The sequence below is a fragment of the Delftia sp. NA_296.1 genome, from assembly GCF_052692095.1.
Map to the genome: position 1 here is coordinate 56,200 of NZ_JBQZGF010000015.1, position 51,778 is coordinate 107,977.

Here is a 51,778-nt window from a genome sequence, read left to right on the forward strand (position 1 = left end):
GCACGCGCTGGCGTGACCTGAAGGCCTCCGGCGCCTTTGCCACCGGCAAGGCCGTGCTGCCCGCCAGCACCGATGTGCGCAGCTCCAACAGCGCGGCCATGTACCTGGCGCTGGCCAGCTATGTGCTCAACGGCCAGCAGGTGGTGCAAAGCCCGGCCGACCTGGAGCGCGTGATGCCCCAGGTGGCGCCGCTGTTCCTGCGCCAGGGCTTCCAGGAAAGCTCGTCGGCCGGCCCCTTCGAGGACTACCTGGCCCTGGGCATGGGCAAGGCGCCGCTGCTGGTGGCCTATGAATCGCAGCTGGTGGAGTTCCTGCTGCGCCACCCGCAGCGCAGAAGCGGCGAGATGGTGATGCTCTACCCGCAGCCCACGCTGTATTCCAAGCATGTGCTCGTGCCCTACACGCCTGCGGGCGATCGCGTGGGCCAACTGCTCGAATCCGATCCGCAGCTGCGCGCATTGGCGCAGGAATACGGCTTTCGCACCGGCGGCGACACGCACGGGCCCGAGCGCTGGGCCGGGCAGGGCGTGCAGGCGCCCGCGCAGCTGGTGGAGGTGATCGATCCGCCCAGCCAGGAGTGGCTGGAGCGAATGATCGTGGACATGGAGCAGCGCTTCAAATGACCGAACGTTCCAGGAGCAACCGATGAGCAACACCCCCCAGACCACCACGGCCAGCGCCGCCGTGGCCGTGCCTGCACAGGAGCAGGATTTCGTGCTGGAGCCGCCTGCGCCCGCCCTGCCCGTGCCCATCGAGTCGGCCAGCGGCAAGGTCCGCCTCAAGGCCGAGGAAGTGCAGCAGCTGGACGCGCAGGTGGCGCAGTTCATCGACGACATCACCGCCAACGACAGCCAGTCGCCCGCCTTCAAGGGCGCGGTCGAGCGCATCCACGGCATGGGCAACAAGGAGGTGCAGGCCGCTGCCGCCGTCTCCAACCGCATGCTGGAGCGCACCTTCAAGACGCTGAACAACGGCCTGTTCGACCAGGGCAGCCAGATCGGCCAGGGCCTGATCGACCTGCGCCGCCAGGTGGAGGCACTGGACCCCTCGCGCCAGGACGACCTGTTCAAGCCGCGCAAGCTGCTGGGCCTGATCCCCATGGGCAACAGGCTGGTGGACTACTTCGACAAGTTCCAGTCCAGCCAGAGCCACCTGAACGCCATCATCGACAGCCTCAAGCGCGGCAAGGACGAGCTGCTGCGCGACAACGCCGCCATCGAGCAGGAAAAGGCCAACCTGTGGGGCCTGATGGAGCGGCTGGAGAAATACATCCACATCGGCAAGAAGCTGGACGCGGCGCTGGATGCCAAGGCCGCACAGCTGGACGCCAGCGACCCGGAAAAGGCGCGCGTGGTGCGCGAGGACATGCTGTTCTACGCACGCCAGAAGGTCACCGACCTGCTCACCCAGATGGCGGTGAACGTGCAGGGCTACCTGGCACTGGACCTGGTGCGCAAGAACAACCTCGAACTGGCCAAGGGCGTGGACCGCGCGACCACCACCACGGTCTCTGCCCTGCGCACGGCCGTCATCGTGGCGCAGGCGCTGGCCAACCAGAAGCTGGTGCTGGACCAGATCACGGCGCTGAACACCACCACGGGCAACCTGATCGCCGGCACCAGCGAGCTGCTGCGCGAGCAAAGCGGGAAGATCCACGAGCAGGCGGCCGGCAGCACCATCGACATCGCCAGGCTGCAGCAGGCCTTCGGCAACATCTACCAGACCATGGACGCCATGGCCGACTTCAAGGTCAAGGCCCTGGCCTCCATGCAGACCACGGTGGACACGCTGTCGCAGGAGGTGGACAAGTCCCGCGCCTATCTGGAAAAGAGCCGCCGCGAGGACGTGCGCGAGGCGCTGCAGGCGCCTGCCGGCGAGGTGGTGCTGTGAGCATGTTCCGGCGCCTGGCGGCCTGGTGGCTGCTGGGCCTTGCGCTGGCCCTGGCCGGCTGCGGCAAGTCGCCCGAACCCGCACCGCAGGCCGCCGCCAAGTCCGATCCGTCCGCCGCTCCCCAGGGCGCATTCACCGTGCTGGCCGGCTCCGAGCTCAAGGACGTGGCGCCCGCGCTGGAGCAGGCCGCCACGGCGGCGGGCGTGCCGCTCAAGCTCAGCTATGCGGGCACGCTGGAGATGGTCGAGCACATCAATGCGGGCGAGCAGTACGACGCCATCCTGCCGCCCAATGGCGCCTATCCCGCGCTGGCGCTGGCGAACAAGCCTCTGGCGCGTGAAAAGCTTTTCTACTCGCGCGTGGCCCTGGGCGTGAAGGCCCCCGTGCTGCAAAAGCTGGGCTGGGACAAGGCACCGCCCACCTGGGCCGACATCGCACGCGCTGCCGTCCAGGGCCGGCTGCGCTACGGCATGACCAATCCGGCCAGCTCCAACACCGGCATGAGCGCGCTGTTCGCCGTGGCCTCGGCCGTGGCCGGCAAGACCGAGGACCTGGACGCCAGGGAGGTCAACGCCAAGGTGCTCAAGGACTTCCTGTCGGGTCAGAAGCTCACCGCCGGCAGCTCCGGCTGGCTGGCCGAGGCCTTCGAGCGCGAGCCCGGCGCCGTCGATGCGCTGGTCAACTACGAGGCCGTGATCCTGCGCCTGAACGAGAAGCTGCCCGCCGCCGACCGGCTCACCCTGGTCTACCCGCGCGACGGCGTGATCTCGGCCGACTATCCGCTGATGCTGCTCAACGCCGGCCGCCGCGCCGACTATGACAAGCTGGTCGCCCAGTTCAAGGCCCCCGCCTTCCAGGGCCAGCCGCTGCGCCAGGCCCAGCTGCGCCCCGCCAGCCCCGAGGCGCAGGCCAGCCCGGCCCTGCCCACGGCGCCCGTGGTGGAGCTGAGCTTTCCGAACCGGCTGGAGGTGATCGATGCCGTGCTCTCGGCCTACCAGAGCGATCTGCGCCGCCCGGCCACCAGCATCTTCGTGCTGGACGTGAGCGGCTCCATGAAGGGTGCGCGGCTGGCGCAGATGAAGGAGGCGCTCAAGCTGCTGTCCGGCGCCGAGGCATCGGCCGCCAGCCAGCGCTATGCCGCCTTCCAGGCGCGCGAGCGCGTGCTGCTGATTCCGTTCTCGGGCCTGGTCGGCCAGCCCGCGCGCGTGCAGTTCGCGGCGGGCGACCTGCAGGCCGCAAGCGCCCAGGTGCTGGCCTATGCCGACAGCCTCGTGGCCGACGGCGGAACGGCCATCTACGACGCGCTCACGCTGGCCCAGCAGCAGGCACGCCAGGAACTGCGGGCCGATCCCGAGCGCTTCGTCAGCATCGTGCTGCTGACCGATGGCGCCAACACGGCCGGCCGCGACTGGGCCGCATTCGAGCGCGAGCAGCGCATGGCGCGCGACGGCGGCGCGCCGCTGGTGCGCGTCTTTCCCATCATCTTTGGCGAGGCGCAGTCCGGCGAAATGCAGGCCCTGGCCGCGCTGACGGGCGGGCGCGCCTTCGATGCGCGCAACACCGGCAAGAGCGGGCTGCCGCTGGTGTTCAAGGAAATCCGGGGCTACCAGTGACAGCGCCGCCAGCGATCGGACCTGCCTGATGCGCCGCCTGCAGCTTTTCTTCTATGGCAACGGCAACCTCGCCGGGCTGGCGCTGGCCCTGCTGGGGCCGGTGCTGCTGTTCGCGGGCGTGATCGGCGGCGGCTGGGGCTGGATCACGCTGGGGCTGTACGTCGCGGGCCTGCTGCTGGGCTGGGCCCTGCAGCCCGCGGGCGCCAGCTTCGAGCGGGCGCTGCAGCAGCACTGGAGCGCCGAGGACATCCGCGAACGCATCGACGAGCTGGTGCAAAAGGCCCGCCCGATGCTCACGCCCGAGATGCAAAAGCACCTGGACAGCGTGCGCGGCTCGGTGCACGAGGTGCTGCCCTCGCTGGCCGACGCCGGCCCGGTCTTCAACGACGGCCTGTTCACCGTGCGCGAGACGGTGCTGCAGTACCTGCCCGCCACGCTGTCGCACTATGCGGCGCTGCCGCCGCTGTTCCGTGTCACCCAGCCCGTGCAGGACGGCAAGACGGCCAGGCAACTGCTGACCGAGCAGCTGGCGCTGCTGGCCGGGCAGATGCAGCAGGTGGTGGCCCATGTGGCGGCCAGCGATGCGCAGGCGCTGCTGGCCAATGGGCGCTTTTTGAAGCAGAAGTTCGACCAGCCGGATTTTCTGAAGTGAGGCGCTCGCAGGGTCGTCCCGCCACGCGGCGCGGACCCTGTGTTAGCATGCTCCGCCATGCAGCCTGCTGCATTCCCGTCTTCCAGACACCTGAACTCTCGATCCAAGACAGCCATGAACGGTACGCCCGTTTCGATCATCGTTGCACAGTGGTGGCGCTTCCAATAAGGAAGCGGCACGTCGTTGCGGTTGCGTACCGCGCCTTGCCGCCGTGACGGCAGCAAGGCTCACCCAGCAGATGGCTCCCCGGCACGGCGGCTCCCAGAACCCAGGAGATTGCCCAGATGCCCTCAGATTCCCCCTTCCAGACCCAGGCAGCATTGCGCGCATTCCCGCGCCAGCCTTCGCTGCGGCATGCCCGCGCCACCCGTTTTTCCCTTTGAGACCCAGGAGCCGGTATGACCAGACTGCTGATGATCGACAACTACGACAGCTTCACCTACAACATCGTCCAGTACTTCGGCGAGCTGGGTGCCGATGTCACCGTGGTGCGCAATGACGAGGCCACGCTGGACGAGGTGATCGCCCTGGTCGAGCGCGAGAAGATCGACCGCCTGGTGATCTCGCCCGGCCCCTGCTCGCCGGCCGAGGCCGGTATTTCCGTGGCGGCCATCCAGCACTTCGCGGGCCGCCTGCCCATCCTGGGCGTGTGCCTGGGCCACCAGAGCATTGGCGCGGCCTTCGGCGGCGACATCGTGCGCGCGGGCCAGCAGATGCATGGAAAGACCAGCGTCATCACCACCGACCGCAAGGGCGTGTTCGCCGACCTGCCCGAACAGTTCACGGTCAACCGCTACCACTCGCTGGCCATTGCGCGCTCCAGCCTGCCCGAATGCCTGGAGATCACGGCCACCAGCGAGGACGGCGAGATCCAGGGCGTGCGCCACACCAGCCTGGCCATCGAGGGCGTGCAATTTCACCCCGAGAGCATCCTCACCGAGCATGGCCACGCCATGCTCAAGAATTTCCTGGAACAGAAGGCCTGAGCAGGCCGGCACCCAACCGAGACACCGCAATGACCCAGATCACCCCCCAGGAAGCGCTGCAGCGCACCATCGAGCACCGCGAAATCTTCCACGACGAGATGCTGCACCTGATGCGCCTGATCATGCGCGGCGAGCTGTCGCCCGTGATGACGGCCGCCATCGTCACCGGCCTGCGCGTGAAGAAGGAGACCATCGGCGAGATCACGGCCGCGGCCGAGGTCATGCGCGAGTTCTCCAACAAGGTCCATGTGGAGGACAAGCGCCACCTGGTGGACATCGTGGGCACGGGCGGCGACGGAGCCAACACCTTCAACATCTCCACCTGCTCCATCTTCGTGATCGCGGCGGCGGGCGGCAAGGTCAGCAAGCACGGCGGGCGCAGCGTCAGCAGCAAGAGCGGCAGCGCCGACGCCATGGAGGCGCTGGGCGTCAACATCCAGCTCAGCCCCGAGCAGATCGCGCGCAGCATCGCCGACGTGGGCATCGGCTTCATGTTCGCGCCCAACCACCACCCGGCCATGAAGAACGTGGCGCCCGTGCGCAAGGAGCTGGGCGTGCGCACCATCTTCAACATCCTGGGCCCGCTGACCAATCCGGCCAGCGCGCCCAACATCCTCATGGGCGTGTTCCACGAGGACCTGGTCGGCATCCAGGTGCGCGCGCTGCAGCGCCTGGGCGCCGAGCACGCCATCGTGGTCTATGGCCGCGACGGCCTGGACGAGATCAGCCTGGGCGCGGGCACCCTGGTGGGCGAGCTCAAGGACGGCGTGGTGCGCGAGTACGAGATCCATCCCGAGGACTTCGGCCTGCGCATGGTGGGCACGCGCGCCTTCAAGGTGGACAATCCCGAGGAATCCAAGGCCATGCTGCTGGGCGTGCTCCATGGCGAGAAGAGTGCCGCGCGCGACATCGTCTGCCTGAACGCGGGTGCCGCCCTGTATGCGGCCAACGTGGCCTCCAGCATCGAGGACGGCATGGCCCGCGCCCAGGCGGCGCTGGACAGCGGCGCGGCCCTGGCCAAGCTCAACGAACTCGTGGCCTACACGGCCCGGCTGACGGCCTGAGCCGCGCAGCCCCCATCGACCACCGAATACAAGAAACCAAGGAAAGCAACGTGTCCGACATCCTCAAGCAAATCTGCGACGTGAAAGTGCAGGAAGTGGCCGCCGCCCAGAAGCGCATGCCCTTCGCGGACATGCGCCGCGACGCCGAAAGCCGCGTGCTCACGCGCGACTTCGTGGGCGCGCTGCGCGCCAAGATCGCCGCCGGCCATGCCGGCGTGATCGCCGAGATCAAGAAGGCCAGCCCCAGCAAGGGCGTGATCCGCGAGGACTTCATCCCCGCCGACATCGCGCAAAGCTATGCCGATGGCGACGGCAAGGGCGTCAGCGCCGCCTGCCTCTCGGTGCTGACCGACAAGCAGTTCTTCCAGGGCAGCGTGGACTATCTCAAGCAGGCGCGCGCCAGCTGCCACCTGCCCGTGCTGCGCAAGGACTTCATGGTCGATCCCTACCAGATCTACGAATCGCGGGCCATGGGTGCCGACTGCGTGCTGCTGATCGCCGCCTGCCTGGACGACGCGCAGATGGCCGAGATGGAACAGATCGCCCACAGCCTGGACATGGCCGTGCTGGTCGAGGTCCACGACGGCGCCGAGCTGGACCGCGCCCTGCGGCTCAAGACGCCGCTGGTGGGCATCAACAACCGCAACCTGCGCAGCTTCGAGGTCAGCATCCAGACCACGCTGGACCTGCAAAAGAACGTGCCCGCCGACCGCCTGCTGGTCACCGAGTCGGGCATCGGCAGCCGCGAGGACGTCAAGGCCATGCGCGATGCCGGCATCCACAGCTTCCTGGTGGGCGAGGCCTTCATGCGCGCCAAGGAGCCGGGAGAGGCGCTGGCCAAGCTGTTTGCCTGAAGCCAAGACCGGATCGGTCCCTCGGTGGTGCGCCACCGAAGCAGCCCGCCGCAGCCATGCGTGCGGGCTTTTTTTTGTGCAAATAGTGTTTCTAAAAGTTTTTAGTTTGCATGATAATTATTGACAATGCGCATGAAATGCCGCTCCGGCAACATGGCCGCAGCCCATCGCCTACGGAGATTCCGATGTCGTTCATGCCCCGTGCCCCTTTCCTGTCCAGCCGCGGCTGGGCTGCCCTCATCGTTTGCGCATCTGCCGCGCTGGCATCGTCCGGCGCCTGGGCGCAGGCCACGCGCACCTGGGTCTCGGGCGTGGGCGATGACGCCAACCCCTGCAGCCGCACGGCTCCCTGCAAGACCTTTGCGGGGGCCATCGCCAAGACGGCCGCCAATGGCGAGATCAACGTGCTGGATCCTGCGGGCGTCGGTGGAGTCACCATCACCAAGTCCATGCAGATGGACGGCACAGGCGTGCTTGCCGGCGTGCTGGTCTCCGGTACCGCGGGCATCACCATCAACGCGGGTGTTTCTGACACCGTGGTGCTGCGGGATCTGGACATCGTCGGCAACGGCACAGGAACGTTCGGCGTCAGAATCTTCCAGGCAGGCAAAGTGGTGCTGGACAACGTCAGGATCCAGGGCTTCACGCAGGCGGCGGTCAAGGTCGAGACGAGCGCTACTTCTGTGTCTGTTCTGGTGCAACGCTCGCAATTGCTGGGCAATGTAGTGCCAGCACAGGGCGAGCCGGAACGCGCCGCCATCAGTGTCCAGAGCACGACCGCCCAGGTCTACCTGTCCAACACCACGGTGTTCGGCAATGACAAGGCGTTCAACGCTGTGGCAGGCGGGAAGATCACCTCGTTCAACAACAACCGGGTCATGGGCAACACCCAGGACAGCGCGCCCACCGACACCGTCTACGAACGCTGATCGGCGCAAGGCAGCATCATGCACAGCGTAAAAGGCGTTGCCCGCAAGTCCTGTCTGGGGCTTGCGGTGTTTGCGGCCCTGGGCCCGGCGCAAGCCGCCGAACTGCTGGCCAACGGCAGTTTCGAGCAGAACTCCGGTCCGGGTTCCCTGGTTTTCACGGGCTGGCAATCCGTGTCCCAGGCCGGCTCCAAGGGCGGCTTCGCCGCCCAGCAAGGCACCAGGGGCGCCATCACGCCCGTGGCCGTGCCTGCACCTCCCGACGGGGCATTTGCCCTCATGAGCGACCAGCCCGGCCCCGGCAGCCATGTGCTCTACCAGGACGTCGCCATTCCGGCGGGCAGCCCGGCCACGCTGAGCGCCCGCGTCCATGTCCAGAATGCGGCCAAGGTCGCTGCGGCGCCGGCCACGCTTGACTACACGGTGGCTGCGCCCAACCAGCAGGTGCGCATCGACGTCATGAACCCTGCCGCCGCGCCCGACAGCCTGGGCGCCGGTGTGCTGGCCAACGTCTTCCAGTGGCCGCAGGCCACGGTGCCCGGTCCTTCGGCCAGCGGCAGCGGCTACCAGTCACTGCAGTTCGACCTGTCGGCCTACGCGGGCCAGACCGTGCGGCTGCGCATTGCCGAGGTGGACAACCGGCAAAGCCTGTTCTTCGGCGTGGATGCGATGAGCGTCTGGTCCGGCAGCGTTCCGGGCGCACTTCAGCCACCTGCCGATACGGGCTTTTTCGCGCAGGGCACGGCCGTGCAGCTGACCTTCGATCCGGTGGCCTCCATCCCCGGCCAGACGGTCACGGGCTATGTGGCGCAATGTGTCCCGCAAGGCGGCGGTGCGGTGCTGACGGGTACGTCCAGCACTCCGACGGTGGCGGTCAACGGCCTGACGCCCGGCGTGGCCTACAACTGCAGCGTGGCGGCACAGTCCAGCAGCGGTGCGGGGCCCGCCTCGCAGCCCCTGACGGTCAACGCCCCTGTCGCTGGCGCCACCACCATCTCGACCCTGCAAGGCGGCAGCGCGACGCTGACCGTCAGCAATCCGGCCAGCGGCTGCAGCCTGCAATCGGCATCGCTGGTGCGTGCGCAAAGCCTGCCCACGGCGCCGCCCCAGGGTGCGGCGGCCTATCCGCTGGGTGTGCTGGACCTGCGCTCGTCGGGCTGCAACTCAGGCGCGACGCTGAAGCTCAGCGTCACCATGCCGCAGGCCCTGCCTTCGGGGGCCCAGTACTGGAAGTACGGTCCCACGGCGGCCAACCCGGCACCGCACTGGTATGCCTTCAACGATGGCTTCAAGGTGACCTCGGCCAATACCTACACCCTGGAGGTCCAGGACGGTGGCCTGGGCGACGATGACCTGCAGGCCAATGGCGTGGTGGTCGATCCGGGCGGTCTGATGGTGATGGCGGCGACCTCTCCTGCAGCCATTCCCGTGTGGAACCTCGCGGGTCTGGCGGGCACATCGGCCTCGGTGCTGCTGGCCATGGCGGCAATGCGCCGGCGCCGCCGGACGCGCTGATGCGCTGAGGTGCATGTCGCACACGCCGGGCGGCTGTGCGACTGCGGGTATCCTCAGGACATCAATGCACCGGCCGCGCGCCGGTGCATTCCCGTTTCTTTCGTACCTTCGAGGAACCACCATCGCGCGCCATGCGTGCGCTGGTGCCCCATCCGCCATGGCCCTTCAAGACGACGCAATCGCCCCGGCGCAAGCCGACCAACTCCAATCCGCCGATCCCGCCGACTGGCCCGTTGCGCCCGACTGGCAGCCCCTGGTCGAGGACTTCTTCGCGGGTGCCACGGGCCAGCAGCTGCTGACCTTTCTGCACCAGCGCCTGGAAGCCGGCGCGGTGATCTTTCCGCCCCAGCCGCTGCGCGCGCTGGAGCTGACCCCGCCCGAGGAGGTGCGCGTGGTCATCCTGGGGCAGGACCCCTACCACGGCCGTGGGCAGGCCGAAGGCCTGTCGTTCTCGGTGGCGCCGGGCGTGCGCATGCCGCCCTCGCTGCAGAACATCTTCAAGGAGATGCAGCGTGACCTGGGCGTGCCCTTTCCGCCGTTTCCCAACCCGGGCGGCAGCCTGGTCAAGTGGGCCAGGAACGGCGTGCTGCTGCTCAACACCTGCCTCACGGTGGAGGAAGGCCAGGCGGCCAGCCACTCGGGCAAGGGCTGGGAGCTGCTGACCGATGCGGTGATCCGGCACATCGCCCAGGGCGCGCGCCCCGTGGTCTTCATGCTCTGGGGCAGCCATGCGCAGTCCAAGCGCGCCTTCATTCCGGCCGACCGGGGCCATCTGGTGCTGACCAGCAACCATCCCTCGCCGCTGTCGGCGCTGCGCCCGCCCGTGCCCTTCATCGGCAACGGGCACTTCGGCAAGGCGCGCGACTTCCGCGCTCAGCACGGTTACTGAGCGGCCCGCTCGGGGCGTGGCTCCACCATGGGGAACACGCTGTCGAAGCGGTCCAGCATGGACATGAGCGCCGCTACCTTGGAGGCATCGCCCTCGATGCGCAGCTGGCCGCTCTTGATGGCCTCGGCCATCGTGGTCTCCTGGCCTGCAATGGCGTCCAGCGTGGCGCGCGTCAGGCGCAGGCTGGCATGGGCGGAGGGCGCAAGGCCCGGGCTCTGGGTGAGGGCGCTGTTCTCCAGGTTCAGGCTGCGCTGCTCGCCGGTGTCGGTGAAGGTCCAGTTGAGCACGATGCGCTGGCCTGCGGCCTTGCCCGCGTCCAGCCGCACGCCCAGGTAGTCGAAGAACATCTCCAGCGGCAGGCTGCGCACCAGGTCGCGCGCGGTGCTGCCGGGCCTGGGCAGCTGGGGCACGCCCTGGCGCAGCTCCGCCGCGCCCTGCAGGAAGGCGTTGCGGGCCGTGGCCGATTCCATCTGGTAGCCCAGCTGCTCATAGGCATTGGCCGCCAGGCGGCGCGCGGCCTGGTTGGCCGGGTCGGCGAAGACCAGTTGCGAGGCGATCTGCGCCACCCAGCGGTATTCGCCGCGCTCGTAGTCGGCCTGCGCACGGCGCAGCACGGCGTCGGCGCCCCCCATGTATTCCACGGTCTTGCGTGCGGCGGGCACGGGCGGCAGCGCCTCCAATTGCGCCGGGTTGCCTTCGTAGTAGCCCAGGTAGTGCTGGTAGATGGCGCGGATGTTGTGGCGCAGGTGGCCGTAGAAGGCATGTGTTGCGCCGTCGCGGGCCAGGGATTCGGGCATCTTCAGCATCTCGGCGATCTCCGAGCCCACGTAGCCGTGGTTCATGAGGCGCACGGTCTGGTCGTGCAGGTATTTGTAGGTGTCGCGCTGGCCGGCCAGCAGGTGCTGCAGCCGGGGCTGGCCCCAGACCGGCCAGTGGTGCTGGGCGATCAGGATCTCGGCCTTGCCACCATAGGCGTGCAGGGCGTCGTTCAGGTGGCGGGACCAGCCCAGCGCGTCACGCACCTGGGCGCCGCGCAGCGGCAGCAGGTTGTGCTGGGTGTGCACGGCGATCTCGGCCATGTTCAGCACCTTGAACTGGGGGTAGTACATGATCATCTCGGCCGGCGCCTCGGCCTCGGGCGTGAGCGCGAACTCGATGTCCACGCCGTCGATGCGCAGGGTCTCGCGCGGCTTGTCGATCACGCGCGTGGGCGCGATCAGCCCCATGGTGCCGGGCGCACCCGCCTTGCCCAGCCCTGCGTCCACCTGTCCCCTGGCATCGCGCGGCAGCAGCATGCCGAACTGGTAGAGCGCGCGCCGGCCCATGGCGTGGCCGGCGATCACGTTCTCGCCCACGGCCTCGGCCATGAAGCCCGCCGGCGCGATGACCTGCACGCGGCCTGCATCCACCTCTTCCTGGCGCACCACGCCGCGCACGCCGCCGAAATGGTCCACATGGCTGTGCGAGTAGACGACGGCCACCACGGGCTTGCGCGGGCGGTGCTGGAAGTACAGGTCCATGGCGGCCTGGGCGGTCTCGGTGTACATCAGCGGATCGACCACGATCAGGCCGGTCTCGCCCTCGATGATGCTCATGTTCGACAGGTCCAGGCCGCGCACCTGGTAGAGCCCGTCCGTCACCTGGAACAGGCCGCTGACGCGGTTGCGCTGGGCCTGGCGCCACAGCGCGGGGTGCACGGTGTCGGGCGCCTGGTCCTGCTCCAGGAAGGCATAGGACTGCATGCTCCAGATGGGACGGCCCTGGGCATTGCGCACGACCAGGGTGTCGGCCGGTGCGATCAGGCCGCGCCGGGCGTCCTCCATGGCCTGCGCATCGTCCAGCGGCTGCTGCGCCAAGGCCGCCTGCTGGGCCGCGCGCGTGGCGGCGCTGGCCGGCTGGGGCCTGGCCATGTCGGAGACGGGCAGGCTGCCGTGGGCGCAAGCGCCCAGCAAAGCGGCTGTGGCCAGGCTGGCCAGCAGGCGGGAAGGGCGCGCCAGCGCGCGGGGCAGGGGGTGTGAGGCTTGCATGGAAAGGTCTCCTGGCATGTGTTCGATGTCAGCGGCGAAAATACGCAGGCCCGCCGGCTGTGTCTGTCAGCCACCCGACATCCCTTTCCATGCAAGCTTCCCTCGCCTCTTCCTACCTGCCCACGCTGCGCGCCGGCCGCTGGTTCAGCGCATTGGCGCCGCAGTTTGCCGATTTGCTGCTGGCGCTGGCCCAGCCGCGCAGCCTGGAGACGGGCGAGGCCCTGTTCCTGCGCGGCGATGCGCTGGAGGGCGGGCTGTTCGCCGTGGTCCGCGGCAGCATCGGTTTTTCCGGGGTGGGTGGGCAGAGCGAGCATGCGCGCGAGGCCCTGCTCACGCGCATGGGACCGGCCACCTGGTTTGGCGAGATCGCGCTGTTCGACGGTTCGCCGCGCACCCACGATGCCCACGCCATGGAGCCCAGCGTGGTGCTGCAGGTGCCACGCCAGCCGCTGCTGGACTGGCTGCAGCAGCACCCCGCGCACTGGCATGACCTGGGCGTGCTGATGTCGGGGCGCATGCGGGCGGCCTTTGCGGCGCTGGAGGATCTGGCCCTCCTGCCCGCACCCCAGCGGCTGGCGCGCCGCCTGGTGGCCATGGCGCGTGGCTACGGCGAGCGGCTGGACGACGTGCCGGCCCGGCCGCGCCTGGATATCACGCAGGAGCAACTGGCGCGCATGCTGTCGATCTCGCGCCAGACCACCAACGTGCTGCTGCAGGGCCTGCAGGCGCGCGGCCTCATCCGGGTGCAGCGCGGCGAGATCGAGATCCTGCAGTGGCATGCGCTGTGCGCCGAGCGGTTCTGAGCGGCGCAGCCAGTCAAGGGCTGTTGTTCAGACCACCAGCGCATTCTCCACGTCCTGCACCTTGCGGCGCGCCAGCGCGAGATTGGCCTTGGCCTTGTCGAGCACCAGGTAGAGGAACAGTCCCTCGCGGTGGGCGCGCGCCTTCAGGGCGGGGTCATTCTGCATGGGGGCTGTCCTGCGACAGGGCTTCGATCTGCAGCAGCAGCAACTCGATCAGTGCCACCACCTGCGCGGGCTCGCGCACATCGGCCGGCACCACCGGGCACAGCAGGCCACGCGACTGCAGGTGCAGGGCAAATCCTTCGAGGTCGGGCCGACCATGCCGGTCCATGCGGCACACGGCCACCACGCAGGCCGTGGTGAGCAGCGTGGCGGACAGGGCATTGATGTAGGTATCCAGGTCGCCCAGTGGGTCGGGCCGGCTGTTGTCGATCAGCAGGATCACCCCCAGCGCGCCGTGCGAGAGGATGTTCCACATGAAGTCGAAGCGCTCCTGGCCCGGCGTGCCGTACAGGTACAGCTTTTCGCCGTTGTCCAGGGTGAGTTCTCCGTAGTCCATGCCGGCGGTGGACAGGGCCTTGTCCACTGCCGCATCGGTGTTGCGCACGTCGGTGCTTACCGGCGCGATCTCGCTGACGGCGCGTATGGCGGTGGTCTTGCCCGCGCCCGCGGTTCCGCAAATCAGGATCTTCAGTTCACTCATGCACGGAGGCTCTCGTCAATTGGGCAAGCCGCTGGCGGATGCGGTCGAGAATGCCCTGGGCGGGACCCGGGGCAGCGCTGCTGCGGGGTGCCGTGGCGGTCCAGCGCAGCAGGCCGATGGCGTCGAGGCGGTTCAGGAAGGCCGCGCAGATCTCCGGCGCAAGGCCCGAGCGCCGGCACAGCGCCTGCAAGGTGGTCGGCCGGCCCGTCATCAACGTGGCCAGGCGCATGTGGTGCGCGCTTGTCAGCAGCCGCTGGGGGGGCCAGCGCAGCAGCTGCACCAGCATGTCGGCCGCCGCTGCCGGGTGGGGTGCCGCCACCATGCTTTGCCCGGACGCCGTCTGGCGCACGGCCAGGGCGCGCAGGCCCATGGCATTGAGGCAGTCCTCCACCGCGTCGGCGCGCAGGGGCAGGCTCAGGTAGTCCCCCGTAGGGCGGGTGCTTTGGGGCTGGCGGCCCACGCGCAGCGTCGCCCGGCTGGACGGCGGCTCGTGCACGCCGTCATGCAGTACCACCAGGTCGGCCGAGGATTCCGTCCATTCCCAGCGGTGCTGCGTGCGGTGGTCCACCAGCCGCACGAAGGAGCGGAACAGCCTGGCGTCGCGGTCATCGAGGCCGCGCAGCGTGAAAGTGAGAGTGGGACGCTCATCCATGCCGCATTGCCTTCAGCAATTGCAACCGCAGCCGCAACCGCAATTGCAGTTGCCGTGCCTGCAGGCTCCGGCCTGCCTGTTTCCTTGTGCCCATCACGTTGCCGTTTCCTGTCCTGAATGCGCCGCACGGCAAAGCAAGCCGCGCATGCCAATGATTTCAAAGGAGATGCGGGGCGCATCATAGGAAGCGCTTGGAGCGGGACCGGGCAGTTCGCCAGCGTGATTCGGAATCGTCCGATATGTATCCGGATCAGTCCTATCGCATTGCTTTCCTGCAGCGAGACTTCAGACTCTTTGAGCGGTTTTTTGGTCGCTTCCGGATTTTCGGAGCCATGGCGGCGCTGAAAAACAGGAGTTATCTGGTTGTTGTAACCAAGACCTTGGAATGCATTGCAAATTCAGCAGGCTTGCCGTGTTTTGTGTCTGGGCGTTCCATGCCAGGGCGCCAGGTGGATTACCAGGAGGTTGGCAGCCTGAGCTGCAGCATTTCCAGGAAGGACTGCGCCGCATGCGGCAGCGTGCGGCCGGCCAGGGTCTGCACCTCGATGTCGCGCAGGTCCATGCCCCGGTCGCTGAGCGCCACGGCCACCAGTGCGCCTGTGGCCACCATGTGGCGCGCGGCGATCTCGCTGGCCACGGCCACGGCGGCGCCCTGGGCTGCAAAGTTCAGCAGGGTCTTGCCGTGGTTGCTCTCCATCACCGGCATCAGCATCAGGCCCTGGCGGCTGCAGGCCGCGTCCAGCAGCTGGCGCACGGCAGTATCGGCCGGTGTGAGTGCCAGGGGGTGGCGCACCAACTGGGCCAGCGACAGGCGGCGCGCCTGGGCCAAGGCATGGCCGGGTGCGACCAGGGCGACCAGGGGCGCCGCCACGCGGCAGGCCACGGCAATGCCTTTTTCAGGTGCGCGGCTGAAGCACAGGCCGATGTCGGCCGTGCCGCTGCGCACGGCCTCTGGCACGGCAGGCGTGGGCAGCACCATCACCTCGAAGACGATGCCGGCATGCGCGCGCTGGAACGCTGCGCACAGGCGCGGCAGGAACTCGTTGGCAAAGGCGTCGGAGCTTGCGATGCGCACGCGGCCGCTGCGCAGCCCCTGCAGGGCCTCGATCTCGCCCAGCGCGCGCTCGGCATCCAGGCCGGCGCGGCGCACATGGTCGGCCAGGATCTCCCCGGCTGCATTGAGCACCATGCCGCGCGGGTGGCGCTCGAACAGCGGCGTGCCCAGCAGCCCCTCCAGTGCGGCGATCTGGCGGCTGATGGCCGAGGCCGCCACATGCAGCCGCGCCGAGGCCTCGGTCAGCGATCCGCATTGCGCCACTTCGTGGAAGTAGCGCAGCGCGGTGTCCTGCAAAAGAAGGTGGCGGGCGTCGGGCATGTCGCCCCGATTGTCATCAATTTGCCGCAGAGGCAACGCAGGTTTGCAAATTTGCTGATGGCGGCAAAGGGGCGAGGGTTCTACGATGGCCTGTTGCGGCGTTGCTGGGGAGCAGCGGCTGCAGCCGTCCAACCCCTGTCCAGGAGTGTGCCCATGAAGGCATTGCCCAGCGTTTTACTTCCACGCCGCGCCATCGTGGCTGCAGCCTGTGCCCTGGCTGGCGCCATCGCCCTGCCCGCCGTGGCACAGGGCCAGGCGTCCTGGCCCTCGCACCCGGTGCGCCTGGTCGTGCCCTTTCCAGCCAGCGGCGCCACCGACCTCGTGGCGCGCGTGGTGGCGCAGCGCATGTCCCAGGACCTGGGCCAGCAACTGGTCATCGACAACCGCCCCGGCGCGGGCGGCACCATCGGCACGGGCGAGGCCGCCAAGGCCTCGCCGGACGGCTACACGCTGCTGTTCACCACCAGCAGCACGCATGCCATTTCGCCGCACCTGATGACCCGTCTGGCCTACAAGGCCGACAAGGATTTCACGCCCATTGCCGAGATCGGTGGCGCGGCCAGCATCCTGCTGGTCACGCCCTCGCTGCCCGTGCGCAACGTGCAGGAGCTGATCGCCTATGCCAAGGCCCATCCTGGCGCCCTCAACTACGCCAGCAGCGGCAATGGCACCATCGTCCACCTGAACGCTGCGGCCTTCGCGGCGCGCGCGGGCCTGCAGCTGACCCATGTGCCCTACAAGGGCACGGCCCAGTCCATCACCGACCTGGCCGCTGGCCAGGTGCACCTGCTGTTCGACTCCATTCCCACCGGCATGCCCCATGTGGCCAGCGGCCGCCTGCGCGCCCTGGCCGTGACCGGCGACAAGCGCAGCGCGCTGGCGCCCGACCTGCCCACGGTGGCCGAGTCCGGCCTGCCTGGCTATTCTTCGGTCACCTGGTTCGGCGTCTATGGCCCGGCCGGCATGAAGCCCGAGCTGGTGGCGCGGATCAATCAGGCCTTCAACAAGGCCATCCAGAATCCCGAGGTGGTGGCCAGCCTGGCCAAGCAGGGCGTGGAGGCCGCATCGCCCCGCACGCCCGCGCAGTTCGCTGCCATGGTGCAGGCCGACAGCGTCCGCTGGGCGCAGGTCATCAAAGACAACAAAATCACCCTTGACTAACCTTTTCCCCATCGAGACATGACAAGCACCATCAAGGACTGGACACTTCCCTACGCCTCGCACCGCTCTTCGGTGCTGGGCCGCAACATGGTCTCCACCTCGCAGCCGCTGGCCGCGCAGGCCGGCCTGTCCATGCTGCTGGCCGGCGGCAATGCCGTGGATGCGGCCATTGCCACGGCCATGGCGCTGACCGTGGTCGAGCCCACGGGCTGCGGCCTGGGCAGCGATGCCTTCTGCATCCTGTGGGATGGCAAGGAATTGCACGGCCTCAATGCCTCGGGCCGCTCGCCCGAAGCCTGGACGCCCGAGTACTTCGCCGCGCTGGGCGGCATCCCCGAGAAGGGCTGGAACGCCGTCACCGTGCCCGGCGCCGTCTCGGCCTGGGTGGAGCTGTCGCGCCGCTTCGGCAAGCTGCCGTTCGAGCAACTGGCCCAGCCCGCCATCCGCTATGCGCGCGACGGCTTTGCGGTCTCGCCCACCATCGCCACGCTGTGGGCGCTGGGCGGAGCCAAGCTCGGCGACCAGCCCGGTTTTGCCGAATGCTTCCTGCCCGATGGCAAGGCCCCCAAGGCGGGCGAGGTCTTCCGCAGCGAAGCCCATGCGCGCACGCTGGAGGAGATCGCCGCCACCAAGGGCGAGTCCTTCTACCGTGGCGCACTGGCGCGCTCGATGGCCGAGCACGCCAAGGCCTGCGGCGGCGCCATGACCGAGGCCGACCTGGCCGCTCACCAGGCCGACTGGGTCGGCACGGTGTCGCAGACCTTTGGCGACTCGGTGATCCACGAGATCCCGCCCAACGGCCAGGGCATTGCCGCGCTGATGGCGCTGGGCATGCTGGACGCACTGGGCGTGGGCGCCGAGCCGCTGGACGGCGTGGAGTCCGTGCACCTGCAGGTCGAGGCCATGAAGCTGGCCCTGGCCGACCTGCACGAATACAACGCCGACGGCGACCACATGCGCGTCGAATCCGCCCATCTGCTGGACGCCGGCTACCTGCGCGAACGCGCGGCGCTCATTGACCGCGAGCGCGCCAGCGCGCCCACCTACGGCGCACCCCGCCCCGGCGGCACCGTCTACCTGGCGGCGGCCGATGCCAGCGGCATGATGGTCTCGTTCATCCAGTCCAACTACATGGGCTTCGGCTCGGGCGTGGTCGTGCCGGGCACCGGCATCAGCCTGCAAAACCGCGGCCACGGCTTCACCACGCAAGCCGGCCATGCCAACGAGGTCGCGCCGCGCAAGCGCCCCTCGCACACCATCATCCCGGCCTTTGCGATGAACGCCGACGGCACGCCCCAGATGGCCTTCGGCGTCATGGGCGGCCCCATGCAGAGCCAGGGCCACCTGCAGATGGCCCTGCGTGTGCTGCGCTACGGCCAGAACCCCCAGGCCGCCGCCGACGCACCGCGCTGGCGCGTGACGGGCGGCAAGGGCGTGGCCGTGGAGCCGGCCTTCGACGCCGAGGTTGTCGCCGCCCTGCGCGCACGCGGCCACGAAGTCACTATCGAGGAAGGCCATGGCGTCTTCGCCTTCGGCGGCGCACAACTGGTTCTGCGCGACGGCGACCACTACATCGGCGGATCGGACCCGCGCAAGGACGGGGGCGTAGTGGCGTTCTGAGCGGGGGCTGTGTTCTGCAGCCTCACCCCCAGCGCAACACCCAATCCGCCCGCCCCCGCGTTGCCGCAATGCGGCGCGCATTGGGCTCGTCCACCTGCGCCACCCAGTCGCGTGCGGCCTGGGGGCTGCGGCCGTGGAGTTCGTGGCGGCGGGTCAGGCGTTCGATGCGAAGGCGGTCGTCCATGTCCACGTACCAGACCTCGTCCAGCAGCGCGCGCACGGCATGCCAGTGCGTGCCTGGCGCATCCTGTTCATCCATCAGCAGGTAATTGCCTTCGGTGATGACCAGGGGCACGCCGGGCGCGATGGCGATGGCGCCTGCAATGGGCTCCTCGACGGAGCGCCGGAATTCGGGGGCGTAGACCGTTTCACCGGCCACGGGCGTGTGCAGGCGGCGCAGCAGCGCCACGTAGCCGGCCGAGTCGAAGGTGTCGGGCGCGCCCTTGCGCTGCGCGCGGCCCAGGCGCTGCAGCGCGGACTGCGCTAGGTGGAAGCCGTCCATGGGCACGGCCGCCGCCAGCGGGCCCAGCGCCTGCAGCAGGGCGGCGCAGGCCGTGCTCTTGCCTGCGCCGGGCGGGCCAGCCAGGCCCAACAGGCGGCGGGGGCCGGAGCGTGCCAGCGCAAGCGCACGCGCCAGGGCTTCGGGCGGCAGGATGGCCGTCATGCGCGTGCCTGCTGCGCGCTGGCCAGCCCGTCTGCCATGAAGCCGCGTGCGTGCAGGGCCAGGTCCATGCCGTCTTCCCACATGGGGCGCCAGATGGCCAGCGCGTTCGACAGCTGCTCGTTGACGATGGCGGACGAGAAACTCTCGAAGGTGACGGTGCCCTGGTAGCCGATCTGCGCGAGCGCACCGAAGAACTGCGCGAAGTCGATGTGGCCCGCACCCAGGTAGCCGCGGTGGTTCTCGCCGATGTGCACATAGCCCAGCCGCTGTCCGCAGGCCAGCACGGGCGCGGCGAGGTCCGCCTCCTCGATGTTCATGTGGTAGGTGTCCAGGTGCACGCAGACATGGGGCTGGCCGACTTCGTCGATGAACTCCAGCGCCTGCGTGGCCGTGTTCAGCAGATTGCTTTCGTAGCGGTTGACCACCTCCAGGCCCAGCGTGACGCCGCGCTCGCCCGCGAAGTCGGCAATGCGCCGCACGGCCTCGATCGCGTTGCGCCGGCCTTGCGGCGTGCAGGGGTGCCCGTATTTCGCCATGGCGCCGTAGAGGATGCCGCCGAAATAGCGTCCGCCCAGGCGCGCCGTGATGTCCACGCCCTCTTGCAGCAGCGCCAGGCCGCGCGCGACCACGGCGGGGTCTTCGCTGGAGACATCGGCCTCGAAGGTCAGCCCGCGCGAGCAGCCCACGCCCAGGCCATGCTCCTGCAGCAGGTCACGCGTGAGCGCCAGGTCCATGAGCCGGGGGCCGTGCAGGGACAGCTCGACCAGGTCGTAACCGGCCTGGCGCGTCTGCTCGATCACATGGCGGGTGGAGGCCGGCGACAGGTCGCCGGCCCAGACGAGGGCGTGGATGCCGAGGGGGTTCATAGGGGCTCCGGGTGGACACTGCGAGAGCGTGAAGGGGAAGGTTCGGCGGGTGCCCGGGCACGGCCCCGCCAGCGCGCCAGCAGGTGGCGCGCCGCCACGGCGGCGATCATGGTGGCGCCCCACAGGGCCTGCGTGAGCTGGGCATTGGCGCCCAGCAGGTTCACCCCGCTGGACAGCACCTGCAGGATGAGCAGGGCGACGAACAGCCCCGACACCCGGCCGAAGCCGCCCATGGGATCGGTGCCGCCCAGGATGGCCGCAAGCACCGTGACCAGCAGGTAGGACTGGGCGTAGCCCGCGCTGGCCGAGTTGAAGCGCGCCATCATCAGCACGGCCGCGATCCAGCACAGCAGCGTGGACAGGGTGTAGACGCCGATCAGCACGCGGCGCGTATCGATGCCCGCATGGCGCGTGGCCTCGGCATTGGAGCCGACCATGCGGATGGCCAGCCCGTGGCGTGTGCTGCCCAGGTACAGGCCCACCAGCAGGCACACGGCCGCGAAGATCCAGAACGGCAGCGGCAGGCCCAGCCACTGGGCGGAGCCCAGGGCCTGGAAGGTCTCGGGAAAGCCTGCAATGGGCTTGCCGCGCGTGAGCCAGACGCACAGGCCGTTGATCAGCGACATGGTGCCCAGCGTGACGAGGATGGGATGGGCGTTGACGCGCGCCACCAGCCAGCCGCTGGCCAGTCCCACCAGCAGGCTGGCGAGGGCGCCCACGGTCAGTGCCGCGGCGATGAGCAGGCCCTCATGGCCCGACAGGTCCAGGCCCAGCGCCGACAGGCCTCCCACCAGCACCCAGGCCATGGCCAGGCCCGCCATGTTGGCGCTGGCGACCACGGCCAGGTTGATGCCGCCACTGACCAGCGGCAGCATCTGCGCCAGTGCCAGCAGGCCCAGTTCCGGGATTTGCAGCAGCACCGATTGCAGCGTGCCCAGGGTGGCGAAGCTGCCGGGCAGCAGCAGCGTGAACACGGCGCACAGCAGCGCCAGCAGCGCGATCAGGCCCAGCGGCGCGCCAGTGCTGCGGTTCATGGCGCGGCCCCCGCCAAAGGCGCTGCAGGAGTGGCGTCAGCGCTGCGCTGCTGGTTGCGTCGCTGCGTGCGCCGCAGTCCCGTTGCGGCGGCGCAGGCCAGCACCACGGCGCCCAGCAGCACCTGAAAGAAATACGGCGACACGCCCAGCAGGTTCAGCCCGTTGCGCAGCACGGCCAGCAGCAGCACGCCCATCAGCACGCCGCCCACGCTGCCCGTGCCGCCGAACAGGCTGGCGCCGCCCAGCACGGCGGCCGCGAGCACGAACAGCTCCGTGCCGACCAGGGCGTTGGGCACCGACTCGCCCACGCGGTGCGCCTGCACCAGGCCTGCGATGGCCGCCATCATGCCGAGCCAGCCATAGGCCACGCCTTGTATGGCGCCCAGCCCGATGCCCATGCGGTGCGCGGCCTCGGGGTTGCCGCCGAAGGCGTACAGGCGCCGCCCCAGCGCGCTGCGGCCCAGCAGCAGCGCGGTCAGCAGGGCGGCCGCAGCGGCCACGGCGATGGGCAGGGTCAGGCGCACGGGGTCTGCGCTGTCGGTGCCCGCGAAGCGGGCCAGCACCACGGAATCGCTCCACCACGACGGCAGGTCGTAGATGGACCGGCCGCCCGTGCCATGCATCAGCAGCGCGAAGTACAGGTTCAGCGTGGAGATGGTGATGATGATGGAGGTGGCGCGCAGGCGGTGGATGAGCAGGGCGTTGAATGCGCCCAGCGCCAGTCCCGTGGCCAGGCCCAGCGCGATGCTGGCCGCCGGTGCCCAGCCCAGGCGTGTGGCCGCGAGGGCCGCAAGGTACTGCGCCACCGTGGCCGTGGCGGCAAAGGAGATGTCGATGCCGCCCGCGACCAGCACCACCAGCAGGCCCACGGCCATGATGGCGGTGACCGATGCGCCCTCGGCCAGGTCCATCCAGTTGCCCAGCGTCCAGAAGCCCGGCGCCAGGGCGCCGAACAGCAGGGCCATGGCGGCAATGGCCAGGCCGAGCCGGGCCACGGGGTGTTGCAGCAGCGCGTGTGCGTGTGCGTGTTCAGGCATGGACGGCCTCCTCGATCTGGCTTTCGGAATGCACCCCCGGCACGAACTCGCCGGCGATGCGCCCGCCGCGCATGTGCAGCACGCGGTCGCAGTGGGCATGGACCTCGGCCACCTCGTCCGAGATGACGATCACCGCCATGCCCTGTGCGGCGAGCCCGTGCACGATCTCGAAGATGCCCTGCCGGTTGCCGATGTCCACGCCCACGGTGGGCGAGTCGAGGATCAGCAGGCGTGGCGCGGTCGCCAGCCAGCGGGCCAGCACCACGCGCTGGGCATTGCCGCCGGACAGCTGGTGCACGGGCGCGTCCAGCGCGGGCAGGCGCATGTGCAGGTGGTCGCTCCACTGGGCTGCGGTGGCGGCGCGGCGGCTGGCAGGCAGCCAGCCCAGCGGGCCGGACAGGCGCGGCAGCATGGCCAGCACCAGGTTGTCCTGCACGGACTGGCGCAGGTTCAGGCCGATGGACTGGCGGTCCTCGGGCACATAGGCAATGCCCGCCGCCATGGCATCGCGGTTGCTGCGCAGCACCAGCGTGCGGCCGCCCAGGCGGATGCTGCCGCGGTCGGGCCGGCGCATGCCGAACAGGCCCAGGGCCAGCTCGGTGCGGCCCGCGCCCAGCAGCCCGGTCAGGCCCAGGATCTCGCCCTCGCGCACATCGAAGCTCACGTCCTCGTAGTCGCCGTCGCGGCCCAGGCCGCGCACTTCCAGCAGCGCGGGCGCGGCGGACATGTCGCGCGCATGCAGTCGCTCATCCACTTCCTGCCCGGTCATCAGCGTGGCCAGTTGCCGGCCCGACAGTTGCGCGGCGGGCCAGGTGCCCAGCTTGCGCCCGTCGCGCAGCACGGTGACGCGGTCGGCGATCTCCATGACCTCGTCCAGCTTGTGGCTCACGAAGACGATGGCCATGCCATCGGCCTGGAGCCGGCGCACCACGGCCAGCAGTGCATCGACCTCGGCGCGCGTGAGCGAGGCCGTGGGCTCATCCATGAACAGCAGCCTGGCCCGGGCCGCCATGCCCCGGCAGATGGCCACAAGCTGGCGGCCCGCAATGGGCAGGTCGCCCACCCGCGCATCCAGCGGCAGCGCAATGCCCAGGCGCCGCATCACGGCCTGGGCCGCCTCGCGCTGGCGCCTGCGGCGCACGGGCGCCCACCAGCGGCCCATGGCCTGGTCGAAGGCAATGTTCTCGGCCACGCTCAGATTGGGAAACAGCGACAGGTCCTGGTAGATCACCTGAATGCCCAGGGACTTGGCCAGCGCCGGGTCCAGCCGCTGCACCGTCTGTCCGCCGATGTCGATGCGCGCGCCCGGCTGCGGCGCGTGCACGCCGCTGAGCACCTTGATCGCCGTGCTCTTGCCGCTGCCGTTGCTGCCCATCAGGCAGTGCACCTCGCCGGGCATCACGTCCCAGTCCAGCGCATGCAGCGCGGTGGCGTCGCCAAAGCGCACGGTGACCGCCTGCATGCGGACCAGTGCCGTTGTGGTGGCATCCATGGCAGCGCGCGGCTCACAGGCCCAGGCCGACCAGCCGGTCTATGGTCTGCCGGTTGATCGGCTCCAGCCTCTGGCCCTGGATGTTGCGGCGCTCGCGGTCCACCTGGACCTTGCCCAGGCCCGGTATCTCCATGCCGTCCGTGGGCTCGCGGCCGTCGATCAGCATCTTGCCCACGTGCACGATCACCTCGCCGGCCAGCGCGGGGTTCCAGATGAAGCCCTCGCGGATCACGCCGTCGCGCACCAGCTTCGCCCCCTGGCCCGGCGAGAACGAGCCCACCACGGCAATGCGCTCGGCTTTGCGCGCATCGGCCACCGCGCGGCCAGCGCCAATGGGGCCCTGGCTGCCGAAGGCCAGAAAGCCCTTGAGGTCGGGATGGGCGCGCATCAGGTCCTGGGCGCTGCGGTAGGAGTCGTCCAGGCTCTCGGCCACGCCGAAGCGCTCGGACACCAGCTGCATCTTCGGCCACTGCTTTTTCTGGTGGGCGATGGCCGCATCGGCCCAGGCGTTGTGCAGCGGCACGGTCAGCGAGCCCACGAAGACCACGTACTTGCCCTCGCCACCCATGGCCTTGCCCAGGCTGTCCATGTGGCGCTCGCCAAATCCCGCGACGCTGCTCAGCTCGATGTTCCAGTCGGCGCCCTTCTGGTCGGGCGACTCGTGCGTGAGCACCCTGATGCCCGCGCTGCGCGCACGCCGGAACACGGGCTCCAGCGCCCTGGCATCGTTGGGCACCACGGCGATGACCTTGCTGCGGCGCGCGATCAGGTCCTCGACCGCGCGCACCTGCTGGGCCGCATCGGCCTCGGTGGGGCCGACCATGCCGCTGGAGATGCCCAGCTCGCGGCCCGCCTTGCGGATGCCGGTCTCCATGGCGTTGAACCACGGAATGCCCCCGACCTTGGCCACCACCGACACATCCTCGGCGCTGGCCGCGCCTGCCAGCACCGCCAGGGTGCAGGCCAGCAGTGCCCTCGAGAACCGGCTGAATCCATGGAACATGGCGCTCCTCCCTGTGTTTTGCACAATCGATTGCGCAAACTATAGACAGATGGACTTCCATTGCCGATGCGGGATTTCCCGGGCCGCTGCTGCGTGCCGGTGCCGGTCCGCCCGAATCGCTGCCGCAGCGGCTACGATGGCCGCCGAGCGCTCCCGTCCCAACCCCTGCAGAGCACCGTGAACCGCCCCCGAACCTCCACCATCTACGACCTGGCCGAACTGGCCGGCACCTCGGCCTCGACGGTCAGCGCCATCCTCAACGGCAGCTGGCAGTCGCGGCGCATCAGCGAGGAGACCGCGCGCCGCGTGCAGCAGCTCGCCCAGGAACACAGCTTTGCCGTGAACCGCCAGGCCAGTGGCCTGCGCCGCCAGCGCTCGGGGCTGATCGGCATGGTGATTCCCACGCACGAGGACCGATTCTTCGGCGCGCTGTCCCAGGCCTTCGAGCGCATGGCCCATGGGCGCGGCCTGTGCCCGCTGGTGGTCAGCACGCTGCGCGACGGCGCGCTGGAGGTGGAGACCGTGCGCTCGCTGATCGCCTTTCGCGTGGAGCACCTCATCGTCACAGGCGCCACCCGGCCCGACGCCATCAGCGCCGAATGCCGCAAGGCCGGCGTGCGCCATGTCAACGTGGATCTGCCCGGGAAAAAGGCGCCCTCCGTCACCAGCGACAACCGCTGGGGTGCGGCCGAACTCACGCGCCTGCTGCTGGCGCGCTCCAGGCCACCGGCAGGTGCGCCGCAGGACGCCATCTGCTTTCTGGGTGGCGTCCGCAAGGAGTACGCCACCGAGCAGCGCCTGGCCGGCTTTCGCGAAGCCCTGGCGCCTCACACGCCGGTGGCGGACGAGCACATCGTCTGCTGCGGCTACGACCCCGAAGCGGCCCGCCTTGCCATGGCAGCGCTCTACCAGCGCCTGGGCGGCCTGCCGCGCGCGCTGCTGTTCTCATCGGGCATCACGCTGCAGGGCGCCATCCGCTTCCTGCGCGCACTGCCCGATGCGGAACTGGCGCAATGCAGCTTTGGCAGCTACGACTGGGATCCCTATGCCGAATGCCTGCGCTTTCCGGTGCACATGGTGCGCCAGAACGTCGAAGGCCTGATGGCCGAGGCCTTCCGCGCCATCGACGGCGAAGGCCTGCGCGCGGGGCAGGTTGTGCAGGTGCGGCCGCAGTTGGTGGAGTGGGGGGAGGTGAGTCGCTTTGTGGGAGGCGCTTGCCGGGAGCCCGATGGAAGACCAACTCCATGGTGTTGATCAACATCGCTTGATTAGGAATGAGTTCGACGAGCCTCAAGCCCCGCTTTGAGAACGATCCTGCTTCTCAGCGCTTGCGCCGACCGCTTATGTCGTCCCCGACGACACGTCAATGAAACATGTTCTCATTTCATCGAAATGAAGACATATGTGCGGCTCACGTCACTTGCGACGCCATGAATGGGTATGTCGCTGAATCTGTATTTCACCCACCAACCCCGGCATCACCGTGAAATCCACCTGCGCCTGCGCCAGTTGCTGCATGGCCGGGATCAGGGCGCGGGCGTCGCCGCGCCGCCATTGGAAGGCGTAGTGCAGGGGGGCCAGGGCGGCCTTGGGATGGGCGCCCCCGACGGCGCGCAGGCCCAGGGCGGCGATCCAGCCGGTGGGCAGGAAGCCCACGCCCAGGCCGGCGCGCAGCATGCCGGCCACGGCGCCCCAGCTGTTGCACAGGATGCGCTCGCGCACGCTGGCGCCCTGGGCGAGCAGCCAGTCGTCCAGCAGGCGCGTGGTGCCGGCCTGCGGGGGCAGGGTGACCAGCGCATGGCGCTGCAGCAGTGCCGTGGCGCCCAGGCGGCCCGCGCCTGCCAGGCCGGGGGCCACGGCCCAGGCAAAGCGCGCGGCGCCCACGGGGCGGGACAGCAGGCTGCTGCGCGAGGAGCGGCCCGCGATGACGGCAAAGTCCAGCTCGCCGTCGTCCAGGCGCTGCTCCAGCACGCCGCCCACGTCCACATGGGGCTCCAGCACCAGTTGCGGATGGGCCTGGCGCACGGCGGCCACGAAGGCCGGCAGCCAGGTCAGCGCCGACAGGTCGCCCACGCCGAAGCGGCAATGGCCGGCCAGTGCCTCGCGCGTGTCCAGGGCCTGGCCCAGCGCGGCCATGGCGTTGAGCACCTCCAGCGCGGCGGGCAGCAGGCGCTGGCCGGCATCGGTGAGCACGGCGCGGTGGCCGCTGCGGTCGAACAGCGGCTGGCCCAGCGCGGACTCCAGTTCCGTGATGCGCTTGGACAGCGAGGACACGGACAGGTGCACGCGCTGCGCGGCCGTGGCGAAGTTGCTGCAGGTGGCGGCCCACCAGAAGGCTTCGAGCTGCTTGACCGAGGGTGTGGACATGGGTTTGTCATTGGCAAAAAGCGAACAAGTACATTCTAAATAATCCACTTTCATTCAATGGATGCGCGGCCTACAGTGGCGCCGGTTCCTGAACATTCCGAGGTCCGCACCATGGCCACCATCGCTTCCTCCTCTGCCTCCACGCCTTCGGCATCCGCCCTGCCGGCGCCGCGCGCCCCGGCCGTGCTGCGCCGCATGCTGTCGCTGCATGATTTCGAGGAGGCCGCGCGCCGCAGGCTGCCCCGGCCCATCTTCGGCTACATCGCCGGGGCGGCAGAGGACAACGCCTCGCTGCGCGACAACCGCGAGGTGTTCGGCGAATGGGGCCTGACCACGCGCGTGCTGGCCGATGTGTCGCAGCGCTCGCAGGCCGTGGAGCTGTTCGGCGAGCGCTATGCCAGCCCCTTCGGCATTGCGCCCATGGGCATCAATGCTCTGTCCACCTACCGGGGTGATCTGGTACTGGCCCGCGCGGCCCAGCGCGCGGGCATTGTGTCGGTGATGAGCGGCACTTCGCTGATCCCCATGGAGGAGGTGGCGCGCGAGAGCCCGGCCACCTGGTTCCAGGCCTATATCCCCGGGGACCAGGCCCGCATCGACGCGCTGATCGACCGCGTGGAGCGCGCAGGCTTTCGCACCCTGGTGGTGACGGTGGACATACCGATCTCCGCCAACCGAGAGAACAACATCCGCACCGGCTTTTCCACGCCGCTCAAGCCCAGCCTGCGCCTGGCCTGGGACGGCATGGTGCGCCCGGGCTGGGTGGCGGGCACCTTCCTGCGCACGCTGCTGCGCCACGGCATGCCGCATTTCGAGAACTCGTTTGCCACGCGCGGCGCGCCCATCATGTCGTCCAGCGTGATGCGCGACTTTTCGGCACGCGACCACCTGAGCTGGCGCCATATCGAGGCCATCCGCCGCCGCTGGAAGGGGCCGCTGGTCATCAAGGGCGTGCTCAGCGTGGAGGACGCGCTGCAGGCGCGGCGCGTGGGGGCCGACGGCATCGTGCTGTCCAACCATGGCGGGCGGCAGCTCGACGGCGCGGTGTCGGCCATGCGCATTCTTGAGGACGTGGTGGCGGCTGTGGGGCCGGACTATCCGGTGCTGATCGACGGGGGCTTTCGGCGCGGCTCCGATGTGCTCAAGGCCGTGGCGCTGGGCGCGCGCATGGTGCTGGTGGGCCGGCCCTTCAACTATGCCGCCGCTGTGGGCGGCGAGGCCGGCGTGCTGCACGCCATCGGCCTGCTGCGCGACGAGGTGGACCGCAACCTGGCCATGCTGGGCGCCTCCTCCTGCGGCGCGCTGGATCGCTCGCACATCGTGCGCCGCGCATCGGCCTGACAGAAACCTCCACCGTCCGTTCAAAACACAGCCATTCCCAGGAGACATTCCATGAACCACTTCACTTCACGCCGCAGCCTGTGCGCCCTGCTGCTGGCCGCTGGTGCCGCACCGGGCGCCATGGCGGCCGATGCCGGCGCCTATCCCACGCGCCCGGTGCGCCTGATCGTGCCGTTTGCGGCCGGCGGCACCACCGACATCGTGGCGCGCGCGATTGCGCCGCGCATGGCAGAGGCCCTGGGCCAGCCGCTGGTGGTGGACAACAAGGGCGGCGGCGGAGGCGCCATCGGCGCGCACGAGGCCGCGCGCGCCCAGCCCGACGGCTACACGCTGGGCGTGGCCACCGTGTCCACCACGGCCACCAATCCGGCCATCAACCCGCGCCTGCCCTACAACCCGCTCACCGATTTCACGCCCATCACCAACATTGCGGCCACGCCCAATGTGCTGGCCGTGCATCCGGGCTTCAAGGCGCAGAGCTTTGCGGCCTTCGTGGAGGAGGTGAAGAAGAACCCCGGCAAGCATGCCTACGGCACGGCGGGCACGGGCTCCATAGGCCACATGCTGATGGAGCTGATGTCCAGCCGCTCGGGGCTGTCGCTCACGCATGTGCCCTACCGGGGATCGGGCCCCGCGCTCAACGATGCGGTGGCGGGCCAGGTGCCCATCGTCTTCGACAACCTGCCCTCGGCCCTGCCCTTCATCAAGGCGGGCCGGCTCACCGCGCTGGCGGTGGCCGCGCCCGAGCGCCTGGCCCAGCTGCCCCAGGTGCCCACCTTCAAGGAACTGGGGCTGGAGCCTGTGAACCGCAGCGCCTTCTATGGCATCTACGGCCCCAAGGGGCTGTCGCCCGAGATCGTGGCGCGCCTGCATGCGGCCGCCCAGCGCGCGCTGGCCAGCCCCGAGGTGCGCCGCCAGATCGAGGACACGGGCTCGCGCGTGATCGGCAACCGCCCCGAGGAGTTCGCGCGCGAGATCGCTGCCGAGAACGCCCTGTACCGCAAGATCGCCACGGAGCGGCGCATCGTGGCGGATTGAGGGGCAGCCGGGGCGGGAATAGGCGATGGGGCCGGGGCTGCGAAAAAATTTTTGCCAACGCTGTCACAACGCGCACGCCCCGTGCGTCTTGAAGGTATGGGCCAGCCATTCCGGCCGGCTGCTACATCCCTCAAGGAGTGTTTTCCATGACCGCTTCGTCTTCCGCTGCCACCGGCGCCCGTCCTCTTGCCGCCCCCACGCCGCGCCTGAACTTCCAGGCCGTCGCCCCCGAGCTGTACAAGGCCCAGGCCGGCATCAACGCGCTGCTCAACCAGTCCAGCCTGGGCATCCAGCTGCTGGAGCTGGTGTTCCTGCGTGTCTCGCAGATCAACGGCTGCGCCTTCTGCGTGGACATGCACACGCGCGAACTGCTGTCCCGGGGCGAGGACCTGCAGCGCATCAACAGCATCGTCACCTGGCCCGAGGTGGATTTCTACGACGGGCGCGAGCGCGCCGCCCTGAACTGGGCCGAGCGCTGCACGCGCCTGAGCCAGGCCCATCCCGAGCAGCAGGACTTCGAGGCGCTGCGCCCGCATTTCAGCGAGCGCGAGATGGTGGAGCTGACCTATGCCATCGGCAGCATCAATGTCTGGAACCGCCTGTGCGCGGGCTTTGCAGCGCCCGTGGCACGCAAGCCGATCAAGCTCTGAACGCCTGCAAGCCGCTCACTCCGCGGAGAGCTTTCGCTCCTTCACCAGCCTGCCCCACTGCTCGTATTCCTTCTTCATGAAGGCTGCGAACTCGGCGCGCGTGGTGGGCTGGGGGGTGAGGCCGTGCTTGTTCAGCGCCTCCTTGACGCCGGGGTCATTGAGTACCTTGACGATCTCGGTGTTCCAGCGGTCCAGCATCGGCTTGGGCGTCTTGCCCGGTGCCACGAAGGCATACCAGTTCAGTGCCTCGAAGCCGGGATAGCCGGCTTCGGCCACCGTGGGGATGTCGGGCATGTACGCCGGGCGTGTCAGCCCCGTGGTGGCCAGCGGGATCAGCTTGCCGGCCTCGATGTGGGGCAGGGCCGTGGGCGGCGCGGCGAAGTAGCTGGTCACGCGCTCGCCCAGCAGGTCCTGCAGCGCGGGCGCGCCGCCCTTGTAGGGCACATGCACCATGTCGATGCCCGCGCGCTGGTTGAACAGCTCGCCTGCCAGGTGGGAGGCCGAGCCCGCGCCCGTCGAGGCGTAGTCCACCGTGCCCGGGTTCTTCTTGGCCTTGGCCACGAACTCGGCCAGGGTCTTCACGCCCGCGCCCTTGTGCACCACCAGCACGTTGGGAAAGTTCACGCCGCCCGAGATGGGCGCCAGGTCCTTGAAGGGGTCGTAGGGCAGCTTCATCAGGTGCGGCGCAATGGTCAACGGCCCCACCGAGCCGAACAGCAGCACCGAGCCGTCGGCCGCCGCATTGGCCACCTGCTGGTGGGCGATGTTGCCGCCCGCGCCGCCCTTGTTCTCCACCACCACGCTCTGGCCGATGTTCTCGCCCAGCTTCTTGGCGATCAGGCGCGCGGCCGCATCTGCGGCGCCGCCGGCGGCGAAGCCCACGACCAGGGACACGGGCTTTTTGGGAGGAAAGTCCTGGGCCTGCGCACTGGCGGCCAGTGCGAGCAGGGAGGCGGCCAGGGCGCTGGCGTGCAGGAAGTTGCGCTTGTTCATCATGGGGTTGTCTCCGTCATTGGCTGGGAATCGGGGCGGATGCGGCTAGTCGGCGCCCAGACCGATGGGGCTGGGCTGGCGCTTTTCGGTGTTGTGGCGCAGCAGGGATGCCGTGCGGAACACGCCGTGCGCGAACTTGCCGTAGGGCAGGGTGGCGAACAGGGCGATCACCGTGCCCAGGTGCAGGCACAGCAGCAGGGCCAGCGCCGGCGTTCCGCGGCCCAGCCACAGCGCCATGCCGCTGGCCGCGACCAGGAACAGCAGGGCGATGAAGCCCAGGTCCATGGGTTTCTGGCGCGCATCGCCATGCAGTGGGTGGCGCCTGCGGTTCAGGTGCCACAGGCCTGCGGTGCCCAGCATGAGGCTGGTGCCGCCCACGGCGCCCAGCAGCTTGGGCAGGCTGGGGAATTCGTAGGGCGCGGCCCAGCCGAACACGTAGTGGTAGACCGTGGCCAGCGCCGTGGCCGCAAAGCACAGCATGAATCCGTAGAAGGTCAGGTGGTGAAAGCGCCTGCGGCTCAGGGTGTAGGCATCGTCGTCGTTGTGGCAGCCCTCGCCGTGGCCGCCGTCCAGGTATTTGAGGCGCAGCACGTCGTGCGCGGCCTCGGCCGCCGCTGGCGTGCCCACGTCCACGCCGCCGGTGGCGGGCTTGACGTCCTTCCAGAAGCGGCGCACGCCCATGGCCAGCGCCAGCACCACGAACAGGAACACGGGCGCGAAGATGCCCACCAGCAGGTTGTGCGGGAACAGGTTGTAGAAGTTGGCGCCCAGGTCGGCGCCCCACAGCCGGCCCAGGCCGCCCTGCAGGGCCACGGCCAGCACCAGGAACAGCGACAGGCCTGCGGCCAGGGCCAGCGACAGCGTGAGCCCGTTCCTCTGGTACAGGCGCCCCAGGGCGGGCGGCCAGGCGTAGTCGGCATAGGTCTGGCCGCGCACCTCGGCCATGGCCTTGGGGATGTTGATGGCGAACTCGTGCGGCGGCGCGTACTGGCAGGCATGCAGGCAGGCGCCGCAGTTGTGGCACAGGTTGGCCAGGTAGTGCACATCGGCCTTGCCGAACTCCAGGCGCCGCGTCATGGCCGGGAAGACCGCGCAAAAGCCTTCGCAGTAGCGGCAGGCGTTGCAGATCTGCAGGGCACGCGCCACCTCGCCTTCGGCGGCCGTTTCGGTGGAGACCGGCAGGATGGGGATGACCCGGCCGGCGGCCAGGTCCTGGGCTTCTTGTGCCAGGGCGTTCAGGGTCTGCATCTCGGTCAAGCCTTCTCTGTCACTGCGCCGCGCACGGCGGGGTGGCCCGTGGCGGCCAGGGCTGCGTTGCGGCCCGCGATGCGGCCGAAGGCCGTGCCGATCGACATGCCCACGCCGGCCGTATAGCCCTTGCCCAGCACGTTGCCGGCCATCATTTCGCCGGCCACGAACAGGCTGGTGCTGGGCTGGCCGGCAAAGCGCACGGCCGCCGTGTCGTCGGTCTCCAGGCCCAGGTAGGTGAAGGTCACGCCGGGGCGCAGCTGGTAGCCGTAGAAGGGCGCCGTGTCGATGGGGCGGGCCCAGTGGGTCTTGGCGGGCGCCAGGCCCTCGGTATGGCAGTCGTCCAGCGCCGTGTGGTCGAAGTGGCCGACGCGGCAGGCGCCGTTGTAGGCATCCAGGGTCTGCATGAAGCGTTCCTCGTCCAGGCCCAGCTTGCGTGCCAGCTCGGGCAGGGAGTCGGCGCGCACGCCCGGGAAGACCGGCGGCATGAAGCGGCCAATGGCCTTGGCGTCGATGACGGACCAGGCGGTCTGGCCCGGCTGCTGGGCCACCAGGCGGCCCCAGATGGCATAGCGCTTGGGCCAGAAGTCCTCGCCCTCGTCGTAGAAGCGCTCGGCCTCGCGGTTGACCACCACGCCCAGCGAGACGCAGTCGATGCGCGTGCAGATGCCGCCGTCGTACAGCGGCGCGCGCGCATCGATGGCCACCATGTGGGCCTGGGTGGGATCGCCGATGCGGTCGGCGCCATGGTCTTCGAGCAGGTGGCGCAGCAGCACGCCGCGGTTGAAGGCCGTGCCGCGGATCAGGAAGTTGTCGGATGGCCATTCGCCGCGTGCGTTCTGCCCCCAGGCCTCGCGCAGCCACTCGCGGTTGGACTCGAAGCCGCCCGCCGCCAGCACGCAGGTCTTTGCGGTGATGCGCTGCTCGCCCACCCAGGCGGCCTTGAACTCGCCGCCCTCGATCTCCAGCCGGTCCACGGGCGACGCGTAGCGCACCTGCACGCCCAGCCTTTCGGCGCTGCGGTAGTAGGCATTGACCAGGGCCTTGCCCCCGCCCATGAAGAAGGCATTGGTGCGCGCCACGTGCAGGGCGCCCGACAGCGGCGGCTGGAAATGCACGCCGTGGCGGCGCATCCAGTCGCGGCAGGTGGAGGAGGCGCGGATCACCATGCGCGCCAGGTGCTCGTTGGTGATGCCGCCCGTGACCTTGAGCAGGTCCTGCCAGAACTCCTCTTCGGGGTAGGCCTCGACCAGCACGTCCTGGGGCGCGTCGTGCATGCAGCGCAGGTTGCGCGTGTGGCCGGAATTGCCGCCGCGCCAGTCGCGCGGCGCCGCCTCCAGCAGCAGCACGCTGCGGCCTGCCTCGCGCGCCATCAGGGCCGCGCACAGGGCGGCATTGCCGCCGCCTATGACCAGGACATCGGGGTCCATGGAGTTCTCCTTGCATTCGCCATCGTGGGGATTGCGAATGTAGGGAGAACGCCGCGCGGCGGGCAGGGGCCCGCCGGCATGGGGGTATCAGTCTTCGTGATGGATGAGGGCCGTGCCGGCCCAGGCGCCGCCGCGCAGCAGCTGGCGCACGCAGTCGATCAGCACCACGCGCGCGGCCAGGGCGGCGGGCGACAGCTCATCCTCGGACAGGCTGCACAGCAGGTTGGTGCGCAGGGCATCTTTGTCCGTGATACGCGACCACTCGAAGCGCTGCGCGGCATCGGCATAGCGGCCCATGGAGGCCCAGGGCTGCACCGTGCTGCCCAGGCCCGCATCCACGGCCGCCATGACCATGGACAGCGAGTCCACCTCCAGCACCAGATGCGGCGTGAAGCGCGCCTGCGAGAAGGCCGTGTCCAGCGTGCTGCGCAGGCCGTGCAGGCCCGTGGGCAGGATCAGCGATTCGCCGGCCAGGTCGGCCAGCGCCATCTGCGGCGGCAGCGGCTCGGGGTGGTGGCCGCGCGCGCGGATCAGGAACAGCTCCTCCTCGATCAGCGGGTGCACCTGCCAGCGCCGCCCACCTGCGCGGGCCTGACCGCCGTGCAGGCGGGCGTCAAACAGCACGGCCATGTCCAGCGCGCGCGCATTGAGCATGTCGGTCAGGTGGCCGGACATGCCCTCCACCATGTGCAGGCGCACATCGGGGTAGCGCGCGCGCATGGCCTGCATCATGGGCAGGCCCAGCATGGCCGAGGTGGTGGGCGCCAGGCCCACGCTGACCGAGCCCGACAGCCGCGCCTGCTGCGCGCTGCGCACGGCCTGCTCGGCATGGCGCAGCGTGAGCTGGGCCTCGCGGAAGAAGGCCACGCCCGCCTCGGTGGGCACCACGCCGCGCGGCGTGCGCTGCAGCAGCCGGGTGGACAGCTCGCTTTCCAGGCGGCTGACCTGCTGGCTCAGCGCGGACTGGACCATGTCCAGGTCCAGGGCGGCGCGGCTCATGGAGCCCAGTTCGACGATGCGGACGAAGTAGCGGAGTTGTCTCAGTTCCATGGGGGCGGCGCTTGTGGATGGCAGCGGCGATTGTCGGTGCAGATCGTCGGTGCAGACCGGGCGGGCCGCCGCACCGGGGGCTTGGCCTCAGATGCCGCGCGGCAGCAGGGCCGCCAGGGCCTCGCCTATCGAGCGCGCAATCAGCTTCTGGCGCTCGCCGGGCATGCGCTCCAGCGTGGAGGCCACGCTGACGGCGGCCACGGGCTCGCCTTCGGCATTGCGCACCGCCATGCCCACGGCCAGCACGCCGCGCGTGGCGTGGTTGCCGATGACGGACCAGCCGCGCTGGCGCGTGGCCTTCACCAGCAGGGCCATGCGCTCGGGCGTCATGCCGCCGTACTGCTCCAGCACGGGCGCGTTGGCCGCCATCGCGGCCTGCACCTCGGCATCGGGCAGGGCGGCCAGCAGGGCCAGTCCCGCCGCTCCCACGCCCAGCGGCTGGCGCGTGCCCACCTGGATCACCAGGATCTGCACCGGATGCGTGCCCACATGGCGGGCGATGCAGTGCGATGCCGCGCCTTCGCGCACGATGGCAAAGGCCGCGTCCGCGCAGCCCGCGCTCACGCGCTCCAGCACGGGCTGCAGCCGCACGGCCATGTTGGGCTGGCCTGCGCTGGCGGCCGTGGCCGCCAGCCGGTGGCCGGCCGCATAGGCGAAGCGCCCCCTGTGCGCCACATAGCCGCTGTCCACCAGGGTGGACAGCAGGCGGTACACCGTGGCGCGCTCCAGCCCCGTGGCGCGGCACAGGTCCGCGACGCGCAGGCCCTCGCGGCCTGCGGCCAGCACGGCGTCCAGCACCTGCAGGCCACGGCGCAGGGTGCGGCTGCCGGCATCGTCGGCGGAGACTGGAATGTCCGCTGGCCGGACGTTTGGATTGGTGCTGCGCGAAGGCATGGAAAAGAATTTCCCGGTGATTGCAGGCAGGGCAGAAAAGGGCCTGCGTGCAGCGCGCAGTGTGCCGCAGGCCGTCGAAAGCCCACACAGGCAGACATAAGCGGACATAAGCAGACATAAGCAGACATCAGAACGATCACCTGGAGACAAGACATGACCACCCCTGCCCGTTTCAATCCGTGGGCGCGCCGGCGCCTGCTGGCCTGTTCCTTCACCTGCGCACTGGCCGGCATGGCCGCCGCGACCGTCGCGACCGTGGCGTTGGCGCCCGCGCCCGTGCTGGCGCAGCCGGCGGCCTGGCCGGCCCGGCCCGTGCGGCTCGTGGTGGGCTATGCGGCCGGTGGCGCCACCGACGTGATCGCACGCCTGGTGGCCGCCAGGATGGGCGAGCAGCTGGGCCAGAGCGTGGTGGTGGACAACCGCACGGGCGCCAACAGCAATGTGGGCGCCGAGGCCGTGGCGCGGGCGCCTGCGGACGGCTACACGCTGTATGTCTACACCATTGCCAACACCATCAATGCCTCGCTCTACCCCCGGCTCGGCTATGACCCGGTCAAGGACTTCGAGCCTATCGGCCTGATCGCCAAGATTCCCAACATCCTCGTGGTCAACCCGCGCCTGCCCATACAGAACGTGGCCGACTATGTGCGCCATGCCCGGCAGAGTGCGCAGGGCATCAGCTTCGCCTCGTCGGGCAGCGGCTCGTCGATCCACCTGTCGGGCGAGATGTTCCGGCAGCTGTCGGGCCTGCGCATGCTGCACGTGCCCTACCGGGGCAGCGCACCGGCCATCACCGACCTGCTGGGCGGGCAGGTGGATTCCATGTTCGACAACGCGCCCTCGGCCCTGCCCCATGTGCAGGCCGGCAAGCTGCGCGCGATCGCCATCACCAGCGCCCGGCGCTCGGCGCTGCTGCCCGATGTGCCCACGCTGGCGGAGTCGGGCTATGCGGGATTCGACGTGCAGTCGTGGTTCGGCCTGGCCGCCCCTGCGGGCACGCCGCCCGCCGTGATCGAGCGCCTGAACCATGCCCTGAACACCGCCCTGGCCGCACCCGAGCTGCGCCAGCGCCTGGGCGAGATGGCCGCCACGCCCGAGCCCGGCACCCCGGCGCAGATGCGCAGCTTTGCGGCGTCGGAGATCAAGCGCTGGCGCGAGGTGGTCAAGGCCTCGGGCGCCACCGCCCAGTAGTTCGACACACGTTCGGCAAAAGCTCAATACAACCGCCCCACAAGGAGACGACCCCCATGCAACCCATAGATTTTTTCTGGCGCGCGGCCGAGCGCTGGCCGCAGCGCATCGCCATCGACGCGCCGGGCGGCTGCATCCGCTATGACGCGCTGGCCCGCAAGGTGGCCGCGCTTGCGGCCGGCCTGCAGGCGCTAGAGCCCGCCGTGCAAAGCCGCGTGGGCATCTGCGCGGGCAACAGCGCAGACCATATCGCCGCCCTGCTGGCGGTGATGGCCAGCGGCAAGGTCTGGGTGCCGCTCAATCCCAAGAGCACGCAGTCCGAGGTGCGCCGCATCATCGATGCCACCGAGCCTTCCATCGTGCTGTGCGATGCCGGCGGCGCTGCACTGGTGCAAGGGGCGCCGGGCATCCACCTGGTGCTGGGCGAGGGCACGGCGGCGCTGGAGCAGGCGCAGACCGGCGCTTTGCCTGTGACACCCGACCTGCCCGCCGATGCCATCCAGGCCATCAAGTTCACGGGCGGCACCACGGGCCTGCCCAAGGGCGTGATGCAGCCCTGCCGCGCCTGGATGGCCGGCATTGCCAACCAGATCCAGGCCTGGGGGTTCGATGAGCATGACCGCTACGTCATGGCCGCGCCCATCACGCATGGCACGTCCACCTACCTGCTGCCCATCCTGGCGCAGGGCGGCTGCCATGTGCTGCTGGATGGTGCGGGTGCCGAGGCCGTGCGCAGCGCCTTTGCCCTGCGCGGCGGCACCGTGTGCTTCATGCCGCCCACCCTGATCTACATGCTGATGGCGCTGCCGGGCGCCAGCCGTGCGGACTTCCCCGGCCTGCGCCGCCTCATCTACGGCGGCGCCGCCATGCCGCCCGAGAAAATCCGCCAGGTGCGCGCCTTCTTCGGCCCCGTGCTGGCCACCACCTATGGCCAGACCGAGGCGCCGCAGATCCTCACGGCCATGCGGCCCGAGGACTTCGAGGACGAAGGCCTGTGGACCTCCGTGGGCCGGGCCACCTGGTTCAGCGACCTGGCCATCATGGCGCCCGACGGCCGCCTGCTGCCCCGGGGCGAGGTGGGCGAGGTCGTGGCGCGCGGCGATCTGCTGATGAGCGGCTACTGGCGCCTGCCCGGCAAGACCGCCGAGACCCTGGTGAACGGCTGGCTGCACACGGGGGACCGGGGCCTGATCGATGCGCAGGGCTACCTGCACCTCAAGGACCGCCTGAAGGACCTGGTCATCACGGGCGGCTTCAACGTCTATCCCGTGGATGTGGAAAACGCCCTGGGCCAGCATCCGGCCGTGCACGAGTGCGTGGTCTTCGGCATCCCCGACGACCATTGGGGCGAGGCCGTGCAGGCCGCCGTGCAATTGCGCGCCGAACTGCGCCCCGACCAGCGGCCGGACGAGGCCGAGCTGATCGCCTTCGTGCGCCAGCGCCTGGGTCCCGTGCAGACACCCAAGCGCATCCACTTTCACGCCAGCCTGCCGCGCTCGCCCGTGGGCAAGCTGCTCAAGACGGCCGTGCGCGAGCTTGCGCTGGCACCCCGCTGATCCCGCACACCATCACAAGGAAACCCTGGCCATGGCAACCCCCCAACCCCCCGTCACCCGCCTGTGCACCCACACCCTCACCAGCCTGCATTACCGCGATGCCGACCTGGTCGAGGACCTGATGGGCAAGAAGACCTTCACCGAGGTGATGCTGATGCAGATCCTGGGCCGCACGCCGCGCCCCGTGGACCTGCGCATCGCCGATGTGGTGCTCATCGTGCTCATGGAGCATGGCCTCACGCCCAGCGCCATCGCCACGCGCCTCATCTACATGAGCGCGCCCGAGAACCTGCAGGGCGCCGTCTCGGCCGGCCTGCTGGCCGTGGGCAGCTCCTTCGTGGGCACCATGGAGAACTGCGCCGCGCTGCTCGATCGCATCGCCGCCGCCGCCGACCCCGAGGCCGAGGCCCGCGCCATCGCCCGGCACCACAAGGCGTTGAAAAGCCCCGTGCCCGGCTTCGGCCACCACCTGCACAAGCCCGTGGACCCGCGTGCCTACAAGCTGCTGGACATGGGCCGCGCCGAACCCGAACTGGCGGGCAGCAGAATCCGCGCGCTCGAAATCCTGTCCGCCGCCGTGGACGCCGCAGCGGGCCGGCCCATCACCATCAATGCCACGGGGGCCGTGGCCGCCCTGCTGGGCGAGATCGGCGTGCCCACGGCCGTGATGCGCGGCTTTGCCGTCATCTCGCGGGCGGCCGGGCTGGTGGCGCATGTGGTGGAGGAGCAGCAAAGCCCGTCGGGCCGGTTCATCTGGGAAACGGTGGAGGAAGCCATCCCCTACGCGGGGCATGCAGTTTCCGCGAACGCTGCGTGAAGCAATGACCGATGGACCACCGCGCGCCATGCCGCGAGCATGGAGTCCATGCAACAAACCCATGGATTGTCCGACGCCCTCGGCGGCCTGCGCGTGGTGGACCTGTCCCGCATCCTGGCGGGACCCTGGTGCACCCAGAACCTTGCCGACCTGGGCGCATCGGTGCTCAAGATCGAGCGTCCCGGCACGGGCGACGACACGCGCGCCTGGGGCCCGCCCTTCGTGCAGGCGCCCGGTGGCGAGGCCGTGTCGGCCTACTTCCTGTCCTGCAACCGCGGCAAGCAGTCGGTGGCGCTGGACTTCACCGAGCCGGCCTCGCATGCCTGGCTGCTGCGCCAGATCCGCGATGCCGACGTGCTGGTGGAAAACTACAAGGCCGGCGCGCTGGCGCGCCACGGCCTGGACTACGCGGCGCTGGCCGCCATCAACCCCGGGCTGATCTACCTGTCGATCACGGGCTTCGGCCAGAGCGGCCCGTTTGCGCACAAGCCCGGCTACGACTATGTGTTCCAGGGGCTGGGCGGCCTCATGGGCTACACGGGCGTGGCCGATGGCGAGGAGGGCGCGGGCCCGTTGCGCACGGGCGTGGCCGTGGTGGACCTGATGACGGGCATGTATGCCACCAGCGCCGTGCTGGCGGCCGTGGTGCAGCGCCAGCGCACGGGGCGCGGCCAGCACATCGACCTGGCGCTGCTGGACGTGGCCGTGGCCATGAATGCCAACCAGGCGGCCAACTACCTGGTCAGCGGCGAGAACCCGCGCCGCACGGGCAACGCCCATCCCAATTGCGCGCCCTACGAGGTGTTTGCCTGCGAAGACGGGCATTTCATCCTGGCCATCGGCAATGACGGGCAGTTCGCCGCCCTGTGCTCCGTGCTGGGCACGGACTGGCACCTGGACGCACGCTTTGCCACCAATGCCGCGCGCCTGACCGGCATGGCGCAGCTGCGCCCGCTGTTGCGCGCGGCGCTGGGCCGCTGGCCGCTGCAGGCCCTGACCGATGCACTGGACACCGCCCAGGTGCCCTGGGGCTGCATCAACACCATGGAACAGGTCTTCGCCCATCCGCAGGTCCGGCACCGCCAGATGCTGCAGACGGTGGAGCACCCGCAGCTGGGCACGCTGAAGCTGGTGCGCAACCCCATGGTGCCGGCCGGCAGCGGCGCCCAGGTGCCGCCGCCGCCCGTGCTCGGTGCGGCGCCGCAGGACCTCTGAATCCCTAGACATCGACAAGCCAAGAAGGAGACAAGGATGACGAAACGCATGAAAGTACTGAAGGCCGCCGTGGCAGCCGCCGCGCTGGCGGGGATGCCGCTGGCATATGCAGCAGGGGCAGCGGGGGCGGCAGGGGCAGGAAGCTATCCCGAGCGGCCCGTACGCCTGGTCGTGCCCTATGCGGTGGGCGGCGCCACCGATGTGATCGCGCGCGTGGCGGCCCGCTACCTGGGCGAGACGCTGGGCCAGCCCGTGGTGGTGGAAAACCGCCCCGGCGCGGGCGGCAGCACGGGCTCGGCCTATGCGGCCAAGCAGCCGGCCGACGGCTACACCCTGGTGATGATGGTGGAGAGCTCGCATGCCGTGAATCCCAACGTCTACGCCAAGCCCGCGTATGACCCCGTGAAGGACTTCACGCCCATCACCAACATCGCCAACGTGCCGGGCGTGATGGTGGTCAGCGCAGGCTCGGCCTACAAGAGTGCCAAGGATGTGAGCGACGCGGCGCGCGCCGCGCCGGGCAAGCTCAACTACGGCTCCTCGGGCAATGGCGGGCTCAGCCACCTGAGCGGTGCGCTGTTCGGCAGCACCACGGGCACCACCCTCACCCATGTGCCCTACAAGGGCCTGGGGCCGGCGCTCAACGACCTGATGGCGGGGCAGCTCGATGTGGTGTTCGACAACATGCCGTCTTCCGGTGCGCTCATCGCAGGCGGCCAGCTGCGTGCGCTGGCCGTGTCCAGCCCCGTGCGCCTGCCGGCCCTGCCCGGCGTGCCCACCTATGCCGAGGCCGGGCTCAAGCCCATGAACGACATGTCCTGGTACGGCCTGGGCGCGCCTGCCAGGCTCGATCCCGCCATTCTTGCCAGGCTCAGCGAAGCCATGCGCAAGACCTTGCAAAAGCCCGAGCTGATCAAGACCATAGAGCAGCAGGGCGCCGTCGTGGACTTCCAGGAGCCTGCGCAGTTCAGGCAGACGGTGGAGCGCTCCAACCGCGCCTGGTCCCAGCTGATCCGCGACATCGGATTCGAGAAACTTTGAGGAGATCTGCCGTGCATGCACAAGTGACCTTTCCCACCCCGCAGACCGCCGTGCTCACCATCACGGGCGGCGGGCCGCTGAACATCCTGGGCACGCCCGTGATCCGCGCGCTGACCGCGCAATTGGCCGAGCTGGCCGAGCGCCCCGATCTGCACTGCCTGGTGCTGCGCGGATCGGGCACGCGCGCCTTCGTGGCGGGGGCCGATATCCGCGAGATGGCGTCGCTCAACGCCGCCTCGGCACGCGCCTTCATCAGCGGGCTGCGCGACCTGTGCAACGCGGTGCGGCATTTCCCCGTGCCCGTGATCGCCAGGCTGCAGGGCCATACGCTGGGCGGCGGGCTGGAGCTGGCCATGGCGGCCGACCTGCGCATCGCGGCCGATGATGCCGTGGTGGGTATGCCCGAGGTCAAGGTCGGCATTCCCTCGGTGATCCACGCGGCCATGATGCCGGCGCAGATCGGTGGCACGCGCGCCAGCTGGCTGCTGCTCACGGGCGAGAACATCGGCGCCCTGCAGGCCGAGCGCTGGGGCCTGCTCAACGAATGCGTGCCCGGCGACCAGCTCGATGCGCGCATCGCGCAGATTGCCGAGGGGCTGGGCGGGATCGGCATCGAGGCGCTGCGCCAGCAAAAGCGCCTGCTGCGCCGCTGGGAGGGCATGGGCGTGGACTCGGCCATCACCGACAGCGTGGCCGAGTTCGGCGCGGCCTTCAACACGGGCGAGCCGCAGCACCACATGAATGCCTTCCTGGAACGCAAGCAGGCCAAGGCCCAAGCCCAGCCCTGAACCCGGGCCTAGGCCTTGTCGGCCAGCCCTTTCAGAAAGCTGCGCAGCCGCTGCGCGGTGGGCGTCAGCGGCCGTTCGCTGGAGCGCACCAGCTGCAGCGGGCGCCGTGCCCAGGTTTCCTCCAGCGGCAGGCAGGCCACCGCATGCGCGGTGCCGAGCCTGCGGTAGATGCTGTGCGGAATGATGGCCAGGCCCACGCCCTGCGAGACCAGCCGCACGATGGAGGTGAAATCGTCCACGTGGATGCGGCAGCGCAGCGGCCGGCCATGGCGCTTGGCCAGCTCGCGCAGAAAGGCGTAGTTGCTGCTTGTCAGCGCCATGCCCACGAAGGCATGGGACAGGGTGTCGAAGAACCGGCAGGAAGGGCCTTCGCCGTCCTCTGGCCTCTCGCCCGGCTGGGGCACCAGCGGATGGCAGGGCGGGGCGATCACCACCAGGCGGTCCAGCGCAAAGGTCTCGCAGGCCACGGCGCCCGCCATGGGCTCGCCCGCGTAGACGCCCAGGTCGGCCTCGCCCTCGGCCACGCTGGCGGCAATCGTCTCGCTGGTCTGCTCGACCAGGGTGAGGTTCACCTCGGGAAAGGCGGTCAGGAACTCGCCGATGTGCGGACCTATGAAGCCGTGCAGCGAGGAGCTGTTGGCCGCCAGCGTTGCCTTGCCCTGCAGGCTGCTGCCCAGCAGGGCGGCCTCGGCCTCCATGCCGTCGATGGCGGCGAACACGCCGCGCGCATGCTCGAGCATGGCGTGGCCTTCCTCGGTCAGCCGCATGCCCTTGTGCTCGCGCGTGAACAGCTGGCAGCCCAGGGCCTGCTCCAGGTTGCGCAGGCGCTGGCTGGCGGCCGAGGGCGTCAGGTGCCGCGCCTGGCTGGCACGCGAGAGATTGCCGGCCTGGGCGATGGCCATGAACAGCTTGAGATCGGTCAGGTCGTAGCGCATGCGGGCGTTTCCTAGGGGGCAAGAGGGCCATTATTCCTGCTGGCGCAGGGCTGCAAAGCCCGTGGCGCGCAGCCTTTGAAGGGCGCTGGGATAATCACTGCCATGACTAAACACCGCGTCGTGGTGGGCCTGTCGGGCGGTGTGGACTCCGCTGTCACGGCCCATCTCCTCAAGCAACAGGGCCATGAAGTGGTCGGCATTTTCATGAAGAACTGGGAAGATGACGACGACAGCGAATACTGCTCGTCCAATGTCGATTTCGTCGATGCCGCCGCCGTGGCCGACGTGGTCGGCATCGAGATCGAGCATGTGAACTTCGCCTCCGAGTACAAGGACCGCGTCTTCGCAGAGTTCCTGCGCGAGTACCAGGCCGGCCGCACGCCCAACCCCGACGTGCTGTGCAATGCCGAGATCAAGTTCAAGGCTTTCCTGGACCACGCCATGCGCCTGGGCGCCGAGAAGATCGCCACGGGCCACTACGCCCGCGTGCGCCAGAACCCCGACACGCAGCTGTTCGAGCTGCTCAAGGGGCTGGACCCGGCCAAGGACCAGAGCTACTTCCTGCACCGCCTCAACCAGGCACAGCTGTCCAAGTCCATGTTCCCCGTGGGCGAGCTGAAGAAGACCGAGGTGCGCCGCATTGCCGAGGAGATCGGCCTGCCCAACGCGAAGAAGAAGGACTCCACGGGTATCTGCTTCATCGGAGAGCGGCCGTTCCGCGACTTCCTGAACCGCTACATCAGCAAGGAGCCCGGCAACATCCTCGACGACCGCAACCGCAAGCTGGGCAAGCATGTGGGCCTGTCGTTCTACACGCTGGGCCAGCGCTCGGGCCTGGGCATCGGCGGCGTCAAGGAAAAGGGCGCGCCGCGCGGCGGCGGCGACCACGAGCCCTGGTTCGTGGCGCGCAAGGAGCTGGACACCAACACGCTGCGCGTGGTGCAGGGCCATGACCATCCCTGGCTGCTGTCGCAGTCGCTGCTGGCCGACCAGGTCAGCTGGGTGGCCGGCCACGCGCCCGCCGAGGGCAAGGCCTACGGCTCCAAGACGCGCTACCGCCAGCCCGACTCGCCGGCCCTGATCTCGGGCGCCACGCCCGAGGGCTTCCGGCTGGATTTTCCCGAGCCGCAATGGGCCGTCACGCCCGGCCAGTCGGCCGTGCTCTACGACGGCGACGTGTGCCTGGGCGGCGGCATCATCGCGGCGGTGGATCCGCACTGATGCGGCATTGATGCCGGGCAGGATTCGGCCCGGCGCGTTTTGCTATCGTCACGGGGGGCGGCACAACCGCCCCTTTTTCTTTTTCCTTTTGTTCTTCACGACAGCACCACAGGAGACCCCATGGCTTCATCGATTCTTGCGCGCCGGCATTTTCTGGGAGCGGCCCTGGGCGCCGTGGCCACGGCCGGATGCAACGGCGAGGTGTCCTGGGGCGATCCCATCGATCCGCCCGTGACGGACCGCGTCAAGCGTGCGCTCGATCAACTCGACGGCCAGGTGCGCGCGCAGATGCGGCGCACGGGCGTGCCCGGCGTGGCCGTGGCCGTGGTGCATGAGGGGCGCTTGGTCTATGCCCAGGGCATGGGCGTGCGCCGTCTGGGCTCGTCGCTGGCCGTGGATGCGGACACGGTGTTCCAGCTCGCCTCCGTCTCCAAGTCCGTGGGCGCCACCGTGGTGGCGCAGCAGGTGGGCCAGCGCCGCGTGTCCTGGGACACGCGCGTGCAGCAGGGCCTGCCCTGGTGGACGCTGGAGGACGCCGACGCGGCCCAGCGCATCACCGTGGGCGACATGTATGCCCACCGCTCGGGCCTGCCCGGCCAGGCCGGCGATGCGCTGGAGGAGCTGGGCTACAGCCAGCGCCAGATCCTGGAGCGCCTGCGCTACCTGCCGCTGCGGCCCGTGGGCACCCAGTACGCCTACAGCAACTTCGGCCTGACCACGGGCGCCGAGGCCGTGGCTGCCATCGCGGGCCAGTCCTGGGCGGCGCTGTCGCAGCAGGCCGTCTACGGCCCGCTGGGCATGACGCAGACCAGTTCGCTGTTTGCCGATTTCGAGGCGCGCGCCAACCGCGCGGCCGGCCACCTGCGCGTCAACGGCGTCTGGCAGACGGGGCCGGTGCGCCGGCCCGATGCGCAGTCGGCCGCCGGCGGCGTCAGCTCTACGGTGCGCGACATGGCGCGCTGGATGACCATGCTGCTGGACGAGGGTCGCTTCGAGGGCCGCCAGGTGGTCGATGCGCAGGCCCTGCGCACGGCGCTGTCGCCGCAGATGCTGCAGTCGCCGGCCGGCAACGGCGAGCCTGCGCGCTACTACGGCTTCGGCTTCAACGTGGGCGTGTCCGAGGCGGGGCGCACCACCTACAGCCACTCGGGCGCCTTCGGCACGGGCAGCGCGACCAGCTTCACCGTCATGCCCGAGCTCAAGCTGGGCATCGTGGTGCTGACCAACGGCATGCCCATCGGCGTGCCCGAGATCGTGGTCTCGCAGTTCCTGGACCAGGTCGAATGGGGCCGCCAGCGCCAGGACTGGGAGAGCATCTGGACGAAGCGGCTGGCACCCATCATGCAGCCGCATGGCGAGCTGGCAGGCAAGACCCGGCCCCCTTTCCCGCGCCCGCCCCGGCCGCTGGGCGCCTATGTGGGCAGCTACGCCAACCGCTTCTACGGGCCGGCCCAGGTCAGCCTGCAGACGGGTGGCGGGGGGCTGCAGGTCAGCCTGGGTTCGCAGCGCATGCTGCTCAGCCACTGGGATGGCGAGGTATTCAGCTTCGTGCCCGAGGGCGATTCGCCGGGCAGCCTGTCCAAGGCCACATTCGACGGCAACCAGCTCACGCTGGAGTATTTCGACGATGTGCTGACGCCGGCCGGCGTCAGTGCGGGGATAGGGCGCTTTTCGCGCTGAGGGTGGCCTGCTCCGCGCCGTTGTGCAGGTGATTGCCGGGCACGGGCAGCCAGGCGGCCAGCACGGTGGTGCCGGGCTCTGAATCCATGTCCAGATGGCCGCCCAGGCGCTGCAGGCGCGCCTGCATGCTGCGCAGGCCCACGCCCATGCCGGCCTGCTGCACGGCGGCCACGTCAAAGCCTGCGCCGTCGTCGGTGATGCGCAGCATCAGCCAATGCGGCTCGGGCCACTGCAGCTGCACCTGCACGCACTGGGCGCGGCTGTGCTTGATCACATTGGCCAGCGCTTCCTCCAGCACGCGCGTCAGCGCCAGGCACTGCAGCGCACCGGGCGGCTGCGGCCAGGCGGCCGGCACCTGCCAGTCGGACTGCATGTCCAGCGCGTCGAACAGGCTGGCAAAGCGGTGGCGCAGCGGCGCGATCCAGGCCTGGGGCGTGTCCGGCACGGTGACGGAGACGCTGGTGCCGCTGTCGATCATCTGGCGCAGGTCGTCGCGCAGCAGCTTGAGCACGGACAGGAACTGGCGGTTGTGCATGGGGGTGCCGGCCTGCTCCACCATGGCGATGGAGCGCACCAGGGAGCCGCCCAGGCTGTCGTGCAGGTCGTGCGCCAGCTGCATCCGTTCCTGCAGCCGCGAGTGGCTGAGCGCCAGCGCATGCTCGCGCGCCAGCGTGCCGCCGAGCTCGTCGCAGGCACGCGCCACGCTGTCGGTCAGCTCCTGGTTGAACTGTTCGATGCGGCGCATGCTGAGCACGAACTGCCGGCCCAGCACCATGGACAGGGCCAGCATGGTCAGCGGCGCGGTATAGGGCATCCAGGGCGTGGCGGGGCCGATCACCTTCTTGAGCGCCAGCATGTCGTGCAGGCCCGCACACAGGAAGACCAGCAGGCAGGCCGCGTAGACCAGGTGGCCCGGCTCGCGCGTGCGCCAGGCGTGCAGCGGAAAGTGCAGCGACACGGCCACGCAGATGCCGAAGTACACCAGGCCGATGTGCAGCACGCCGTCCACCAGCGACCAGGGCGCGAAGATGGCGGCGGCCATGCCGGCCAGCGTCAGCGCCCACAGCAGCTTTTCCAGCCGGGGCAGGTGCAGCCTGCCGAAGCGCCAGGTGAACAGGCAAAAGCTCTGGCCGAACAGCAAAAAGACCAGCAAATTGCCGCGTGCCACGGCCAGGGTGTCGGGGAAGGGCCAGGCCTCGGTGGCCAGGATATTGGCCAGGAACAGCGCCCAGCAGAAGGCATTGAGCGCGTACCAGCCAAAGGCCTTGCTGGCGCGCCGCTGCAGCCAGGCAAAGGCGAACAGCACGCCCAGCACCAGCGAGACCACGATGTTCATGGCAAACAGCGTGCGCTGGTTCCACCAGGTCTGCTCGTGCCACTGGCGCAGCGCCTCGGGCTCGCCCAGGCGCACCTCGCCCAGGCCGGGCGTCTGCTCGGCCAGGCCGTGCACGCGTATCCACACGCTGTTGGTGCCCGCATGCAGGGCGGATTCGGGCAGCAGCCAAAAGCGCGGCATGTTCCAGCTGCGCGACAGGGGCTCGACCAGGTGCCGGTCGCGCCACAGCAGGTCGCCGTTCACGAAGACCTCGCCGGCCATGACCATGGAGTGCAGGGCCAGCGCCACGGGATCTGCGGCGGCGGGAGCGGTGGCAGAAGCGGCAGCGGGGTGAGCGCAGTCGCGCTGCCAGTCGATGCGGTACCAGACGGCGCCGCTGTAGCCGGGCCAGCGGTCCAGCCAGTGGTCGGGCAGGGTCACGTTGTGCCAGTCGCGTACCGCGCTGGCGATGGGCGGCGGTCCCAGGCCTGCGGCCTTGGCGGACTGGATGGACAGGATCTGCGGCAGGCAGGCCTGGGCCAAGGCGCAGGTACTGCACAGGAGGACCGCCAGGCCCAGGGCCTGGCCCAGGGCGAGGCGCCGCACCGGGCCGAACCACCGGCGCCACCCGCCCATGGCCGTCAGCCCAGCAATCCGCGCACGCGTGCCGTGTTGACGGCGCGCGTGCGCGAGGACACGGCCAGCTTGCGGTAGATGTGCTTGATGTGGCATTCCACCGTGTAGCGCGACAGGTGCAGCTGCTCGGCGATCTCGCGGTTGGTCAGGCCATCGGCCACCAGGCGCAGGATCTGGCTTTCACGCGCGCTCAGCGTGGACTCGGTGCCGCCGCTCTCCGGCGTGGCGGGTGCCGCGCCCTGCAGCTCGGCGATCACGCGGCGCGCAATGAAGGGGTCGATGGGCGCGCCGCCGCGCAGCACGCTGCGGATGGACAGCGACACTTCCAGGTCGTCGCGCTCCTTGAGCACATAGCCGGTGGCGCCTGCGCGCAGCGCCGAGAGGATGGCGTCCTCCGTGCTCCAGGCCGAGATCACCAGGATGCCCACGGCCGGGTCTGCGCTGCGCATCTCGGCGATCAGGTCGATGCCGCTGCCGTCGGGCAGGCCCAGGTCCACCAGGGCCAGGGCCACGGGCTCGGCCAGGCAGGCGCGGGCCTGGGCCAGGGAGCCGGCGAACAGCAGGGCATCGGGCGTGTAGCCCAGCTGGCCCAGCACGGACTGCAGCCGCTGGCGGATCAGCGGCTCGTCCTCCACCACCAGCACCGGGGCCGGAAGCGTGGACTCTGGGACAAGCAGGTGGGCGGGCATGGAAAAGGCGTGCGAAGCGGCGGGCGTAAAAAGGGGCAGGATGGCCGCCCGACTGTGGGCGAAGCCCGCATCTTTGCATATCCCTGAAAACTGGTAATCGCGGGGGCGCGCGCCGCTGCGCCGTCCATAATTCCGGCCGGGGCCGCACGGGCGGACCCTGGCAACGACACCTACCGAAAGGACGCCGCCGCATGGCACGCGTACGTGACCCTGCTGGCTACGATGGCCAGCGTGAAATGATCCTCTCCCATGCCGCCCAGCTGTTCGCGCAGCGCGGCTATGCGGGCACCTCCATGAACGAGGTGGCTGCGGCCTGCGGCGTCTCCAAGGCCACGCTCTACCACTATGTGCTCGACAAGCACGACCTGGCCGTGCGCATTGCCGAAGAGCATGTGCTGCGCCTCGAAGCCCTGGTCAACGACACCCTGCAGGCCCATGCCGATCCCGAGCAGCGCCTGCATGCGCTGATCCGCGGCTTCGGCCAGGAGTACGCCCAGGCCCAGAATGCCCACCGCGTGCTGACCGAGGACGTGCGCTTCCTGCGCGAGGAAGACCAGCAGCGCATCCTGGACGTGGAGCGCCGCGTGGTCGCCGCCTTTGCGCAGACCATTGCCCAGGTGCGTGGCGAGCCTGCCGACAGCGCCCTGGGCAAGCCCCTGGCCATGCTGCTGTTCGGCATGATCAACTGGACCTTCACCTGGCTCAAGCCGGGCGGCACGCTGGACCATGACGCCATAGGCACCATGGTGTCCCAGCTGTTCTTCGGCGGCGTGCGCGCGGTCAGCGTGCCTGACGGCAAGAAGCCGCGCAAGGCCCGCCAGGCCTAGGCTCGGCCCCTCACCACCTGCGCTGCACGACCACGAAGCGGTCGGCCACGAAGGCCAGCGTGGTGTAGCTGGCATTGGCCGCGGGATTGCCGCTCGTGGCATGGAAGTCCGAGAAGCCTGCCGACTGGTTGACCATCACGCCCTGTGTGAGGTTGATGGACAGGGCCACGCGCGAGCGCAGCGCCGAGGCCGCCACGGCATCGACGAAGGCCGCATCCGTGGAGTACAGGCCCAGCGTCATCGCGCCATGCGCGCGCACGCTGCGCTCGGCCAGCTCGCGCGCGGCCTGGGCCGAGGGCACGGCCACCAGGTAGGAGACCGGGCCGAAGCATTCGCGCTCGTAGATGGCGGCGTCCGCCACGTCCAGCGCGCGCAGCGCGGGCGTGCGCACCTCGGCCTGCGGGTACTCGGGATGGGTGAGCTTTTGCGAGGTGCGCACGGCGCGGCCCACGGTGGCGGCCTGTTCCACGCGCTCCACGGTCTGCGCAGAGCCTATGGCGCCCAGCACGGTGAAGGCCACCTTGGGATCGGCCAGCAACTGGTCGATGGCGGCGGCCAGATCGGCGCCGACCTGCTCGAAGCTCTTGTGGCCCTGGTCAGTCTCTATGCCGCCGGCCGGAATCAGGAGGTTCTGCGTGGTGGTGCACATCTGGCCGCTGTACAGCGACAGTGACAGGGCCAGATTGCGCAGCATGCCTGCGTAGGCATCGGTGGACTCGATCACCACCAGGTTCACGCCGGCCATCTCGGCATACAGGCGTGCCTGCGGCGCGTTGGACTGCAGCCACTGGCCGAAGGCATTGCCGCCCGTGAAGTCGATGGAGGCCACGGCCGCGTGCGTGGCCAGGGCCTGGGTCAATTCGGGCTTGTCGCTCACGGCCAGGGTCACGATGTTGGGGTCCAGGCCCTGCTCGGTCAGCACATCGCGCAGCACGCTCACGGTGAGCGCGGCCGGCAGCACGGCGTTGGGGTGGGGCTTGACGATTACGGGGTTGCCCGTGGCCAGCGCGGCGAACAGGCCCGGGTAGGTGTTCCAGGTCGGGAAGGTGGCGCAGCCGATGACCAGGGCCACGCCGCGCCCCACGATCTCGAAGCGCTTGTGCAGCACGGCGGGCGCATGCTTGCCCTGGGGCTTTTCCCAGACGGCCTCGGCAGGCACGTCGGCCATGGCCTTCCAGGCCACGGCAATGGCTTCCAGGGCGCGGTCCTGGGCATGGGGGCCGCCGGCCTGGAAGGCCATCATCGCGCCCTGGCCCGTGGTCAGCATCACCGCATGCGCGATCTCGAAGCTGCGCTGGTGGATGCGCGTCAGCGCCTCCAGCAGCACGCCGGTGCGGCCCTGGGGTCCCAGCGCCTGCCACGCAGGCTCGGCCGCCTGGGCGGCATCCACCAGCGCCTGGGCATCGCACTCGGGGTAGCGGATGTCCAGGGCCACGCCATAGGGCGATTGCTCGGTGGCCACGCGGGCGCGTTCACCGGGCTGCCGCAGCGGATAGTCCTTGCCGAACAGCGCCTGCACGGCGGCATGGCCCTGGGCCTGGGCGGTCTCGCCATACACCTTGGGCGAGGGCGCCTCGGGGAAGGGCGACCAGTGGCCCCGGCGGGACAGGGCCTGCAGCGCGTCGTCGAGCAGAGGGCGGTGGCGTTCGTAGAGGGCGTGGGCGGGCATGGGATGTCTCCTGGGTTGGAATGTGGCGTCGCTATCAGGGTTAGTACCGGACAACAAGCCTTGTTGCTCAAGAAAGCTGCATCTTATAATCCTACCGTCCGGTCGGTCAATTATTCTGAACCCCTTGCCTCACGACGCCAGAACCCCGATGAACAAAGACCTGCGCCCCGCCCCCGGCGAACTCGACCCCATCGAAACCGCCAGCCGCGACGAGATCGCCTCGTTGCAGCTGCTGCGCCTGCGCTGGTCGCTGCAGCATGCCTACGACAACGTGCCCCACTACCGCCGCGCCTTCGACGAAAAGGGCGTGCATCCGTCCGACCTGCGCACGCTGTCCGACCTGGCCCGCTTTCCCTTCACC

The 51,778-nt window shown here is 69.6% G+C and carries 47 protein-coding genes and 1 pseudogene (1 of these 48 cut by a window edge); 27 read left to right on the forward strand and 21 right to left on the reverse strand.

From position 1 onward, the window contains the following. The 10 genes from ACUTR7_RS27300 to ACUTR7_RS27345 form a co-directional block, all read left to right on the forward strand. Positions 1-623: the 3' portion of a hypothetical protein gene (locus ACUTR7_RS27300; protein WP_043820148.1), read on the forward strand. The gene continues 490 nt to the left of window position 1, outside the view; 623 of the gene's 1,113 nt are visible here — the last part of the coding sequence; its start codon lies off the left edge, out of view; its stop codon occupies positions 621-623. A 22-nt stretch (positions 624-645) separates the two neighbouring features. Further along, positions 646-1,890: a toxic anion resistance protein gene (locus ACUTR7_RS27305; protein WP_445610260.1), complete on the forward strand. Its 1,245-nt coding sequence runs from the start codon at positions 646-648 to the stop codon at positions 1,888-1,890. A 2-nt stretch (positions 1,891-1,892) separates the two neighbouring features. Beyond that, positions 1,893-3,503 carry a substrate-binding domain-containing protein gene (locus ACUTR7_RS27310; RefSeq protein WP_445610261.1) on the forward strand — a complete coding sequence of 537 codons (1,611 nt, stop codon included), beginning with the start codon at positions 1,893-1,895 and terminating at the stop codon, positions 3,501-3,503. Between the two features lie 28 nt (positions 3,504-3,531). Beyond that, complete coding sequence (locus ACUTR7_RS27315; protein ID WP_099752556.1) at positions 3,532-4,155, forward strand: hypothetical protein; 624 nt, start codon at positions 3,532-3,534, stop codon at positions 4,153-4,155. Between the two features lie 398 nt (positions 4,156-4,553). After that, positions 4,554-5,141, forward strand: a complete 588-nt coding sequence (locus ACUTR7_RS27320) for an anthranilate synthase component II (RefSeq protein WP_012202700.1) — start codon at positions 4,554-4,556, stop codon at positions 5,139-5,141. A 29-nt stretch (positions 5,142-5,170) separates the two neighbouring features. After that, entirely contained in the window at positions 5,171-6,205 is a 1,035-nt protein-coding gene (gene trpD / locus ACUTR7_RS27325) for an anthranilate phosphoribosyltransferase (protein WP_013804671.1), read from the forward strand. 50 nt (positions 6,206-6,255) lie between these two features. Beyond that, a complete protein-coding gene (gene trpC, locus ACUTR7_RS27330; protein WP_065347113.1) occupies positions 6,256-7,059 on the forward strand; it encodes an indole-3-glycerol phosphate synthase TrpC in 804 nt (267 codons plus the stop codon). 194 nt (positions 7,060-7,253) lie between these two features. Next, positions 7,254-7,988, forward strand: coding sequence for a hypothetical protein (locus ACUTR7_RS27335; protein ID WP_445610262.1), 735 nt, complete (start codon positions 7,254-7,256; stop codon positions 7,986-7,988). 18 nt (positions 7,989-8,006) lie between these two features. Continuing rightward, positions 8,007-9,500 (forward strand): fibronectin type III domain-containing protein, encoded by a 1,494-nt coding sequence (locus ACUTR7_RS27340; protein WP_445610263.1) that lies wholly within the window; start codon positions 8,007-8,009, stop codon positions 9,498-9,500. Between the two features lie 157 nt (positions 9,501-9,657). Further along, positions 9,658-10,389: a uracil-DNA glycosylase gene (locus tag ACUTR7_RS27345; protein ID WP_043780562.1), complete on the forward strand. Its 732-nt coding sequence runs from the start codon at positions 9,658-9,660 to the stop codon at positions 10,387-10,389. On the opposite strand, the gene ACUTR7_RS27350 is transcribed toward ACUTR7_RS27345, so the two are convergent. Then, entirely contained in the window at positions 10,383-12,416 is a 2,034-nt protein-coding gene (locus ACUTR7_RS27350) for an alkyl/aryl-sulfatase (RefSeq protein WP_445610264.1), read from the reverse strand. The genes ACUTR7_RS27345 and ACUTR7_RS27350 overlap by 7 nt on opposite strands. Before the next feature lie 89 nt (positions 12,417-12,505). On the opposite strand from ACUTR7_RS27350, the gene ACUTR7_RS27355 reads away from it, so the two are divergent. Beyond that, positions 12,506-13,219, forward strand: a complete 714-nt coding sequence (locus ACUTR7_RS27355) for a Crp/Fnr family transcriptional regulator (RefSeq protein WP_445610265.1) — start codon at positions 12,506-12,508, stop codon at positions 13,217-13,219. 27 nt (positions 13,220-13,246) lie between these two features. On the opposite strand, the gene ACUTR7_RS27360 is transcribed toward ACUTR7_RS27355, so the two are convergent. The 4 genes from ACUTR7_RS27360 to ACUTR7_RS27375 form a co-directional block, all read right to left on the reverse strand. Continuing rightward, positions 13,247-13,384 carry a hypothetical protein gene (locus ACUTR7_RS27360; protein ID WP_445610266.1) on the reverse strand — a complete coding sequence of 46 codons (138 nt, stop codon included), beginning with the start codon at positions 13,382-13,384 and terminating at the stop codon, positions 13,247-13,249. Beyond that, positions 13,374-13,922, reverse strand: coding sequence for a GTP-binding protein (locus tag ACUTR7_RS27365; protein WP_445610267.1), 549 nt, complete (start codon positions 13,920-13,922; stop codon positions 13,374-13,376). The genes ACUTR7_RS27360 and ACUTR7_RS27365 overlap by 11 nt, the downstream gene beginning before the upstream one ends. Then, a complete protein-coding gene (locus ACUTR7_RS27370; RefSeq protein ID WP_445610268.1) occupies positions 13,915-14,574 on the reverse strand; it encodes a hypothetical protein in 660 nt (219 codons plus the stop codon). The genes ACUTR7_RS27365 and ACUTR7_RS27370 overlap by 8 nt, the downstream gene beginning before the upstream one ends. Positions 14,575-15,028: 454 nt before the next feature. Continuing rightward, entirely contained in the window at positions 15,029-15,949 is a 921-nt protein-coding gene (locus ACUTR7_RS27375) for a LysR family transcriptional regulator (RefSeq protein ID WP_034366405.1), read from the reverse strand. A 153-nt stretch (positions 15,950-16,102) separates the two neighbouring features. On the opposite strand from ACUTR7_RS27375, the gene ACUTR7_RS27380 reads away from it, so the two are divergent. Beyond that, the gene (locus ACUTR7_RS27380; protein ID WP_065347108.1) at positions 16,103-17,110 is read left to right on the forward strand and encodes a Bug family tripartite tricarboxylate transporter substrate binding protein; all 1,008 of its coding nucleotides are present in this window, start codon (positions 16,103-16,105) and stop codon (positions 17,108-17,110) included. Positions 17,111-17,128: 18 nt separating this feature from the next. Beyond that, positions 17,129-18,730: a gamma-glutamyltransferase family protein gene (locus tag ACUTR7_RS27385; RefSeq protein ID WP_088165747.1), complete on the forward strand. Its 1,602-nt coding sequence runs from the start codon at positions 17,129-17,131 to the stop codon at positions 18,728-18,730. Between the two features lie 22 nt (positions 18,731-18,752). Here ACUTR7_RS27385 and ACUTR7_RS27390 read toward each other — a convergent pair whose 3' ends face one another. The 6 genes from ACUTR7_RS27390 to ACUTR7_RS27415 are packed head-to-tail and all read right to left on the reverse strand — an operon-like array spanning position 18,753 to position 24,826. After that, positions 18,753-19,394, reverse strand: coding sequence for a nucleoside/nucleotide kinase family protein (locus ACUTR7_RS27390; RefSeq protein ID WP_445610269.1), 642 nt, complete (start codon positions 19,392-19,394; stop codon positions 18,753-18,755). Continuing rightward, a complete protein-coding gene (locus tag ACUTR7_RS27395) occupies positions 19,391-20,260 on the reverse strand; it encodes a sugar phosphate isomerase/epimerase family protein (RefSeq protein ID WP_207444144.1) in 870 nt (289 codons plus the stop codon). Before ACUTR7_RS27395 ends, ACUTR7_RS27390 begins: the two co-directional genes overlap by 4 nt. Continuing rightward, the gene (locus tag ACUTR7_RS27400; protein WP_445610270.1) at positions 20,257-21,294 is read right to left on the reverse strand and encodes an ABC transporter permease; all 1,038 of its coding nucleotides are present in this window, start codon (positions 21,292-21,294) and stop codon (positions 20,257-20,259) included. The genes ACUTR7_RS27395 and ACUTR7_RS27400 overlap by 4 nt, the downstream gene beginning before the upstream one ends. Continuing rightward, entirely contained in the window at positions 21,291-22,331 is a 1,041-nt protein-coding gene (locus ACUTR7_RS27405; RefSeq protein ID WP_445610271.1) for an ABC transporter permease, read from the reverse strand. Before ACUTR7_RS27405 ends, ACUTR7_RS27400 begins: the two co-directional genes overlap by 4 nt. Next, positions 22,324-23,823 (reverse strand): sugar ABC transporter ATP-binding protein, encoded by a 1,500-nt coding sequence (locus tag ACUTR7_RS27410; protein ID WP_445610272.1) that lies wholly within the window; start codon positions 23,821-23,823, stop codon positions 22,324-22,326. The genes ACUTR7_RS27405 and ACUTR7_RS27410 overlap by 8 nt, the downstream gene beginning before the upstream one ends. Before the next feature lie 13 nt (positions 23,824-23,836). Continuing rightward, the gene (locus ACUTR7_RS27415) at positions 23,837-24,826 is read right to left on the reverse strand and encodes a substrate-binding domain-containing protein (RefSeq protein ID WP_445610273.1); all 990 of its coding nucleotides are present in this window, start codon (positions 24,824-24,826) and stop codon (positions 23,837-23,839) included. A 177-nt stretch (positions 24,827-25,003) separates the two neighbouring features. Here ACUTR7_RS27415 and ACUTR7_RS27420 point away from each other — a divergent pair, with 177 nt between their 5' ends. Beyond that, positions 25,004-26,080, forward strand: coding sequence for a LacI family DNA-binding transcriptional regulator (locus tag ACUTR7_RS27420; protein ID WP_445610274.1), 1,077 nt, complete (start codon positions 25,004-25,006; stop codon positions 26,078-26,080). A gap of 162 nt (positions 26,081-26,242) precedes the next feature. Here the strand turns inward: ACUTR7_RS27420 and ACUTR7_RS27425 are convergent, their stop codons facing one another. Then, positions 26,243-27,193: a LysR family transcriptional regulator gene (locus ACUTR7_RS27425; protein WP_445610275.1), complete on the reverse strand. Its 951-nt coding sequence runs from the start codon at positions 27,191-27,193 to the stop codon at positions 26,243-26,245. Positions 27,194-27,304: 111 nt separating this feature from the next. Between ACUTR7_RS27425 and ACUTR7_RS27430 the strand changes: the two genes are divergently transcribed. The 3 genes from ACUTR7_RS27430 (at position 27,305) to ACUTR7_RS27440 (ending at position 30,222) form a co-directional block, all read left to right on the forward strand. Beyond that, positions 27,305-28,534, forward strand: a complete 1,230-nt coding sequence (locus ACUTR7_RS27430; protein ID WP_445610276.1) for an alpha-hydroxy acid oxidase — start codon at positions 27,305-27,307, stop codon at positions 28,532-28,534. Positions 28,535-28,585: 51 nt separating this feature from the next. Then, entirely contained in the window at positions 28,586-29,572 is a 987-nt protein-coding gene (locus ACUTR7_RS27435) for a tripartite tricarboxylate transporter substrate binding protein BugE (protein ID WP_065347099.1), read from the forward strand. Between the two features lie 146 nt (positions 29,573-29,718). Then, the gene (locus tag ACUTR7_RS27440) at positions 29,719-30,222 is read left to right on the forward strand and encodes a carboxymuconolactone decarboxylase family protein (protein WP_012202723.1); all 504 of its coding nucleotides are present in this window, start codon (positions 29,719-29,721) and stop codon (positions 30,220-30,222) included. Between the two features lie 15 nt (positions 30,223-30,237). Here the strand turns inward: ACUTR7_RS27440 and ACUTR7_RS27445 are convergent, their stop codons facing one another. The 5 genes from ACUTR7_RS27445 to ACUTR7_RS27465 all read right to left on the reverse strand — a co-directional run bounded on the left by ACUTR7_RS27445 (position 30,238) and on the right by ACUTR7_RS27465 (position 35,837). Next, the gene (locus ACUTR7_RS27445; RefSeq protein WP_174549397.1) at positions 30,238-31,218 is read right to left on the reverse strand and encodes a Bug family tripartite tricarboxylate transporter substrate binding protein; all 981 of its coding nucleotides are present in this window, start codon (positions 31,216-31,218) and stop codon (positions 30,238-30,240) included. Positions 31,219-31,260: 42 nt separating this feature from the next. Further along, positions 31,261-32,463: a tricarballylate utilization 4Fe-4S protein TcuB gene (tcuB, locus tag ACUTR7_RS27450; RefSeq protein ID WP_445610277.1), complete on the reverse strand. Its 1,203-nt coding sequence runs from the start codon at positions 32,461-32,463 to the stop codon at positions 31,261-31,263. 5 nt (positions 32,464-32,468) lie between these two features. Continuing rightward, the gene (gene tcuA / locus ACUTR7_RS27455; RefSeq protein WP_071954075.1) at positions 32,469-33,893 is read right to left on the reverse strand and encodes an FAD-dependent tricarballylate dehydrogenase TcuA; all 1,425 of its coding nucleotides are present in this window, start codon (positions 33,891-33,893) and stop codon (positions 32,469-32,471) included. Positions 33,894-33,980: 87 nt separating this feature from the next. Further along, positions 33,981-34,943, reverse strand: a complete 963-nt coding sequence (locus ACUTR7_RS27460) for a LysR substrate-binding domain-containing protein (protein ID WP_012202727.1) — start codon at positions 34,941-34,943, stop codon at positions 33,981-33,983. 87 nt (positions 34,944-35,030) lie between these two features. Further along, complete coding sequence (locus tag ACUTR7_RS27465; protein ID WP_016449568.1) at positions 35,031-35,837, reverse strand: IclR family transcriptional regulator; 807 nt, start codon at positions 35,835-35,837, stop codon at positions 35,031-35,033. A 153-nt stretch (positions 35,838-35,990) separates the two neighbouring features. Here ACUTR7_RS27465 and ACUTR7_RS27470 point away from each other — a divergent pair, with 153 nt between their 5' ends. The 6 genes from ACUTR7_RS27470 to ACUTR7_RS27495 are packed head-to-tail and all read left to right on the forward strand — an operon-like array spanning position 35,991 to position 42,445. Beyond that, positions 35,991-37,028 carry a tripartite tricarboxylate transporter substrate binding protein gene (locus ACUTR7_RS27470; RefSeq protein WP_016449569.1) on the forward strand — a complete coding sequence of 346 codons (1,038 nt, stop codon included), beginning with the start codon at positions 35,991-35,993 and terminating at the stop codon, positions 37,026-37,028. A gap of 56 nt (positions 37,029-37,084) precedes the next feature. After that, positions 37,085-38,584, forward strand: coding sequence for a class I adenylate-forming enzyme family protein (locus tag ACUTR7_RS27475; protein WP_180318338.1), 1,500 nt, complete (start codon positions 37,085-37,087; stop codon positions 38,582-38,584). Positions 38,585-38,615: 31 nt separating this feature from the next. Continuing rightward, positions 38,616-39,401: a citryl-CoA lyase gene (locus ACUTR7_RS27480; protein ID WP_061289038.1), complete on the forward strand. Its 786-nt coding sequence runs from the start codon at positions 38,616-38,618 to the stop codon at positions 39,399-39,401. A 48-nt stretch (positions 39,402-39,449) separates the two neighbouring features. Next, the gene (locus ACUTR7_RS27485) at positions 39,450-40,616 is read left to right on the forward strand and encodes a CaiB/BaiF CoA transferase family protein (RefSeq protein ID WP_445610278.1); all 1,167 of its coding nucleotides are present in this window, start codon (positions 39,450-39,452) and stop codon (positions 40,614-40,616) included. Between the two features lie 36 nt (positions 40,617-40,652). Next, a complete protein-coding gene (locus ACUTR7_RS27490) occupies positions 40,653-41,657 on the forward strand; it encodes a Bug family tripartite tricarboxylate transporter substrate binding protein (protein WP_278534812.1) in 1,005 nt (334 codons plus the stop codon). Between the two features lie 11 nt (positions 41,658-41,668). After that, on the forward strand, positions 41,669-42,445 hold the full coding sequence (locus ACUTR7_RS27495) for an enoyl-CoA hydratase (protein ID WP_047328030.1): 777 nt from the start codon (positions 41,669-41,671) through the stop codon (positions 42,443-42,445). Between the two features lie 8 nt (positions 42,446-42,453). On the opposite strand, the gene ACUTR7_RS27500 is transcribed toward ACUTR7_RS27495, so the two are convergent. Beyond that, positions 42,454-43,380 (reverse strand): LysR substrate-binding domain-containing protein, encoded by a 927-nt coding sequence (locus ACUTR7_RS27500; RefSeq protein ID WP_445610279.1) that lies wholly within the window; start codon positions 43,378-43,380, stop codon positions 42,454-42,456. A gap of 102 nt (positions 43,381-43,482) precedes the next feature. Here ACUTR7_RS27500 and mnmA point away from each other — a divergent pair, with 102 nt between their 5' ends. Continuing rightward, the gene (gene mnmA, locus ACUTR7_RS27505) at positions 43,483-44,601 is read left to right on the forward strand and encodes a tRNA 2-thiouridine(34) synthase MnmA (protein WP_063327547.1); all 1,119 of its coding nucleotides are present in this window, start codon (positions 43,483-43,485) and stop codon (positions 44,599-44,601) included. A gap of 120 nt (positions 44,602-44,721) precedes the next feature. After that, positions 44,722-46,281 carry a serine hydrolase gene (locus ACUTR7_RS27510; RefSeq protein WP_016449576.1) on the forward strand — a complete coding sequence of 520 codons (1,560 nt, stop codon included), beginning with the start codon at positions 44,722-44,724 and terminating at the stop codon, positions 46,279-46,281. Here ACUTR7_RS27510 and ACUTR7_RS27515 read toward each other — a convergent pair. After that, positions 46,250-48,232: a sensor histidine kinase gene (locus tag ACUTR7_RS27515; RefSeq protein WP_445610280.1), complete on the reverse strand. Its 1,983-nt coding sequence runs from the start codon at positions 48,230-48,232 to the stop codon at positions 46,250-46,252. The genes ACUTR7_RS27510 and ACUTR7_RS27515 overlap by 32 nt on opposite strands. Before the next feature lie 5 nt (positions 48,233-48,237). Continuing rightward, positions 48,238-48,921 (reverse strand): LuxR C-terminal-related transcriptional regulator, encoded by a 684-nt coding sequence (locus tag ACUTR7_RS27520; RefSeq protein WP_071954085.1) that lies wholly within the window; start codon positions 48,919-48,921, stop codon positions 48,238-48,240. 191 nt (positions 48,922-49,112) lie between these two features. Between ACUTR7_RS27520 and ACUTR7_RS27525 the strand changes: the two genes are divergently transcribed. Then, positions 49,113-49,748 carry a TetR/AcrR family transcriptional regulator gene (locus ACUTR7_RS27525; protein WP_012202739.1) on the forward strand — a complete coding sequence of 212 codons (636 nt, stop codon included), beginning with the start codon at positions 49,113-49,115 and terminating at the stop codon, positions 49,746-49,748. A gap of 10 nt (positions 49,749-49,758) precedes the next feature. Here the strand turns inward: ACUTR7_RS27525 and paaN are convergent, their stop codons facing one another. Beyond that, complete coding sequence (paaN, locus tag ACUTR7_RS27530) at positions 49,759-51,417, reverse strand: phenylacetic acid degradation protein PaaN (RefSeq protein WP_445610281.1); 1,659 nt, start codon at positions 51,415-51,417, stop codon at positions 49,759-49,761. A 148-nt stretch (positions 51,418-51,565) separates the two neighbouring features. Between paaN and ACUTR7_RS27535 the strand changes: the two are divergent. Then, positions 51,566-51,778: pseudogene (locus ACUTR7_RS27535) on the forward strand (phenylacetate--CoA ligase); the annotation flags it as partial.

Coding starts and splice junctions, on each gene's coding strand:
- ACUTR7_RS27435 (WP_065347099.1), top strand. CDS start 28,586: ATGAACCACTTCACTTCACGCCGCAGCCTGTGCGCCCTGCTGCTGGCC.
- ACUTR7_RS27310 (WP_445610261.1), top strand. CDS start 1,893: ATGTTCCGGCGCCTGGCGGCCTGGTGGCTGCTGGGCCTTGCGCTGGCC.
- ACUTR7_RS27425 (WP_445610275.1), bottom strand. CDS start 27,193: ATGTCCACACCCTCGGTCAAGCAGCTCGAAGCCTTCTGGTGGGCCGCC.
- ACUTR7_RS27335 (WP_445610262.1), top strand. CDS start 7,254: ATGCCCCGTGCCCCTTTCCTGTCCAGCCGCGGCTGGGCTGCCCTCATC.
- ACUTR7_RS27365 (WP_445610267.1), bottom strand. CDS start 13,922: ATGAGTGAACTGAAGATCCTGATTTGCGGAACCGCGGGCGCGGGCAAG.
- ACUTR7_RS27395 (WP_207444144.1), bottom strand. CDS start 20,260: ATGAACCCCCTCGGCATCCACGCCCTCGTCTGGGCCGGCGACCTGTCG.
- ACUTR7_RS27520 (WP_071954085.1), bottom strand. CDS start 48,921: ATGCCCGCCCACCTGCTTGTCCCAGAGTCCACGCTTCCGGCCCCGGTG.
- ACUTR7_RS27360 (WP_445610266.1), bottom strand. CDS start 13,384: ATGCAGAATGACCCCGCCCTGAAGGCGCGCGCCCACCGCGAGGGACTG.
- ACUTR7_RS27500 (WP_445610279.1), bottom strand. CDS start 43,380: ATGCGCTACGACCTGACCGATCTCAAGCTGTTCATGGCCATCGCCCAG.
- ACUTR7_RS27305 (WP_445610260.1), top strand. CDS start 646: ATGAGCAACACCCCCCAGACCACCACGGCCAGCGCCGCCGTGGCCGTG.
- mnmA (WP_063327547.1), top strand. CDS start 43,483: ATGACTAAACACCGCGTCGTGGTGGGCCTGTCGGGCGGTGTGGACTCC.
- ACUTR7_RS27445 (WP_174549397.1), bottom strand. CDS start 31,218: ATGATGAACAAGCGCAACTTCCTGCACGCCAGCGCCCTGGCCGCCTCC.
- ACUTR7_RS27475 (WP_180318338.1), top strand. CDS start 37,085: ATGCAACCCATAGATTTTTTCTGGCGCGCGGCCGAGCGCTGGCCGCAG.
- ACUTR7_RS27350 (WP_445610264.1), bottom strand. CDS start 12,416: ATGCAAGCCTCACACCCCCTGCCCCGCGCGCTGGCGCGCCCTTCCCGC.
- ACUTR7_RS27415 (WP_445610273.1), bottom strand. CDS start 24,826: ATGTTCCATGGATTCAGCCGGTTCTCGAGGGCACTGCTGGCCTGCACC.
- ACUTR7_RS27460 (WP_012202727.1), bottom strand. CDS start 34,943: ATGGAACTGAGACAACTCCGCTACTTCGTCCGCATCGTCGAACTGGGC.
- trpD (WP_013804671.1), top strand. CDS start 5,171: ATGACCCAGATCACCCCCCAGGAAGCGCTGCAGCGCACCATCGAGCAC.
- ACUTR7_RS27410 (WP_445610272.1), bottom strand. CDS start 23,823: ATGGATGCCACCACAACGGCACTGGTCCGCATGCAGGCGGTCACCGTG.
- ACUTR7_RS27440 (WP_012202723.1), top strand. CDS start 29,719: ATGACCGCTTCGTCTTCCGCTGCCACCGGCGCCCGTCCTCTTGCCGCC.
- tcuB (WP_445610277.1), bottom strand. CDS start 32,463: ATGCAGACCCTGAACGCCCTGGCACAAGAAGCCCAGGACCTGGCCGCC.
- ACUTR7_RS27400 (WP_445610270.1), bottom strand. CDS start 21,294: ATGAACCGCAGCACTGGCGCGCCGCTGGGCCTGATCGCGCTGCTGGCG.
- ACUTR7_RS27345 (WP_043780562.1), top strand. CDS start 9,658: ATGGCCCTTCAAGACGACGCAATCGCCCCGGCGCAAGCCGACCAACTC.
- ACUTR7_RS27375 (WP_034366405.1), bottom strand. CDS start 15,949: ATGCCCGACGCCCGCCACCTTCTTTTGCAGGACACCGCGCTGCGCTAC.
- ACUTR7_RS27515 (WP_445610280.1), bottom strand. CDS start 48,232: ATGGGCGGGTGGCGCCGGTGGTTCGGCCCGGTGCGGCGCCTCGCCCTG.
- ACUTR7_RS27315 (WP_099752556.1), top strand. CDS start 3,532: ATGCGCCGCCTGCAGCTTTTCTTCTATGGCAACGGCAACCTCGCCGGG.
- ACUTR7_RS27430 (WP_445610276.1), top strand. CDS start 27,305: ATGGCCACCATCGCTTCCTCCTCTGCCTCCACGCCTTCGGCATCCGCC.
- ACUTR7_RS27470 (WP_016449569.1), top strand. CDS start 35,991: ATGACCACCCCTGCCCGTTTCAATCCGTGGGCGCGCCGGCGCCTGCTG.
- ACUTR7_RS27320 (WP_012202700.1), top strand. CDS start 4,554: ATGACCAGACTGCTGATGATCGACAACTACGACAGCTTCACCTACAAC.
- tcuA (WP_071954075.1), bottom strand. CDS start 33,893: ATGGACCCCGATGTCCTGGTCATAGGCGGCGGCAATGCCGCCCTGTGC.
- ACUTR7_RS27480 (WP_061289038.1), top strand. CDS start 38,616: ATGGCAACCCCCCAACCCCCCGTCACCCGCCTGTGCACCCACACCCTC.
- ACUTR7_RS27405 (WP_445610271.1), bottom strand. CDS start 22,331: ATGCCTGAACACGCACACGCACACGCGCTGCTGCAACACCCCGTGGCC.
- ACUTR7_RS27370 (WP_445610268.1), bottom strand. CDS start 14,574: ATGGATGAGCGTCCCACTCTCACTTTCACGCTGCGCGGCCTCGATGAC.
- ACUTR7_RS27485 (WP_445610278.1), top strand. CDS start 39,450: ATGCAACAAACCCATGGATTGTCCGACGCCCTCGGCGGCCTGCGCGTG.
- ACUTR7_RS27510 (WP_016449576.1), top strand. CDS start 44,722: ATGGCTTCATCGATTCTTGCGCGCCGGCATTTTCTGGGAGCGGCCCTG.
- ACUTR7_RS27380 (WP_065347108.1), top strand. CDS start 16,103: ATGAAGGCATTGCCCAGCGTTTTACTTCCACGCCGCGCCATCGTGGCT.
- ACUTR7_RS27525 (WP_012202739.1), top strand. CDS start 49,113: ATGGCACGCGTACGTGACCCTGCTGGCTACGATGGCCAGCGTGAAATG.
- ACUTR7_RS27490 (WP_278534812.1), top strand. CDS start 40,653: ATGACGAAACGCATGAAAGTACTGAAGGCCGCCGTGGCAGCCGCCGCG.
- ACUTR7_RS27465 (WP_016449568.1), bottom strand. CDS start 35,837: ATGCCTTCGCGCAGCACCAATCCAAACGTCCGGCCAGCGGACATTCCA.
- ACUTR7_RS27355 (WP_445610265.1), top strand. CDS start 12,506: ATGCAAGCTTCCCTCGCCTCTTCCTACCTGCCCACGCTGCGCGCCGGC.
- ACUTR7_RS27385 (WP_088165747.1), top strand. CDS start 17,129: ATGACAAGCACCATCAAGGACTGGACACTTCCCTACGCCTCGCACCGC.
- ACUTR7_RS27390 (WP_445610269.1), bottom strand. CDS start 19,394: ATGACGGCCATCCTGCCGCCCGAAGCCCTGGCGCGTGCGCTTGCGCTG.
- ACUTR7_RS27340 (WP_445610263.1), top strand. CDS start 8,007: ATGCACAGCGTAAAAGGCGTTGCCCGCAAGTCCTGTCTGGGGCTTGCG.
- paaN (WP_445610281.1), bottom strand. CDS start 51,417: ATGCCCGCCCACGCCCTCTACGAACGCCACCGCCCTCTGCTCGACGAC.